At 72.9% G+C, this 46,799-nt stretch carries 43 protein-coding genes (1 of these 43 running past the window's edge); 29 read left to right on the top strand and 14 right to left on the bottom strand.

Features of this window, described 5'->3' with window-relative positions:
* The 6 genes from ACTHMF_RS19510 to ACTHMF_RS19485 form a co-directional block, all read left to right on the top strand.
* A partial coding sequence (locus ACTHMF_RS19510) for a carbohydrate ABC transporter permease (RefSeq protein ID WP_440319914.1) occupies positions 1-1,030 on the top strand: 1,030 nt, incomplete at its 5' end.
* A complete protein-coding gene (locus tag ACTHMF_RS19505; RefSeq protein WP_314147100.1) occupies positions 1,027-1,899 on the top strand; it encodes a carbohydrate ABC transporter permease in 873 nt (290 codons plus the stop codon). The genes ACTHMF_RS19510 and ACTHMF_RS19505, both read left to right, overlap by 4 nt.
* A gap of 33 nt (positions 1,900-1,932) precedes the next feature.
* A complete protein-coding gene (locus tag ACTHMF_RS19500; RefSeq protein WP_440319912.1) occupies positions 1,933-4,239 on the top strand; it encodes a beta-glucosidase in 2,307 nt (768 codons plus the stop codon).
* 143 nt (positions 4,240-4,382) lie between these two features.
* Positions 4,383-5,129, top strand: a complete 747-nt coding sequence (locus ACTHMF_RS19495; protein ID WP_440319910.1) for a 3-hydroxybutyrate dehydrogenase — start codon at positions 4,383-4,385, stop codon at positions 5,127-5,129.
* Complete coding sequence (locus tag ACTHMF_RS19490; RefSeq protein WP_440319908.1) at positions 5,126-5,989, top strand: alpha/beta fold hydrolase; 864 nt, start codon at positions 5,126-5,128, stop codon at positions 5,987-5,989. Before ACTHMF_RS19495 ends, ACTHMF_RS19490 begins: the two co-directional genes overlap by 4 nt.
* Positions 5,990-7,057 carry an alpha/beta hydrolase gene (locus ACTHMF_RS19485; protein WP_440319907.1) on the top strand — a complete coding sequence of 356 codons (1,068 nt, stop codon included), beginning with the start codon at positions 5,990-5,992 and terminating at the stop codon, positions 7,055-7,057. It abuts the gene before it with no gap.
* Between the two features lie 76 nt (positions 7,058-7,133).
* On the opposite strand, the gene ACTHMF_RS19480 is transcribed toward ACTHMF_RS19485, so the two are convergent.
* On the bottom strand, positions 7,134-7,739 hold the full coding sequence (locus ACTHMF_RS19480) for a TetR/AcrR family transcriptional regulator (RefSeq protein WP_440319905.1): 606 nt from the start codon (positions 7,737-7,739) through the stop codon (positions 7,134-7,136).
* Positions 7,740-7,798: 59 nt separating this feature from the next.
* On the opposite strand from ACTHMF_RS19480, the gene ACTHMF_RS19475 reads away from it, so the two are divergent.
* The 3 genes from ACTHMF_RS19475 to ACTHMF_RS19465 all read left to right on the top strand — a co-directional run bounded on the left by ACTHMF_RS19475 (position 7,799) and on the right by ACTHMF_RS19465 (position 11,213).
* The gene (locus ACTHMF_RS19475) at positions 7,799-8,833 is read left to right on the top strand and encodes an agmatine deiminase family protein (protein ID WP_440319903.1); all 1,035 of its coding nucleotides are present in this window, start codon (positions 7,799-7,801) and stop codon (positions 8,831-8,833) included.
* On the top strand, positions 8,830-10,530 hold the full coding sequence (locus tag ACTHMF_RS19470; RefSeq protein WP_440319901.1) for an amidase: 1,701 nt from the start codon (positions 8,830-8,832) through the stop codon (positions 10,528-10,530). The genes ACTHMF_RS19475 and ACTHMF_RS19470 overlap by 4 nt, the downstream gene beginning before the upstream one ends.
* An 89-nt stretch (positions 10,531-10,619) precedes the next feature.
* Positions 10,620-11,213, top strand: a complete 594-nt coding sequence (locus ACTHMF_RS19465; RefSeq protein ID WP_440319900.1) for a M15 family metallopeptidase — start codon at positions 10,620-10,622, stop codon at positions 11,211-11,213.
* 26 nt (positions 11,214-11,239) lie between these two features.
* On the opposite strand, the gene ACTHMF_RS19460 is transcribed toward ACTHMF_RS19465, so the two are convergent.
* Complete coding sequence (locus ACTHMF_RS19460) at positions 11,240-11,857, bottom strand: NAD(P)-dependent oxidoreductase (RefSeq protein ID WP_440319898.1); 618 nt, start codon at positions 11,855-11,857, stop codon at positions 11,240-11,242.
* Between the two features lie 38 nt (positions 11,858-11,895).
* On the opposite strand from ACTHMF_RS19460, the gene ACTHMF_RS19455 reads away from it, so the two are divergent.
* The 4 genes from ACTHMF_RS19455 (at position 11,896) to ACTHMF_RS19440 (ending at position 15,187) form a co-directional block, all read left to right on the top strand.
* Complete coding sequence (locus ACTHMF_RS19455; RefSeq protein WP_440319896.1) at positions 11,896-12,393, top strand: MarR family winged helix-turn-helix transcriptional regulator; 498 nt, start codon at positions 11,896-11,898, stop codon at positions 12,391-12,393.
* A gap of 162 nt (positions 12,394-12,555) precedes the next feature.
* Complete coding sequence (gene argG / locus ACTHMF_RS19450) at positions 12,556-13,992, top strand: argininosuccinate synthase (RefSeq protein WP_440319894.1); 1,437 nt, start codon at positions 12,556-12,558, stop codon at positions 13,990-13,992.
* A gap of 12 nt (positions 13,993-14,004) precedes the next feature.
* The gene (locus ACTHMF_RS19445; RefSeq protein WP_440319892.1) at positions 14,005-14,748 is read left to right on the top strand and encodes an alpha/beta hydrolase; all 744 of its coding nucleotides are present in this window, start codon (positions 14,005-14,007) and stop codon (positions 14,746-14,748) included.
* A 4-nt stretch (positions 14,749-14,752) separates the two neighbouring features.
* Positions 14,753-15,187: a MarR family winged helix-turn-helix transcriptional regulator gene (locus ACTHMF_RS19440; RefSeq protein ID WP_440319891.1), complete on the top strand. Its 435-nt coding sequence runs from the start codon at positions 14,753-14,755 to the stop codon at positions 15,185-15,187.
* Between the two features lie 103 nt (positions 15,188-15,290).
* Here the strand turns inward: ACTHMF_RS19440 and ACTHMF_RS19435 are convergent, their stop codons facing one another.
* Positions 15,291-16,250 (bottom strand): diacylglycerol/lipid kinase family protein, encoded by a 960-nt coding sequence (locus ACTHMF_RS19435; RefSeq protein ID WP_440319889.1) that lies wholly within the window; start codon positions 16,248-16,250, stop codon positions 15,291-15,293.
* 54 nt (positions 16,251-16,304) lie between these two features.
* On the opposite strand from ACTHMF_RS19435, the gene ACTHMF_RS19430 reads away from it, so the two are divergent.
* Entirely contained in the window at positions 16,305-16,988 is a 684-nt protein-coding gene (locus ACTHMF_RS19430; protein WP_440319887.1) for a GNAT family N-acetyltransferase, read from the top strand.
* Here the strand turns inward: ACTHMF_RS19430 and ACTHMF_RS19425 are convergent.
* Positions 16,985-18,334, bottom strand: a complete 1,350-nt coding sequence (locus ACTHMF_RS19425) for a serine/threonine-protein kinase (RefSeq protein WP_440319885.1) — start codon at positions 18,332-18,334, stop codon at positions 16,985-16,987. The two genes, ACTHMF_RS19430 and ACTHMF_RS19425, sit on opposite strands and share 4 nt — an antisense overlap.
* 97 nt (positions 18,335-18,431) lie before the next feature.
* Between ACTHMF_RS19425 and ACTHMF_RS19420 the strand changes: the two genes are divergently transcribed.
* The 3 genes from ACTHMF_RS19420 to ACTHMF_RS19410 are packed head-to-tail and all read left to right on the top strand — an operon-like array spanning position 18,432 to position 19,415.
* Positions 18,432-18,932: a MarR family winged helix-turn-helix transcriptional regulator gene (locus tag ACTHMF_RS19420; protein ID WP_314149687.1), complete on the top strand. Its 501-nt coding sequence runs from the start codon at positions 18,432-18,434 to the stop codon at positions 18,930-18,932.
* Positions 18,933-18,983: 51 nt separating this feature from the next.
* The gene (locus ACTHMF_RS19415; RefSeq protein ID WP_183080093.1) at positions 18,984-19,148 is read left to right on the top strand and encodes a hypothetical protein; all 165 of its coding nucleotides are present in this window, start codon (positions 18,984-18,986) and stop codon (positions 19,146-19,148) included.
* Between the two features lie 12 nt (positions 19,149-19,160).
* Positions 19,161-19,415 carry a DUF6458 family protein gene (locus ACTHMF_RS19410; RefSeq protein ID WP_314149688.1) on the top strand — a complete coding sequence of 85 codons (255 nt, stop codon included), beginning with the start codon at positions 19,161-19,163 and terminating at the stop codon, positions 19,413-19,415.
* A gap of 57 nt (positions 19,416-19,472) precedes the next feature.
* Here the strand turns inward: ACTHMF_RS19410 and ACTHMF_RS19405 are convergent, their stop codons facing one another.
* Positions 19,473-20,840: a pyridoxal phosphate-dependent decarboxylase family protein gene (locus tag ACTHMF_RS19405; RefSeq protein ID WP_440319883.1), complete on the bottom strand. Its 1,368-nt coding sequence runs from the start codon at positions 20,838-20,840 to the stop codon at positions 19,473-19,475.
* Between the two features lie 230 nt (positions 20,841-21,070).
* Here ACTHMF_RS19405 and ACTHMF_RS19400 point away from each other — a divergent pair, with 230 nt between their 5' ends.
* A complete protein-coding gene (locus ACTHMF_RS19400) occupies positions 21,071-21,553 on the top strand; it encodes a 2'-5' RNA ligase family protein (protein WP_440319881.1) in 483 nt (160 codons plus the stop codon).
* A 33-nt stretch (positions 21,554-21,586) separates the two neighbouring features.
* Here the strand turns inward: ACTHMF_RS19400 and iolG are convergent, their stop codons facing one another.
* Complete coding sequence (gene iolG / locus ACTHMF_RS19395) at positions 21,587-22,597, bottom strand: inositol 2-dehydrogenase (protein ID WP_440319879.1); 1,011 nt, start codon at positions 22,595-22,597, stop codon at positions 21,587-21,589.
* 26 nt (positions 22,598-22,623) lie between these two features.
* Positions 22,624-23,535 (bottom strand): sugar phosphate isomerase/epimerase family protein, encoded by a 912-nt coding sequence (locus ACTHMF_RS19390; protein WP_440319878.1) that lies wholly within the window; start codon positions 23,533-23,535, stop codon positions 22,624-22,626.
* A gap of 111 nt (positions 23,536-23,646) precedes the next feature.
* Here ACTHMF_RS19390 and ACTHMF_RS19385 point away from each other — a divergent pair, with 111 nt between their 5' ends.
* The gene (locus tag ACTHMF_RS19385; protein WP_440319876.1) at positions 23,647-24,165 is read left to right on the top strand and encodes a hypothetical protein; all 519 of its coding nucleotides are present in this window, start codon (positions 23,647-23,649) and stop codon (positions 24,163-24,165) included.
* A 32-nt stretch (positions 24,166-24,197) separates the two neighbouring features.
* On the top strand, positions 24,198-25,094 hold the full coding sequence (locus ACTHMF_RS19380; RefSeq protein ID WP_440319874.1) for an aminoglycoside phosphotransferase family protein: 897 nt from the start codon (positions 24,198-24,200) through the stop codon (positions 25,092-25,094).
* Positions 25,095-25,177: 83 nt separating this feature from the next.
* On the opposite strand, the gene ACTHMF_RS19375 is transcribed toward ACTHMF_RS19380, so the two are convergent.
* On the bottom strand, positions 25,178-27,079 hold the full coding sequence (locus ACTHMF_RS19375; protein WP_440319872.1) for a DEAD/DEAH box helicase: 1,902 nt from the start codon (positions 27,077-27,079) through the stop codon (positions 25,178-25,180).
* Positions 27,080-27,336: 257 nt separating this feature from the next.
* Between ACTHMF_RS19375 and ACTHMF_RS19370 the strand changes: the two genes are divergently transcribed.
* The 4 genes from ACTHMF_RS19370 (at position 27,337) to ACTHMF_RS19355 (ending at position 31,005) form a co-directional block, all read left to right on the top strand.
* A complete protein-coding gene (locus ACTHMF_RS19370) occupies positions 27,337-28,797 on the top strand; it encodes a phytoene desaturase family protein (protein ID WP_440319870.1) in 1,461 nt (486 codons plus the stop codon).
* Entirely contained in the window at positions 28,794-29,252 is a 459-nt protein-coding gene (locus ACTHMF_RS19365) for an SRPBCC family protein (RefSeq protein ID WP_440319868.1), read from the top strand. The genes ACTHMF_RS19370 and ACTHMF_RS19365 overlap by 4 nt, the downstream gene beginning before the upstream one ends.
* Positions 29,253-29,373: 121 nt before the next feature.
* Positions 29,374-29,841 carry a GNAT family N-acetyltransferase gene (locus tag ACTHMF_RS19360; protein WP_440319866.1) on the top strand — a complete coding sequence of 156 codons (468 nt, stop codon included), beginning with the start codon at positions 29,374-29,376 and terminating at the stop codon, positions 29,839-29,841.
* Positions 29,842-29,916: 75 nt separating this feature from the next.
* Positions 29,917-31,005, top strand: a complete 1,089-nt coding sequence (locus ACTHMF_RS19355; protein WP_440319864.1) for a S1C family serine protease — start codon at positions 29,917-29,919, stop codon at positions 31,003-31,005.
* Positions 31,006-31,034: 29 nt separating this feature from the next.
* Here the strand turns inward: ACTHMF_RS19355 and ACTHMF_RS19350 are convergent, their stop codons facing one another.
* On the bottom strand, positions 31,035-31,796 hold the full coding sequence (locus tag ACTHMF_RS19350) for an IclR family transcriptional regulator (protein ID WP_314149681.1): 762 nt from the start codon (positions 31,794-31,796) through the stop codon (positions 31,035-31,037).
* Between the two features lie 102 nt (positions 31,797-31,898).
* On the opposite strand from ACTHMF_RS19350, the gene hutH reads away from it, so the two are divergent.
* From hutH to hutI, 3 genes are all read left to right on the top strand, one after another.
* Complete coding sequence (gene hutH, locus ACTHMF_RS19345; RefSeq protein ID WP_440319863.1) at positions 31,899-33,446, top strand: histidine ammonia-lyase; 1,548 nt, start codon at positions 31,899-31,901, stop codon at positions 33,444-33,446.
* A gap of 101 nt (positions 33,447-33,547) precedes the next feature.
* Positions 33,548-35,209 carry a urocanate hydratase gene (gene hutU, locus ACTHMF_RS19340; protein ID WP_440319862.1) on the top strand — a complete coding sequence of 554 codons (1,662 nt, stop codon included), beginning with the start codon at positions 33,548-33,550 and terminating at the stop codon, positions 35,207-35,209.
* Complete coding sequence (hutI, locus tag ACTHMF_RS19335) at positions 35,209-36,375, top strand: imidazolonepropionase (RefSeq protein WP_440319860.1); 1,167 nt, start codon at positions 35,209-35,211, stop codon at positions 36,373-36,375. The genes hutU and hutI overlap by 1 nt, the downstream gene beginning before the upstream one ends.
* Before the next feature lie 78 nt (positions 36,376-36,453).
* Here the strand turns inward: hutI and ACTHMF_RS19330 are convergent, their stop codons facing one another.
* The 3 genes from ACTHMF_RS19330 to yczR all read right to left on the bottom strand — a co-directional run bounded on the left by ACTHMF_RS19330 (position 36,454) and on the right by yczR (position 42,411).
* Positions 36,454-37,353 (bottom strand): arginase family protein, encoded by a 900-nt coding sequence (locus tag ACTHMF_RS19330; RefSeq protein ID WP_440319858.1) that lies wholly within the window; start codon positions 37,351-37,353, stop codon positions 36,454-36,456.
* Between the two features lie 92 nt (positions 37,354-37,445).
* A complete protein-coding gene (locus ACTHMF_RS19325; RefSeq protein ID WP_440319856.1) occupies positions 37,446-40,787 on the bottom strand; it encodes an efflux RND transporter permease subunit in 3,342 nt (1,113 codons plus the stop codon).
* Between the two features lie 145 nt (positions 40,788-40,932).
* A complete protein-coding gene (yczR, locus tag ACTHMF_RS19320) occupies positions 40,933-42,411 on the bottom strand; it encodes a MocR-like transcription factor YczR (RefSeq protein WP_314149874.1) in 1,479 nt (492 codons plus the stop codon).
* Positions 42,412-42,474: 63 nt separating this feature from the next.
* Here yczR and yczE point away from each other — a divergent pair, with 63 nt between their 5' ends.
* Positions 42,475-43,365, top strand: a complete 891-nt coding sequence (yczE, locus tag ACTHMF_RS19315; RefSeq protein ID WP_440319854.1) for a membrane protein YczE — start codon at positions 42,475-42,477, stop codon at positions 43,363-43,365.
* Between the two features lie 79 nt (positions 43,366-43,444).
* Here the strand turns inward: yczE and ACTHMF_RS19310 are convergent, their stop codons facing one another.
* Positions 43,445-44,215, bottom strand: a complete 771-nt coding sequence (locus tag ACTHMF_RS19310) for a MerR family transcriptional regulator (RefSeq protein ID WP_440319853.1) — start codon at positions 44,213-44,215, stop codon at positions 43,445-43,447.
* Between the two features lie 86 nt (positions 44,216-44,301).
* On the opposite strand from ACTHMF_RS19310, the gene ACTHMF_RS19305 reads away from it, so the two are divergent.
* A complete protein-coding gene (locus tag ACTHMF_RS19305) occupies positions 44,302-45,018 on the top strand; it encodes an MBL fold metallo-hydrolase (protein ID WP_440319852.1) in 717 nt (238 codons plus the stop codon).
* Here ACTHMF_RS19305 and ACTHMF_RS19300 read toward each other — a convergent pair.
* A protein-coding gene (locus ACTHMF_RS19300; RefSeq protein WP_440319850.1) for an APC family permease crosses the window boundary here: on the bottom strand, positions 45,015-46,799 show its 3' portion. Its footprint extends 363 nt past the window's final position; 1,785 of the gene's 2,148 nt are visible here — the last part of the coding sequence; its start codon lies off the right edge, out of view — the gene reads right to left on this strand; its stop codon occupies positions 45,015-45,017. The two genes, ACTHMF_RS19305 and ACTHMF_RS19300, sit on opposite strands and share 4 nt — an antisense overlap.

Genomic DNA, 46,799 nt, shown 5'->3' with positions numbered 1-46,799 from the left:
GGGGGTCGGGCCGCCCCGCGGGGGGGGGGGGGGACCGGGGGGCCCCCCCGCGCCGCCGCGCCGCCGCCGCGGCGGCGGCTGGGGGCTGCGAGCCGAGATCCTCCTGCTGGCCGGCCCCGCCGTCATCGTCTTCCTGGCTTTCGTCATCTTCCCGGTCGTCATGGCCGCCTACTACGGGTTCTTCCGCTGGGCGGGCTACGGCACACCGACCGACTTCGTCGGCCTGCAGAACTACGTGGTCATCCTCACCGACCCCGCCTTCCTCGCGGCGCTCGGGCACAACGCATTCGTCGTGGTGATGTCGATCGTCATCCAGGGGCCGATCGCGATCCTGCTCGCGCTGCTGCTGAACCGCAGGATGAAGGGGCAGTCGGTCATCCGCGTGCTGATCTTCGTCCCCTACGTCATCTCCGAGGTCGTCGTCGGAACCGGCTGGAGCCTGATGCTGGCCACCAACGGCGCGCTCAACGGCTTCCTGCACAACGTCGGGCTCGGCGCGCTCGCGCACGACTGGCTGTCCGACCCGAGCATCGCGATCTGGACCCTGATGGGCATCCTGACCTGGAAGTACGTCGGCTTCGCCGTCATCCTCTTCCTCGCCGGCCTGCAGGGCATCCCCGAGGAGCTCTACGAGGCGGCGGCTCTGGACGGCGCGAGCTACTGGCAGATCCAGCGCCGCATCACCCTCCCGCTGCTCGGTCCGACACTGCGGATCTGGGCCTTCCTCTCCATCATCGGCGCGCTGCAGCTGTTCGACCTCGTCTACATCATCTGGGGCCAGTACGTGGCATCGACCGCGGGCACGTCGACCATGGCGACGTACATGGTCGCCAACGGGCGCAACGCCGGCAACTACGGCTACGGCAACGCGGTCGCCGTCGTCATCTTCCTGATCTCGCTGATCGTGGCGCTCGTCTACCAGCGCTTCGTGCTGCGGCGGGACACCGCGGGAGCCGTGACGACCGCGAAGAACGCCGAGCGCCCCTCGCGCCGCCGCACTGCGGCCATGAAAGAAAGGACGGCACGATGACCGCCCTCACCGCGTCCGCCGCCCGGGCCGCCCGCAGGGCGGAGCGCAAGAGCCTCCCCTGGGGGTCGCCGACCGTCTACTTCATCGCCCTCGTGGTGATCGCTCTGATGATCGTCCCGATCGCGTACATCATCATCGGCGGCTTCCGGACGAACTCGCAGATCACGGTCGACCCCGCCGGCTTCCCCAACCCCTGGAACCCGGCGAACTACGTGGATGTGCTGGGTGGCAGCGTCTTCTGGGGCCAGGTGCTCAACTCGACGATCACGGCGCTGGTCACCACGGTCGGCGCGGTGGCGCTGGGGCTGATGGCCAGCTACGTGCTCGCGCGCTACCGGTTCCGCGGCAGCGGCTTCCTGTACGCGCTGTTCGCCGCCGGGCTGATGTTCCCCATCACCGTCGCGATCACTCCGCTCTACATCGTGGTGCGCAACCTGGGCCTGATGAACTCCCTCGCCGGCGTCATCATCCCGCAGGTCGCCTTCGCGCTGCCGACCACGATCATCATCCTGGTCCCGTTCCTGCGGGCGATCCCGGACGAGATCCAGGAGGCGGCCTTCATCGACGGCTGCAGCCGGCTCGGCTTCTTCTTCCGGATGGTGCTGCGGCTCTCGCTTCCCGGCGTCATCACGGTGGGCATCCTGGCGTTCATCGGCAGCTGGAACAGCTACCTGCTTCCGCTGTTCATCCTGAACGACCAGGCGACGTTCACCCTCCCCCTCGGCGTCCAGGCGTTCTCGTCGCAGTACGCAACGGACACCTCGAAGGTGCTCGCGTTCACGTCGCTCTCGATGATCCCGGCCCTGGTGTTCTTCAGCTTCTTCGAGCGCCGCATCGTCGGCGGCCTCACCGGTGCGGTCAAGGGCTGAGCCCGGCCGTCCCCGAACCCTCAGGAAATGAGCATGACTACGACTCCCTCCCTCCCCGTCGCCTCCGAACGGGTCAGACGGCTGCTGGCCGAGATGACGCTCGAGGAGAAGCTGGCTCAGCTCGTCGGCTACTGGGTCGACAAGGGCGACGACAACGTCGCGCCGCTCGACGGCGAGATGGTCGTCGCGACCAGCTACGCCGACGCGACCGCGAACGGCATCGGGCACCTCACGCGGGTCTACGGCACGCGACCGGTGGACCCGGTGGAGCGCGCGTCCTGGCTCTGGTCGGAGCAGCGCAGGCTGCGCGAGCAGACCAGGCTCGGCATCCCCGCGCTGGTGCACGAGGAGTGCCTCACCGGGCTCGCCGCGTGGAAGGCCGCGACCTTCCCGACGCCGCTCGCCTGGGGCGCCGCGTTCGACCCGGAGCTGGTGGAGGAGCTGGGGGCCGCCATCGGCGCGTCCATGCGCGAGCTCGGCATCCACCAGGGCCTCGCACCGGTGCTCGACGTGATCCGCGACCCGCGCTGGGGGCGCGTCGACGAGTGCATCGCCGAGGACCCGTACGTCGTCGGCACGATCGGCACCGCCTACGTTCGCGGCCTCCAGTCCTCCGGCGTGCACGCCACGCTCAAGCACTTCGTCGGCTACTCGGCATCGCAGGCCGGCCGCAACCACGCACCGGTGCACGCCGGCGAGCGCGAGGTGCGGGACGTGCTGCTGCAGCCGTTCGAGATGGCGGTGCGCGATGGCGGGGTCCGCTCGGTGATGAACTCGTACGCCGAGATCGACGGCGTCCCGGTCGCGGCGAACCCGGAATACCTCACCGGCATCCTGCGCGACGAGTGGGGCTTCGACGGGACCGTCGTCGCCGACTACTTCTCCGTCGCCTTCCTGCACACGATGCACCGCATCGCGGCCGACCGCGGCGAGGCCGCCGAGCTGGCGCTGACCGCCGGGATCGACGTCGAGCTGCCGACCGGCGACGCCTTCCTGGCGCCGCTCGCCGAGCGGATCAGGGCCGGCCTCGCGGACGAGGAGCTCGTCGACCGCGCGGTGCTGCGGCTGCTGGCCCAGAAGGAGGAGCTCGGCCTGCTGGACGAGACCTTCGAGAACCCGCCTGCCGCGATCGACCTGGACACCGCGGAGCACCGCGCGCTCGCGCTGCGCCTCGCGGAGGAGTCGCTCGTGCTGCTCACCAACGACGGGGCCCTCCCGCTCGCCGCGAACGCCGCACGGATCGCCGTGATCGGCCCGAACGCCGACAAGGCGGAGGCGCTGATGGGCTGCTACTCGTTCGCCAACCACGTGCTCGCGCACCACCCGGAGGTGCCGCTCGGGTTCGCCATCCCGCCGGTGCTGGACGCGCTCCGCGCGGAGTTCCCCGACGCCGAGCTGGTCGCCGAGCACGGCTGCGACGTCGAGGGCGACGACCGGTCCGGGATCGCCGCCGCCGCCTTCGCCGCCGCCGGGTCGGACGTCGCGGTGGTCGTGGTCGGCGACCGCGCGGGCCTGTTCGGCCGCGGGACGGTCGGCGAGGGCAACGACGTCGAGAGCCTGGAGCTGCCCGGCGTTCAGCGCGACCTCGTGGAGGCCGTGGTCCGCACCGGCACGCCGACCGTCGTCGTCGTGCTGTCCGGCCGCCCGTACGCGATCGGCTGGGCGGTCGAGGGCCCGGACGCTCCCGCCGCCGTGCTGCAGGCGTTCTTCCCCGGCGAGGAGGGCGGCCGCGCGATCGCCGGCGTCCTCTCCGGCCGCGTCTCGCCGTCCGGGCACCTCCCGGTGTCGCTCCCGCGGTCGGCCGGCGCCGAGCCGTTCTCGTACCTGCACCCCCTGCTCGGAGGACCGTCGGACGTGACGAGCGCCGACAGCACCCCGGTGCTGCCGTTCGGCCACGGCCTGTCCTACACGACGTTCGAGCACAGCGCGCTGGAGGCCGACCCCGCGGTGGCCGCCGGCGACGTCTTCGAGGCCGCCGTCACGGTGCGGAACACCGGCGAGCGCGACGGCGTCGACCTCGTCCAGCTCTACGCGCGCGACGTGTACGGGTCGGTGACGCGTCCCGTCGCGCAGTTGCTCGGCTACGCCAGGGTGCCGCTCGCGGCCGGCGAGGAGGCGGTCGTCCGGTTCCGCGTCCCGACCGCGCGGCTCGCCTTCACCGGCCGCGACGGCGTCCGCGTCGTCGAACCGGGCGACGTGGAACTGTGGGTCGGCCCGTCCTGCGCCGAGCGCGAGACGGAGACCGGCATCGCACTGACCGGCGCCGTGCACGCGGTCACCCCGGCCGACGGCCGCCTGGTGGACGTGGAGGTCACGGCCACCGCGCGCACCGCCGCCTGATCCCGCCCACGGGCACGAGAACGCCCCCGTTCCTCGCGGACGGGGGCGTTCTGCGCGTGCTGCCGCCGGAGTCCTTCCGTGGCCGGGCGGCCCGCGGGTAGAGTGCGGCCGAGGGCGCGCGCGGGCCCGGAAGGATGGCGACGATGGCGGACCTCTCGGGGCGCAGGGCCCTCATCACCGGCGGGGCCAGCGGCATCGGGCTGGCCTGCGCGGAGGCGTTCGCCGCGGCGGGCGCGCACGTGACCGTCGCCGACCTGAACGGCGACGCCGCCAGGGCCGCAGCCGAGCGGGTGGGCGGCGAGGCGTGGGAGGTCGACCTCTCGCGCACGGAGGCGCTCGCCGACCTGCGGCTGGACACGGACATCCTCGTCAACAACGCCGGACTCCAGCACGTGCGGCCCCTCCCCGAGTTCGAGCCGGAGTCGTTCTCGCTCCTCCTCCGGATCATGCTGGAGGCGCCGTTCCTGCTGATCCGCGCTGCGCTGCCCGGGATGTACGAGCGCGGCTTCGGCCGGATCATCAACGTGTCGAGCGTGCACGGAATCCGCGCGTCCGAGTTCAAGTCGGCGTACGTCGCCGCCAAGCACGGCCTCGAGGGCCTCTCGAAGGTGACTGCGCTGGAGGGAGCGGCGCACGGCGTCACCTCGAACTGCATCGAGCCGAGCTACGTCCGCACCCCGCTGGTGGAGAAGCAGATCGCCGACCAGGCGCGGCTGCACGGCATCCCCGAGGAGGAGGTCGTCGAGAAGATCATGCTGACCGAGCCCGCGATCAAGAGCCTGGTGGAGCCTGAGGAGGTCGCCGGCCTCGCGCTCTGGCTCGCCGGGGAGGGCGCCAGGATGGTCACCGGAGCGAGCTACACGATCGACGGCGGCTGGAGCGCGAAGTGAGCGCGGAGCCGTTCGCGGTCCCCGTTCCCGGCGGTGAGCTGGCCGGCGGCCAGTGGCATCCGGAGGCCGGCGGAATGCCTCTGGTCGGCATCCACGGCATCACCTCCAACCACGTCGCCTGGACGCTGGTCGCTGACGCGCTTCCCGGCGTCCGCCTGATCGCGCCGGACCTGCGCGGCCGCGGCCGCAGCGGCGGGCTGCCCGGCCCGTACGGGCTGGTCGAGCACGCGGACGACGTCGCGCGGATGCTGGACGCGCTCGGCGTGGAGCGCGCCGTCGTCGCCGGGCACTCGATGGGTGCGTTCGTCGCCGTACGGCTCGCCGAGCGGCACCCCGACCGGGTGGAGCGGCTCGTCCTCGTCGACGGCGGCCTGCCCGTTCACGAGGACGTCGACCTGGGCCCGGCGCGCGACCGGCTGCGGATGACGTTCGCGAGCCCTGAGGATTACCTCGCGTTCTGGCGCCGGCATCCCGCGCTCGGGCCGTGGTGGAACGACGCCGTCGAGGAGTACGCCCGCTACGACCTGGCGGGCACCGCACCCGCGCTGCACTCCAGCGTCTCGGAGGAGGCGATGGCCGTGAACGCGCTGGAGCTGGACGGCAGGGCCGGCTACGAGGCGGCGCTCGCCGGCCTCACCCTGCCGATCGCGTTCGTCCGCGCCCCGCGCGGCCTGCTGGACGCCGATCCGCTCTACCAGCCGTCGACCGTCGCCGCGTGGCGCGCCCGGCTGCCGTGGTTCGAGGCGTTCGAGGCGGACGACGTCAACCACTACACGATCCTGATGACGCACGACGGCGTGCGCCAGCTCACCCCGCACCTGCCCGCCCCGCGCAGGGGCGGCCACCCGAAGGAGGACTGAATGCCAGGAACCCTGCTCACCGGCATCGAGGCGCGCAGCGTCCGCACCGCCCGCTTCACCGCCAACGTGCTGGAGCGCCCGCTCCCGGAGACCGGGACGACCGGCGAGGCCGTCGCCACCGTGGTGTTCGTGCACGGCAACGTGTCGTCGTCGCTGTTCTGGCAGCCGCTGATGCTCGCCCTGCCGGACGCCGTGCGCGCCATCGCCGTCGACCTGCGCGGCTTCGGCGACAGCGAAACGCTCCCGGTGGACGCGACCCGCGGCGTCCGCGACTTCTCCGACGACGTGGCCGCCGTGCTCGACGAGCTCGGCACCGGTGCCGTGCACCTGGTCGGCTGGAGCATGGGCGGCGGTGTCGTGATGCAGCTGCTGCTGGACCGACCGGACCTGGTGCGCAGCCTGACCCTGGTCTCCACCGTCTCCCCGTACGGCTTCGGCGGCACCGCGGCGGACGGCAGCCTGCTCAACGCGGACGCGTCCGGTTCGGGAGGCGGCGGCGCCAACCCGGACTTCGTGGCCCGTCTGGCCGCCGGCGACACGGGAGAGGAGGCGCCCACCTCACCGCGCGCCGTCTACCGGGCCGCGTACGTCGCCCCGGGCTTCACCACCGAGTACGAGGACCTGTGGGTGGAGTCGATGCTCTCCACCGCGACGGGGGACGACAACTACCCGGGCGACGCGACCGCGACCGCCGAGTGGCCGGGCTTCGCCCCAGGCCCGCGGGGCGTGCTGAACACGATGGCGCCGACGTACTTCGACACGTCCGGCATCGTCGACCTCCCGGCCAAGCCGCCCATCCTGTGGATCCACGGCGCGCTGGACGCGATCGTCAACGACGCGTCGTTCTTCGACCTCAACCAGCTGGGAGCAGCGGGCATCGTCCCCGGCTGGCCGGGCGAGGACGTCGCCCCTCCGCAGCCGATGCTCGCCCAGATCCGCACCGTCCTCGACCGCTATGCGGCCGCCGGCGGCGAGAGCCGCGAGGTCGTCTTCGAGGACTGCGGCCACTCCCCGCACATCGAGAAGCCCACCGAGTTCCTGGCGGAGCTGCTCGCGCTGATCAGCTGAGGGCGGCTATCGCTTCCGGAGTTGTTCACGCAACACGCCGTGTCGGAGCGTGAAGAACTCCGGAACGGATGGCGGGTCAGCCGAGCTTCCCGCGGTCGAGCCCCAGCATCCCCTCCAGTGCGTGGGCGAGCTGCGAGCCGCGGTCGGCGGCGCCGCCCCAGCGGACGAGGGCCTGGGCGTTGAGGCCGTCGATCATGCCGAGCAGCTGCCAGGCGACCGCCTGCGGCTCGGCCGTGCGGAACGCTCCGGCCGCGACGCCGTCCGCGATCACGCCCTCGATCACGTCGCGCCAGGCGTCCATCTGGAGGCGCACCGCTGCGCCGAGCGTCTCGTTGCGGCGGCCGAGCGCGAACGCCTCCACCCAGATCGATGTCACGTCGTCGCGCGAGCCGTCCAGGAGCGTGCGGACCAGGTCCCTCAGGCGTGCGACCGGGTCGGCGGCCGCGGCGAGCAGGCCGCGGACCTCGTCGATCTCGTCGGCGACGATGCCGGAGAACGTCTCGGCGACGAGCCCGTCCATCGATTCGTAGTAGTGCGCCACCAGGCCGGGAGCCACGCCGGCCTGCGCGGCGACGCCGCGCAGCGTCACCGCCGACAGGCCGTCGGCGACGGCCACCGAGCGGGCGGCGTCGGCCAGTTCGGCGCGGCGCTCGGCCGGCGGCTTGCGGGCTGCTCTTGACATCGTGGGTCCAGTATAGGTATCTATTGATCATCCGATCAATAGAGCCCGGAGGTTCCGACATGAGCTGGCGCATGCCCGCCGAGACCGCAGATCACGAGCGCACCTGGATGGCGTTCCCCCGCGCCGGGATCACCCTCGGCGACGACGCCGCGTCGGCCGAGGAGGCCTACCGCGCCTGGACGGACGTCGCGCACGCCGTCGCCGAGTACGAGCCGGTCACGATGGTGGTCGACCCGTCGGAGCGCGAGCGCGCCGCCCGGATGCTCGGATCGCACGTCGAGCAGGTGGAGGCGCCGCTCGACGAGTTCTGGATGCGCGACTTCGGCCCCACCTTCGTGCTGGACGACGAGCGCCCCGGCGTGCTCGGCGCGGTCGACTGGACGTTCAACGGCTGGGGCGACCCGGCCTGGTCCGAGTGGCGGAAGTCCGCCGAGATCGCCCGCTTCGTTGCGGAGCGCACTGGCGCGGAGCTGGTCAGCTCGGTGCTCGTGAACGAGGGCGGCGGCATCCACGTGGACGGCGACGGCACCGTCCTGCTCACCGAGACCGTGCAGCTCGACCCTCGCCGCAACCCGTACGCGGACAAGGCGCGCGTGGAGGCGGAGCTCGCCCGCACCATCGGGGCCACGCACCCGATCTGGCTGCCGCGCGGCCTGACCCGCGACTACGACGAGTTCGGCACCAACGGCCACGTCGACATCGTGGCGACCATCCCCTCGCCCGGCCGCCTGCTGCTGCACACCCAGCGCAACCCGGAGCACCCCGACTTCGCGGTCTCCCGCGAGCTGCGCGCGTTCCTCTCCGGCACAACGGACGCGGCCGGCCGCGCGTGGGACATCGTGGAGCTGCCCGCGCCGGAGACCCTGCGCGATGAGGAGGGCTTCGTCGACTGGAGCTACGTCAACCACCTGGTCGTGAACGGCGGGATTGTTGCCTGCGGCTTCGGCGAGGAGCGCGCGGACGCCGAGGCGACCGAGATCCTGGAGGCCGCCTACCCCGGCCGGCGCGTCACGATGGTCGACTCGCGCCCGATCTTCGCCCGCGGCGGCGGCATCCACTGCATCACGCAGCAGCAGCCGGCGGTGACCGCGTGAGCGTCGACGTGGTCGAGACCGGCATCGCCGAGCTGCGGCGAGCGCTGGACGCCGGCGAGGTGACCGCCGTCGAGCTGGTCGACGCGTACCTCGCGCGCATCGACGCCTACGACGCGGCGGGGCCGCGGCTGAACGCGGTCGTCGTGCGGAATCCCGAGGCACGCGCGGAAGCGGCGGCCTCCGACGCGCGGCGCGCCCGCGGCGAGACCCTCGGCCCGCTCGACGGCATCCCGTACACCGCCAAGGACAGTTACCTGGCGAAGGGCCTGACCGCGGCGGCCGGATCGCCCGCGTTCGAGCACCTGATCGCCCAGCGCGACGCTTTCACGATCGAGCGGCTGCGCGCCGGCGGCGCCATCCTGCTCGGCCTCACCAACATGCCGCCGATGGCGAACGGCGGGATGCAGCGCGGCGTCTACGGCCGCGCCGAGAGCCCGTACAACGGCGACTACCTCACCGCCGCGTTCGGATCCGGCTCGTCCAATGGCTCCGGCACGGCCACCGCCGCCAGCTTCGCGGCGTTCGGCCTCGGCGAGGAGACCTGGTCGTCCGGGCGCGCCCCCGCCTCCAACAACGCGCTCTGCGCCTACACGCCGTCCCGCGGCGTGATCTCGGTGCGCGGCAACTGGCCGCTGGTGCCGACGATGGATGTGGTCGTCCCGCACACGCGCAGCATGGCCGACCTGCTGGAGGTCCTGGACGTGATCGTCGCCGACGACCCGGAGACGCGCGGCGACTTCTGGCGCGTGCAGCCGTGGGTCTCCATCCCCGCCGCCTCGACGCTGCGTCCCGGCTCGTATCCGGCGCTCGCCGGCTCCCGCTCGCTGCGGGGCGTCCGCGTCGGCATCCCGCGCATGTACATCAACGCCGACCCCGAGGCCGGCACCGCGGAGCACCCGGGCATCGGCGGCCCGACCGGCCGGCGCATCGAGACCCGGCCGTCGGTGATCGCCCTGTGGGAGGCGGCGCGGCGCGACCTGGAGGCGGCCGGCGCCGAGGTCGTCGAGACCGACTTCCCGGTCGTCTCGAACTACGAGGGCGACCGCCCCGGCGCGCCCACCGTCGCGACCCGCGGCCTGGTCACCCCCGAGTACCTGCACAGCGAGATCGTCGACCTGTCCGCGTGGGGCTGGGAGGACTTCCTCGCCGCGAACGGCGACCCCGCGCTCGACACACTCGCCGGCGTGGACGGCGCGCGCATCTTCCCGCACCCGGAGGGCGCGCTGCCGGACCGCTACACCGGGTTCGACGACGACATCGCCGAGTACCCGGGCTGGGTGCGCGAGCATCCCGGCGCGACGCTGGAGAGCATCCCGCACCTCGCCGACGGCGTCCGCGGCCTGGAGGAGACCCGGCGCCTGGACCTGGAGGAGTGGATGGACGGCCTCGGCCTCGACGCGGTGGTCTTCCCCGCCGTGGCCGACGTCGGCCCCGCCGACATGGATGTGAACCCCGCCTCCGCCGACCTCGGCTGGCGCAACGGCGTCTGGGTCGCGAACGGGAACCTCGTGCCCCGGCACCTCGGCATCCCGACAGTGACCGTGCCGATGGGGACGATGGCCGACATCGGGATGCCGGTCGGGCTCACGTTCGCCGGCCGCGCCTACGACGACACCGCGCTGCTCGCGCTGGCCGCCGCCTTCGAGGCGACCGGCCGCCGTCGCACCGAGCCGCCGCGCACCCCGCGGCTCGGGTAGCGTCCCTCGCGCGACATCCGCCGCGGGAGGGACGCGGATGCGCCTTGCGGCGGACGACCGCGGCCGCGGCCGGCTGCGAGCGTTGAGGGATGCACCCTCTCCGCCTCGTCCGCGCGGCCGTCGCCGCATCCGTCGCCCTCGCCCTGCTGGCCGGCTGCTCGGCAGCCGTCGCGGGCTCGCCCGCGGCCGGGGACGCTCCCGCGCGGGCGCAGCACCAGGCGCCCGTCACCGACAGCGCCGAGCTGACCGACGCCGACGGCTACATCCCGGACGGCTCGTCCCTCGCGCTGGACAGCGACCGGCCGGCGGTCACCCGGCTCGACCCGCAGCTGCGCAGTGCGCTCGACGACGCGGTGGCCGCGGCCGAGCGGGAGCGCGGCATCCCGATCACGATCGCGGACGGCTGGCGTTCGGAGCGGTACCAGGAGTACCTGTTCGCGCAGGCCGTGCAGAAGTACGGGAGCGAGGAGGAGGCGCTGCGCTGGGCCAAGCGGGGCTCCGACTCCGAACACGTCGCGGGACGGGCGGTGGACATTGCGACCGCCGACGCCATGGACTTCCTGAGCCGGTTCGGGTCGGAGTGGGGGCTCTGCCAGCGCTACGCGAACGAATCGTGGCACTTCGAGCTGCTCGCCGAGCCCGGCGGTCAGTGCCCCGCCCCCGCACCCGACGGCCGCGGCTGAGTCCTCGCTCCCTCGAGGGGCGTGCGTCAGCCGGCGATGCCGACGGGCTGACGCACGGTCTCCGGGCGGCCGAGACTGTTCAGCATCCCGTCGGCGAGGTCGGCACGGGAGACGGTGAAGCCGCGCGGGACGCTGCCGCCGATCCTGGTGCGGTAGCGCCCGGTGGCCGCGCGGTTCGTCAGCATCGGCGGGCGGAACGCCGTCCATTCCGCGGGCGAGGCGGCCAGCTCCTCCTCCATCGCGCGGAGATCGTCATAGACCGGGCGCAGGATGCGGCCGATCAGCGGCAGCGCGATGCGGCGGCTGATCACGCTGTCGTCCGGCGGCGGCGGCGCGACCGGGGCGGCGCTGATGACGACGATCCGCCGCGGTTCCGCGGCGAGGAGCAGCCGGGTCGCCGGCGCGGCGACGGGCGCCTCCTTGCGCGAGCGCGGCCCGATCGCGGAGAGGACCGCGTCGGATTCGTCGATGGCTGCGCGAACGGCATCTGTGTCGGCGAAGTCGGGGACGACGCGCACGCTCGCGCGCGGATCGAGTCCGTCCGGCCTGCGCAGGACGGCGGTGACCGCGTCGCCGCGGTCGAGGGCCCGGGAGACGAGCAGGCGCCCGGTGCGGCCGCCTGCTCCGAAGATGGTCACTCGCATATCGTCATAGTATGTGATCGTCACAGCTAGGTGCAATCATGCCTTGGTACGATATCGGGATGCCGCCGTCCGACTTCCCCGCGCTCGAGACGCGCGCCAGCTTCCTGCTCTCGCAGCTCGGCATGCAGAGCGCTCAGCGCTTCACGGCCGCGCTCGCGCCGCTCGGGATCACCCCCAACCGCTTCGGCATCCTCGCCCAGCTGGCGAGCGAGGAGGGCCGCACGCAGCAGGAGCTCGCGAACGCGCTCGGTCTGCACCGCAACTCGATGGTCGCCATGATCGACGACCTCGAGCAACGCGGCCTGGTCGAGCGCAGACGGCACCCGAACGACCGCCGGGCGTATGCCATCCACCTCACCCCGGCCGCGCGCGAGGTGCTCGCGGCCGGCGAGCGTCTCGCCGACGAGCAGGAGGAGGCGACCCTCGCCGCCCTGGACGACGCGGAGCGCGCCGCCCTGATCGCGACCCTCACGAAGCTGGTCGCCGCCGCGGGCTACCGCGCGGGCGTCCACCCCGGCATCGACGGCGGGCACTGAGCCCGCACGCGCGCCCGGCTCAGTACCGCTCCGGCTCCGGCAGCCGCGGGAAGCGCCGGCCGGCGACGGTGTCGTCTGACGTGGCCGAACGATACCGCCGGCGGCGCCGGCGGCACGAGGCCCGGCCTGCCGGTCCGGCGGACAACCTCTAAGCTTGAAGCCGTGTCCAAAGTCTTGAGCAGTCTTCCGGTCGGTGAGCGAGTCGGCATCGCGTTCTCGGGGGGTCTCGACACCTCCTGCGCGGTGGCCTGGATGCGCGAGAAGGGCGCCGTGCCCTGCACCTACACGGCCGACATCGGCCAGTACGACGAGCCGAACATCGAGGAGGTCCCCGGCCGCGCGAAGGAGTACGGCGCCGAGGTCGCGCGCCTCGTCGACGCCAAGCGCGCGCTGGTCGAGGAGGGCCTGATCGCGCTGCAGTGCGGCGCGTTCCACATCCGCTCCGGCGGCAAGACGTACTTCAACACCACCCCGCTGGGCCGCGCGGTCACCGGCGTCATGCTGGTGCGCGCGATGATGGAGGACGACGTCGAGATCTGGGGCGACGGCTCCACCTACAAGGGCAACGACATCGAGCGGTTCTACCGCTACGGACTCATCGCCAACCCGCGCCTGCGCATCTACAAGCCGTGGCTGGACGCGGCGTTCGTGGAGGAGCTCGGCGGCCGCAAGGAGATGAGCGAGTGGCTCGTCACGCGCGGCTTCCCCTACCGCGACGCCACCGAGAAGGCGTACTCGACCGACGCCAACATCTGGGGCGCGACGCACGAGGCCAAGCGCCTGGAGGAGCTGGACGCCGGCCTGGACATCGTCGACCCGATCATGGGAGTCGCCGCGTGGCGCGAGGACGTCGAGGTGATCCCGGAGACCGTCTCGGTCCGCTTCGAGGCGGGGCGCCCTGTCGCTCTGAACGGCGTCGAGTTCACCGACCCCGTCGCACTCGTGCTCGAGGCCAACGCGATCGGCGGCCGGCACGGGCTCGGCGCGTCCGACCAGATCGAGAACCGCATCATCGAGGCCAAGAGCCGCGGCATCTACGAGGCCCCTGGCATGGCGCTGCTGCACATCGCGTACGAGCGCCTGCTCAACGCGATCCACAACGAGGACACGGTCGCGAACTACCACAATGAGGGCCGCCGCCTCGGCCGCCTGATGTACGAGGGCCGCTGGCTCGACCCGCAGTCGCTGATGCTGCGCGAGTCGCTGCAGCGCTGGGTCGGCTCCGCGATCACCGGCGAGGTCACCCTGCGCCTGCGCCGCGGCGACGACTACACGATCCTCGACACCACCGGTCCCGCGCTCAGCTACCACCCGGACAAGCTCTCGATGGAGCGCGTCGGCAACGCCGCGTTCGGTCCCGCCGACCGCATCGGCCAGCTGACCATGCGCAACCTGGACATCGCCGACTCCCGCTCGCGGCTCGAGCAGTACGCGGCGTCCGGCCTCATCGGCGGCCCGACCGGCGAGCTCGTCGGCGCGCTGGAAGAGGGCAGCGCCCGCTCGATCCTGGAGCTGGACGTGACGCAGGTGGACGAGGAGCTGTCCCGCGAGATCGACGCGTCGAGCGAGGGCGCGGCCTTCGACTCCGGCACGGACTGAGCGGGGCGCACGATGTCACGGCGGCCGCACGCGGTACGCCGCCACGTGCTGACGATCCTCGTCGCCGTCGTCGCCGTCCTGGTGCTGATCGTCGTCGGCTTCCTCGCCTGGGCGCTCACGCCCATGATGGGCGAGCGGGACGCGGCGCTGAAGGCGTGGCGGGACGACGCGGTCACCATCCGGGATGCCGGCGACGCCGTCGTGATGGCTCCGGCCGGGCACGCCTCCGGCACCGGGCTCGTCTTCGTCCCCGGCGCGCGCGTCGACCCGTACGCCTACCTCTACAAGCTCTCCGGGGCGGTCGCAGAGACCGGGACGACCGTCGTCATCACCAAGCCGACGCTGAACCTGGCATTCTTCGATCAGCGCCCGCTCTCGACGTTCACGTCGCACGCACCGGACGTCGACCGCTGGTTCGTCGGCGGCCACTCGCTCGGCGGTGTCCGCGCGTGCCAGCTCGCCGACTCCCCCGGCGTCACCGGGCTGATCCTGTTCGGCAGCTACTGCGCGAACGACATCTCCGGCTCCCCGCTGGAGGTGCTGTCGATCGGCGGCGAGCGGGACGGCCTCAGCACGCCGCAGAAGATCCAGGACGCCCGCCACCTGCTGCCCGCCGACGCCACCCTGGTGGAGATCCCCGGCATGACGCACGCGCAGTTCGGCGACTACGGCGCCCAGCCGGGCGACAACGCCCCGACCATCTCCGATGAGAGGGCTCGCGACGAGCTCACCGCCGCCCTCGCCTCCGTACTATGAGGCCATGGACACGCGCGACATCGAGGCGGCCGAGCATCGGCCGGAGAACTGGCCGCTCGGCCGGCTGCTCGGTGCCGCGTCCCGCGCGGTCGAGCGCGCCTGGGCGGACGCGCTGGAGCAGCGCGGCCTGACCCACGCCGGGCTGATCGTGCTTCACCTGCTCGAGTCCGGCTTCGACTCGCAGGCCGACCTGGCCAGGATCGCGCAGGTGGAGGCGCAGACGATGTCCCGCACCGTCGACCGGCTGGTACGCGAGGGCCTCGTGACGCGCGAACCGGACCCGAACGACCGGCGCCGGCACGTGCTGACGATCACCCCGGCCGGCCGGACCGCGTTCGCCGCGGTCAGCGGCCTCGAGGACGAGGTCTTCCCCGAGGTCGACGACCCCGAGGCGCTCCGCCATGCCCTCCTGCAGATCGTGCGCGCCTCCCGCCCGTAGCGAACCCCCTGCCCCTCGGCTCCCCGCCATCGCTTCCGGAGTTCTTCACGCTCGGCACCGGCGTTTCGCGTGAAGAACTCCGGAACGGATGGCGGGTGGACGCTCAGTCGCGGGGGACGCGGACGCGGAGGGCGCCCGGGTCGACGTAGGTGCGCATGGCGGAGGCGCGGCCGAAGAGGTCGCCGTCCAGCTCGACCTCCTCCGGCCGGCTGAGCCGCAGCACCAGCTCGCGGCCCTTCAGGTAGTTCATGGCCCGCACCTCGTGGTCGGCGCCCATCAGCCGCCGGCCGACGCTGGTGCGGCGCAGCACGCCGTTCTCCCAGAACACCTTGACGACGATCCGCAGCCAGCCGAGGAACCCCTCGGGGCGCAGCACGACGATGTCGAGTTCGCCGTCGTCGACAGCGGCGTCCGGCAGCAGCAGGATGTTGGCCGGCAGCGACCCGCAGTTGCCGATCAGGATGGTGTGCGCGTGCACCGAGTGCACCCGGCCGCCATCGAGCTGGTAGCGCAGCCGCAGCTCGTTCTTGTCGCGCAGCACCGTGCCGATCGCCTTCACGTAGGCGAGCCAGCCGGCCTTCGCCTTCAGCTCGTCGTCGGTGGCCGCGATCATCCTCGCGTCGATGCCGAGACCGGCCATCACCAGGTAGGCGCGGCGCTGGGTCCCGCCGTCGCCGTCGCGGATCTCGGCGACGCCGACGTCGATCGGACGGTCCTCGCCGTCGAACGCCGTGTCGAGGGCGTGCCCAACGTCGTCCAGGGTGAGATTCAGGTTGCGGGCGAGCAGGTTGCCCGTCCCCGACGGCAGCAGGGCCAGCGGGGTCTCGGTGCCGCGCAGCTCCTCCGCGACCGTGCGGACCGTCCCGTCGCCTCCCGCCGCGATCACCACGTCGACGCCGTTCTCGAGCGCCTCCCTGGTCTGCCCGGTGCCCGGGTCGTCGACCGTGGTCTCCAGCCACAGGGTGTCCTCCCACCCGTGCTGCCTCTCGGCCGCGGCCAGCGCGGCGCGCAGCGCGTCCTCGTCCACCTTCACCGGGTTGACCACGATCGCAGCCCTGCTCATCCGACTCCCTCCGCCGATGCTGCCTGCGACAGTACGCTATGCCAGGCTGAGGGGATGCACCTGCTCGACGATCCCGCCTGGAACGCGCTCACCGGACCGCACGCCGGCTTCGCGGACGGCGACGGGCCCGTCCGCCGGTACCGCACGGACATGTCCCCGTTCGCGGCGGTCGGCGACCGGACCGACCCGGAGGCCTGGGCGCGCCTGGCGACGCTGACCGGCCCCGGCGGGACCATCGGCGTCTTCTCGGACGCCGCACCGGAGGGCTGGGAGCGGATCGCCGGCTACGACTGCATCCAGTACGTCTACGAGCGGCCGGACGCGCCCGCCCTGCCCGCGCTCGGGGACGGCGCGACACTGGTGCGGCTTGGCGACGCCGACGTCCCGGAGATGCTCGATCTGGTGGAGCGCACCCGACCCGGGCCGTTCCTGCCGCGCACGATCGACTTCGGCGGCTATCACGGCATCCGGGTGGACGGCAGGCTGGCGGCGATGGCGGGGCAGCGGATGCGGCCGGAGGGCTGGTGCGAGGTCAGCGCGGTGTGCGCGGACCCGCAGTGGCGCGGGCGCGGTTTCGCGGGACAGGCGATGGCCGCCGTGATGGCGGGCATCCTGGCGCGCGGCGAGCGCCCGTTCCTGCACGTGGAAGCGGGCAACGACAGCGCGGTCGCGCTCTACGAGCGTCTCGGCTTCACGAGCAGGGCGCGGCTCGAGATCCTGGTCTGCCGGGCGGCCTAACCCCCGCCCTTGCCCTTCCCCTTGCCGTTGTTCTTGCCGGGGCCCTTGTTGGGGTTGTCCTGCTGCGGCTTCGGCTTCGGCTGAGGCTGCTGCCGTTCCTGCTGCTGCTCCTGCTCCTGCTGCTGCGGCGCGGGCGAGACGACCGGCGCGACGGTGGTCGGCGGGGCGACAACGGACGGCGTCGGCCGGGGCGTCGTGCTGCCGGAGGCCGGCACCTCCCCCGGCGTGAGGATGCTGCCGAGCGAGAACGCGAGACCCACGATTGCCGCGGCGCCGCTGGTCAGCAGAACGGCGTCCAGGGTGCGCCGCCTCCGCCGCGTCCGGACCGCGCCGCGGTCGCGCACCGGGGCGGTGGGGCCGGTCGTGGCGGTGGCGCCGGAGCCGGCAGCGGCGGCGGCTGTGGAGCCTACGGCGCCGATCCCGGCGGCGCCCGCAGCGCCGATCCCTGCCGCGTTCATCGCGAGCGTCGGGCCGGTGCCGCCATCGGCAGCCGGGTCGGGCAGCGCCTCCGGCTGCCAGCCCACCAGCTGCGGCGCGAGTTCGCGCGCCATGATCGCCACCTCGACCGCCGTCGGGCGGATGCCGGGGTCGCGCGCCGTCATGGCCCCGAGCAGCCCGCGCCAGTCCTCGGGCAGAGAGGCCGGGATGCGCGGATCGCGCGCGGCGCGCGCGGAGACCGCCTCCACCGGACTCCCGGGGTACTCGCGGACGCCGGTCAGCGACTCCAGCACCACCAGTCCCAGCGCGTAGATGTCGGCCGCTGCGCCCGGCTCGCCGCCGACTCCCTGCTCCGGGCTGAGGTAGCCGGCCGTCCCGATGACCGTGCCCGCCGTGGTCAGTCGCTCGGCGCCGAGCCGGTGGGCGATGCCGAAGTCCGCGAGCTTCACGATCGGGCGGCCGCCGGGGATGCCGGAGTCGGCGAGCAGGATGTTGGCCGGCTTGAGGTCGCGGTGCACCATTCCGGCGCCGTGCACGACGGCGAGCGCCTCCGCGATGCTCTCGGCGACGACGGCGGCGTCCTCGGCGGGCAGCGGACCGCGCTCCAGCCGAGTACGCAGGTCCTCCCCCGCGACCAGCTCCATGACGAGCAGGCTCGGGGTCGTGTCGCCCTCCGCGGCGAGGTGCGCGTCGTGCAGCGTGACCAGGTTGGGGTGGCTCAGGCGGCCGAGGAGCGTCGCCTCCGCGCGCCGTCTGGCGTCGTCGGTGGCGGTGCCGGGCGCGAACAGCTTGACGGCGACGGCACGTTCCAGGCGCCGGTCGTACGCACGGTAGACCGTCGCCATGCCACCGCGTCCGAGCCGCTCGCGCAGCTCGTAACGGTCGAGGTACAGGGGTGCGTCATCCACCTCGCGAGCATACGCGCGCCAGCGGATGCCGTGAATCCGCCGACAAACCCGTCCACCCCCGTTGCCTGGCGGCCCGCTCCGGGCATGACTGAGAGGAGTGAACGAGGTACCGGAGACGCCGGGAGTGCTGGAAGCGCTCCAGGTGTACCGCGCGGCGGAGGCCGCGATGCGCCGCAGGACCGGCGCCACGCTGGGGATCGGCGACAACGACCTGCTGGCGCTGCGGCTGCTGCTCGACAACACGGCGGCCGGTCGCCCCACCGCCCTCAAGGACGTCGGCAGCTATCTCGGGATCTCGAGCGCTTCGACGACCGCGCTCGTCGACCGGCTGGTGCAGGGCGGGTTCGTGGAGCGGAGGCCGAGCCCGTCGGACGGGCGCTCGACGGTCATCGTGCCGACGCCTTCCGCCCTGGGCGACACCGGCCCGCTTCTGGCCGCGGCGAACGAGGAGCTGGCCGCCGCCACCGCGGAGCTCAGCCCCGACGAGGCGGAGACGGTCACGCGCTTCCTCACCAAGATGCGGCAGACCGTCGACAGGATCGCCGACGGGCGACACGCGAATAGGCCGAAACCGCCTCTGAGTCAAGGGGATTCCTAGGCAACCGAAACAGTTGTTGTCTGGATCGCGTCAAGGAAAGGACACCCCTTCATGAACATCCTGCTCATCATCGTCGCGATCATCGCGATCATCCTGCTGCTGACCGGCGGCTTCGTGCAGTCCTTGAACTTCCTCCTCTGGGTGGGCATCATCCTGCTCGTTCTCGCCGTGATCGTCTGGCTGGTACGGCTGCTGACCGGCAGCCGCCGGGTTTAGAGGAGGCCCGACATGAGCCTCGGCGCTGGGATCTTCCTCTTCGTGATCGGAGCGATCCTCGCGTTCGCCCTCAACGTCCAGGTGACCTGGATCGACCTTCACCTCGTCGGCTACATCCTGATGGTGGCCGGCGTGGTGGGGATCATCCTCGGGATCATCCTGCTGACGCGCCGGCGCCGCTCGGTGGCGACGACGCAGACGTCGGTGGACCCGGCGACCGGTGACCGCGTCACTCGTCGCACCAGCGGGGAGGACGACCTCATCTGATCCTCGGACACGAGAACGGCCCGCGTCATCCGACGCGGGCCGTTCTCGTGTGTGGTCTCAGCGCTCCATTGTGTCCAGGATGCCCACCAGATCCTCGAACGTCGTCAGCGGGTTGAGCACGGCGAACCGGGTGTTGGCGCGGCCCGCGTGCGAGCTCGGCGTGACGAAAGCGCGCTGCTCGTCGAGCAGCTTCGCCGACCAGAGGGCGTAGTCCTCCTTCGTCCAGCCCTCGCGCTCGAACACGACGACGGACAGCTGCGGACGACGGACGAGGTGGAAGCCGTCGCGGCGCTCGATCTCCTCCGCGATCCGGTGCGCGAGCTCCAGCGACGACGTGACCGCGTCCCGGTACGCCGCGGCTCCGTGGCTGGCGAGCGAGAACCAGAACGGCAGCCCGCGCGCGCGGCGGGTCAGGTGCGCCGCGTAGTCGGACGGGCTCCACTCGGTGGTCTCGGTCAGCGTGTCCAGGTACTCGGCGTGCTGGGTGTGCGCGCGGCGTCCTGCCTCCGGGTCGCGGTAGAGCAGCGCGCACGCGTCGAACGGCGCGAACAGCCACTTGTGCGGGTCCACGATCAGCGAGTCGGCGCGCTCGACGCCGGCGAACAGCGGGCGGGCGAGGGGCGACAGCATCCCGGCGAGGCCGTAGGCGCCGTCGATGTGCAGCCAGAACGCGTGCTCGTCCTTCAGCGCGGCGATTGAGGCGATGTCGTCCACGATGCCGAAGTTGGTGGAACCCGCGGTCGCGACGACCGCGAACACCGCGTCCCCGTACTCCTCCAGCGCCGGACGGACAGCGTCGCCGGTGAGCTGCCCGGACTCGCCGGGCGAGACGGCGACGACGTCCACGTCCATCACGCGCGCGGCGGACGCGACAGAGGAGTGCGCCTCGGCGCTGCACACGATCACCCAGCGGCCGGCGGGGTTGCCGCGCTCGCTGCGGGCGTGGTCGCGAGCGGCGACGAGCGCGGAGAGGTTGCCGAGCGTCCCGCCCTGCACGAAGACGCCGCCCGCGGTCTCCGGCAGCCCGAACTCGGCGGCCAGGAAGGCGAGCACCTGGTTCTCGGCGTAGACCGCGCCGGAGCCCTCCAGCCAGGACCCCCCGTAGACGGCGCTGGCGGAGACGACGAGGTCGAACGCGGTCGCGGCCTTGGTGGGCGCGGTCGGGATGAAGGAGAGGTAGCGCGGGTGGTCGGTGGTGATGCAGGCGGGCGCGAGCACGTGCTCGAAGAGCGCGAGGGCGCGTTCGGCGCCCATGCCGGTCTCCGAGACGGTGCGGCCGGCGAGCCGGCGCAGCTCGGCCTCCGGCAGCGGCTTGTCCAGTGGGGTGTCCTCGCTGAGGATGCGCCGGCGCGAGTAGTCGAGCACCAGGTCGACGAGCTCACGCGTCTCGGGGGTGACGGCGTGCATGCGGGTCTCGTTTGTCATTCGGGCCTCCGCAGACCATCGTTACACAACCGATCGGCACGATTCTGACGCCGAGCGCAGCTTTCCTGCGCGCTCACCGCCCCCGGCGCATCGAACGGCCGCCGCGGCCGGCGCACGCGCCAGATTTCCGGAGATCCCGCGGCTGTCCGCGCCGATTGTCCGGAACTCCGGACATCCGAGCGGCGTGTCGGCGGAGGGTTCCCGCGTTCGGCGCGCGGCATACTGACCGGATGGCTGAAGGGACCGAACGACGGAAGTTCGTCGTGGTCGGGCTGTTCTCGCCGATGAGCGCCGGAAGCCGGTTCCGGCGCAGCGCCTGGCCCGCCCATCTGACGCTCGTCGGGAACTTCGAAACCCTCGCGTCACCCCAGGAGGTGGCGGACGGCGTGCGCCGTGTGGTCCAGGGTCTGCCGCCCCTGCTCAGCCGCTTCGGTGCCGTCGACCAGTTCGGTCCCGACCGGGACGTGCCGGTACAGCTGGTGGAGCGGGAGCCGTTCGGCGCCGTGCACGAAGCACTCGCTCGCGTCATCGAGGTCCTGCCCGGCCTTGTGGCCGAGGATCCGGACTATTGGCACGAGGGTTATCGCCCCCATGTCACCCGCCGGTTCGCGAGCGGCGTCCGAGAGGGCGACACCTGGCCGGTTCGTTGCGTGGCCGTGGCTGAGCTCGGCGCCGGCGACGCCAGGGTGGTCGACGTCGTCGCGTCGCTCTGACGCCGCGACCGAGCGCTTGCGCGCGCCGCCGCCTCAGCCGAGGTCGACCGCGACCGCCGCGTGCTGCTCGGCCGAGCGCTGCGCGGCGTCCGCGAGGAGGAGGGCGGCGCGGCCGTCCTCGAAGGTGGGGCTCGTCGACGGCTCGCCGCGGACCAGTTGGACGAACGCGCGCAGCTCCGCCGCGTACGCCTCGGCGTAGCGCTCCAGGAAGAAGTCCTGGTAGGGCGGCTTCGCCTCCACCGCGGTCGCCGTCGACAGGCTGACCAGGCTGGTCGGGGCGTTGGCGACCTGCAGCATCCCGTCGGCGCCGAACGCCTCCAGGCGCTGGTCGTAGCCGACCGCGCTGTGCCGCGAGTTCGTGATCGTCACGACCGCGCCGGACGCCGAGCGCAGCACGACGACCGCCGTGTCGAAGTCGCCGTGCTCGCGTGCGCCCGCGTCGAAGAGGGTCGCACCCGTCGCCTGCACCTCCACGATGTCGGGCAGGAAGAAGCGGGCCATGTCGAAGTCGTGGATGGTCATGTCGCGGAAGATGCCGCCGGACACCGCGACGTAGGCGGCGGGCGGGGCGGCCGGGTCCCTGCTGACGATGGAGAGCTGCTCGAGCGCCCCGATCTCGCCCGCGGCGACGCGTGCGCGCACCGACGCGAACGCCGGGTCGAAGCGGCGGTTGAAGCCGAGCGCGACCGGGATGCCAGCTGACGCGACCTTCGGGCGCAGCGCATCCACGCGGGCGATGTCGAGGTCGATCGGCTTCTCGCAGAGCACGGGGATGCGGGCATCGACCGCCGCGGAGATCAGGTCGACGTGCGTCGGCGTCGGCGAGGCGATGAGGACCGCGTCCACCTCGCCGGAGGCGAACACCTCGTCCGCCGACGCCGTCACCCGGCCGCCGTAGCTCGCGGCGACCGCCTCGGCGCCGGCGACGATCGGGTCGCACACCCAGGCGAGCGTCGTGTCGGGGTCCGCCGCGATGCTGCGGGCGTGCACCTGTCCGATGCGGCCGGTGCCGATGAGACCGAAGCGGATCGGGGTCGTTGTCACGGGGGCGGGTGTCCTTTCCTCAGACGTCAGCACCAGGGGCGCAGGGCGTCGCGGTTGAGCTTCTGGTCGGCCGCGCGCTGGGCGCGGAAGGCGGCGAGCGACGTCCCCGGCGCCGGCAGCACGTCCTGCTCCACCACGACCCAGCCGTCGTAGCCGGCGTCGTCGACGGCGGTCAGCACCGCCGCCAGGTCGATGTCGCCGCGGCCGAACGCGACGAAGGCGCCGGAGGACCACACCTCGGTCATGCCGCCGCCCGCGGCGAGCACGCGGCGGAGCTCGGCGGTGTCGACGTCCTTGAGGTGGAGGTGGTTGATGCGCGCGCCCCAGCGGCGCACCGCCTCCAGCGGGTCGCCGCCGCCGATGAGCAGGTGCCCGGTGTCGAGGGTGAGGCCGATGTCGACGCGCTCCAGGAAGCGGTCGACCTCCTCCGGCGACTCCACGAAGGTGCCGGCGTGGTGGTGGAAGGTCGGCTCGAAGCCGGCGGCCCGGACGCGCTCGGCGGCGGCCTGCGCGTTCGCGGCCAGACGGTCCCAGCGGGCGGTGCCGAGCGGCTCGGCGGCGGCGCCGGGGTGCGCCTTGCGGGCGGGGGACCCGGTGTCGGCGAGGGTCGGCTTCGGCAGGCGGTCCGGCGCGGCCTCCGCGGCGTCGGCGAACACGGCGAGCGCGTCGTCCAGGCCGGGGAGCGCGGCGGCGAACGCGTCGTCGTCGGAGAGGGGGAGCTCCACCCAGCCGCCGGCGAGCTCGAGGCCGCGCGACGACAGCCGGTCGCGGAGCTCCGCGCCCCGGCCGAAGAAGCCGACGGGCCCGAGGTCGACGCCCGCGTACCCGGTCTCGGCGAGGAGGTCGAGCATGTCGTTCGGGCCGATCGTCTCCGCGTCGGCAGGCGTCATCTCGAAGACGCCGAAGCTCACCGGAGCGCCGGCGACCGTGGCCTTCATGCGGTGATCCCGGTCCGGGTCGACGCGGTCATCGGCTTCCTTTCGCCAGCGAAACTATGTCACGACAATAACACAACAGGGATGTCGCCTCCGGGCCCCTACGATGGCGGGATGACGGCAGCGCTCTTCCTGAACGGCACGGTCGGCTCCGGCAAGTCGGCCACCGCGGACGCCGCGGGCGACCTGCTCGCCGAGCGCGGCATCCCGCACGCCGTCATCGACCTGGACGCGCTCCGCCGGGTCTGGCCCGCTCCCGCCGGCGACCCGTTCCAGACGGCGCTGGAGCTCGCGAACCTGCGGGACTACGCGGCCAACGCGACGGCGGCCGGTGCCGGCGTGCTCGTGCTCGCGGGCGTGATCGAGGAGCCGTCGGCGCTCCCCCGCTACGAGGACGCGGTCGGCGGCCCGGTGACGCTCGTGCGGCTGCGCGCGGAGGCGGGCGAGGTCGAGCGCCGGCTGCGCGCCCGCCACGCGGACGATCCCGAGGGACTCCGCTGGCATCTGGACCGGCGCGGCGAGCTGGAGGCGGTGCTGGATGCGGCCGGCCTGCCCGGCCCGACCGTCCCGACCGGGCACCGGACGCCGCGCGAGGTCGCGGAGGAGGCGCTGCGCGCGTGGGACGCGGTCTGACCCGCGCGTCCGCGCTCTGCTAGCGTCGTCCGGTGCCCTCCCCGTTCACCCCGCCGGCCGACATCGTCTCCGACGAACGGCTGGTCGCCCGTCTGATCGCCGAGCAGCATCCCGATCTGGCGGGGCCGCTGCGGCTGGTCTCCGACGGCTGGGACAACCAGATCTACCGGCTCGGCGACGATCTCGCCGTGCGCATCCCGCGCCGCGAGGTGGCGGCGCACCTGATCGAGCACGAGCAGCGGACGCTGCCCGCGATCGCCGCGCGGGTCGCCGTCCCCGTGCCGGCGCCGGTCCGGATCGGCGTTCCGAGCGCGACGTTCGGCTGGCCGTGGAGCATCGTCCCGTGGCTGCACGGCGTCGACGGCGCCTCGGTGACGGCCGCGGAGCGCGCGGGCATCGCCGAGCCGCTCGCGGCGTTCCTCGGCGCCGTGCACGTCCCCGCGCCGGACGACGCCCCCGAGAACCCGGTGCGCGGCGTCCCGCTCGCCACCAGGGACATCCCGATCCGGGAGCGGCTGCGCACGCTCGGAGACCGGATGGACGTCGCGCCGCTCGTCGCCGCCTGGGAGGACGCGCTGGCCGCGCCGGTGTGGACGGGACCGGCGCTCTGGATCCACGGCGACCCGCATCCGGGGAACATGCTGCTCACCCCGCAGGGCGGACTCGCCGCTGTCATCGACTTCGGCGACGTGACCGCCGGCGACCCGGCGACCGACCTCGCCACCGCGTGGCTCAGCTTCGACGCGGACGCCCGCGAGCGCTTCCGCTCCGCCCTCCCGGTGCCGCCCGACGACGCCACCTGGCGGCGCGCCCGCGGCTGGGCGGTCGCGATGGGCTCGGCCCTCGCGGCGAGCTCCGCCGACAACCCGAGGATGGCCGCGCTCGGCGAGCACGCGATCGCGCAGCTCGCGGCCGACCCGGTCGGCTAGGCCCGGAAACGCCGGATGCCGGCCCCGCGTCACGGGAACCGGCATCCGTGCTGTGCGTGTCCGCCCGTCCGGGCGGGTGCGGCTCAGCCCTGCGAGAGCGTGAGCAGCAGGTCGTCGCCCGGCGCGGCAGGGACGAAGTCCGCCTCGATCTCGGCGCGCTCCAGCAGCTCGCCCATGCGGCGCTGACGCTGACGCGGGATGAGGGTCACGACCGTGCCCTGCTTGCCGGCGCGGCCGGTGCGGCCCGAGCGGTGCAGGTAGGTCTTGTACTCGTCGGGGGCGTCGGCCTGGATGACCAGGTCGATGTCGTCCACGTGGATGCCGCGGGCGGCGACATCCGTGGCGACGAGCACATTGACGCGGCCACTGGTGAGCTGGGCCAGGTTGCGCGTGCGGCGCGACTGGTTCAGGTCGCCGTGCAGGCTGACGGCCGGGATGCCGGCGTCGTCGAGCTGGTCGGCAAGCATCTCCGCGAAGGCGCGGGTGCGGGCGAAGATCAGCGTCTTGCCCTCGCGGTCGGCCAGCGCCTCGATGATGGCGGGCTTGTCGCGGTGCTCGATGACCAGGACGCGGTGGTCGATGGTCGAGGACGCCTGGTCCTCGCCCGCCACCTCGTGCACCGCCGGCTCGACGAGGAACTCGTCGACGAGCTGGGCGACGCCCTTGTCGAGGGTCGCCGAGAAGAGCAGCTTCTGGCCGCCCTCCGCGGTCTCGCGCAGGATGCGCTGCACCGGCTCGAGGAAGCCGAGGTCGCACATGTGGTCGGCCTCGTCCAGCACCGTGATGACGACCTGGCTGAGGTCGAGGCGGCCCTGCTCGACCAGGTCCTCGATCCGGCCCGGGGTGCCGATCACGATGTCGACGCCGCGCTGCAGCGCGCCGACCTGACGGCCCTGCGGGACGCCGCCGTAGATCTGCGTGGTGAAGAGGCCGACGCTGCGCGCGATCGGCTGCACCGTGCGGTCGATCTGGAGCGCGAGCTCGCGGGTCGGCGCGAGGATGAGCGCGCGCGGGGCGCGGCCGATCTGGCGCTTGCCGCCGGACTTGCCGGACTCGGCCCAGAGCTGCATGAGGCGCTCGACCATCGGGGCGCCGAAGGCGATCGTCTTGCCGGAGCCGGTGCGGCCGCGGCCGAGCACGTCCTTGCCGGCGAGCACGTCGGGCGCGGTCGCGGCCTGGATCGGGAACGGCTTCTCGGCGCCGAGCTCGGCAAGCGCGCGGACGATGTTGCCGCCGAGGCCCAGGTCGGCGAAGGTCACGCCCTCGACGTCCTCGGCCTGGATGGCCTCGGCCTCGAGGCGCTCCAGCACGACGTCGTCCTGCGGGGTGAAGGTCTTCTCCTCGCGCGACGGGTAGAAGGAGGAGTCGCGGCGGGGACGCTCGGCCCGGTCGTCGAACGAGCGGCGCGGACGGTCGGCCCGGTCGTCGCGGTCGAACGAACGGCGGGGACGGTCGTCGTAGTCACGACGGGGACGCTCGGCCCGGTCGTCGCGGTCGAACGAGCGACGCGGACGGTCGTCGTACTCGCGACGGGGACGCTCGGCCCGGTCGTCGAAGGAACGGCGCGGACGGTCCGCCCGGTCGTCGCGGTCGAACGAGCGACGCGGACGGTCGTCGTAGTCACGACGGGGACGCTCGGCCCGGTCGTCGCGGTCGAACGAGCGACGCGGACGGTCGTCGTCGCGGCGCGGACGCTCGGTGCGGCCGCGGTTGTCCCACTCGCGCTCGGTGCGGCGCGCGTCCTTGCCGCGGGGCTCCCAGTTCGGGCGCTCGGGGCGGCCGCGGCCGGAGCCGGCCTCGTCGCGGCTGCCGTAGACGGCGCGGCCGCGCTCGGCGGCGCCGGCGCGCTTCGCGCGGTCCTCGGCGCTCCACCTGGCCTTCTTGCCTGCGGTCGCCTGGTCCTCGGCGCGGTAGCCGCGGTGCTTCGGGGAGCGGCTGCCTGTGGACTGCTGCGGGCGTCGGTCGTTCTTCTTGTACGGGGGCATGCGTGATTCTTCCTGGGTTCCTGTCAGGTGCGCGGCGGCACGCAGAAGCGCACCGGGGAATCCCCGTCGAACATCGTCCGGGGCCGTTCACATCGTGATTGTCCGCACCACCGATCGGGGGCGGAACCGGCCCGCTTGACCACAAACCCATTCGCGCAGCACGCGCGGTGTCAAGAGCCGACCTGTCTACGTTACAGCATGGATGCTGGGAACGGGCTGCCGATCCTGATGCGGACGCGCAGGGGTATAAGGGAGCTATGACCTCCGTCGACGCGATCGTCATCGGCTCCGGCCCCAACGGGCTCGCGGCCGCCGTCACGCTGGCCCGCGCCGGCCTCGGCGTCCACGTCTACGAGCGCAGCGCCATTCCCGGCGGCGGCCTGCGCACCGAGGAGGTGACCCTCCCCGGCTTCCGGCACGATATGTGCTCCGCGGTGCACCCGCTCGCGTTCGCGTCCGGCTTCTTCCGGAAGTTCGGGCTCCAGGAGCGGATCCCGTTCGTCACGCCGTCCGCCTCGTACGGGCAGCCGCTCGACGGTGGCCGCGCGGCGATCGCCTACCGGGACATCGACCGCACGGCCGATGCGCTCGGCGTGGACGGGCCAGCCTGGCGCGCGCTGCTCGGGCCGCTGGCGCGGAACGCGGACGCCGTTGCGCAGTTCACCGGGTCGCCCGTGCTGCGCATCCCGCGGCATCCCCTCGTCGCGGCGCGCTTCGGCCTGACCGCGATCGCGCAGGGCGGCCCGTGGTGGGACCTGCCGTTCCGCACCGAGGAGCCGGGCGCGCTGCTCACCGGCGTCTTCGCGCACGCGACCGTTCCGCTGCCGAGCGTCGCGGGCGCGGCGGCCGGCCTCACCCTCGCCGCGTACGCGCACGCGCGCGGCTGGCCGCTCCCGATCGGCGGGTCGCAGTCGATCGCCGACGCCCTGATCGCGGACCTCACGGCGCACGGCGGCGAGCTCATCACCGGGACCGACGTCACGTCGCTCGGCGAGCTGCCCGACGCGCGCGCGATCCTCTTCGACACGCACGTGGACGCGGCGGCGCGGCTCGGCCAGGACCGGCTGCCGGGCGGCTACCTGCGGCGCATCTCGCGGTTCCGGAACGGCAACGGCGTCTTCAAGATCGACTTCGCGCTCTCCGGACCGGTGCCGTGGACCAACCCGGCGCTCGCGGAGACGGCGACCGTGCACATCGGCGCCGACCGGGCGGCGATCGCCCGTTCGGAGCGGACGGTCGCGCGCGGAAGGGAGAGCGACGACCCGTACGTGCTCGTCTCGCAGCCCACCCTGTTCGACGGCAGCCGCGCGCCGGCGGGCAAGCACGTGCTGTGGGCGTACACGCACGTCCCGAAGGGGTCGACCTCGGACCGGAGCGAGGCGGTGATCGCGCAGATCGAGCGCTTCGCGCCCGGTTTCCGCGACCTCATCCTCGGCACGGCGACCAAGACGGCGAAGGAGATGGAGCGCTTCGACCCGAACTACATCGGCGGCGACATCTCGGCGGGGATGCCGTCCTTCGGCCAGCTGATCGCGCGTCCCGTGCTCTCCGCCGATCCGTGGCGGATGCCGGGACGCGGGCTCTACCTCGCCTCGTCGTCGGCCATTCCAGGGCCCGGCGTGCACGGGCTGGCCGGATACTACGCGGCCCGCAGTGCGCTGCGGCACGAGTTCGGCGTCACCAGGATGCCGTCGCTGGCACCGGAGAGGGGTGCATGATGTCGGTCACCGTCCGACGCTTCAGCTGTCCACCGGAGGACGTCTTCGCCGCCCTGGCCGACCCGTGGGTGTACCCGACCTGGGTGGTCGGGGCCTCGCGGTTGCGCGCCGCGGACCGGCGCTACCCCGAGGTGGGGGCGCGTCTGCACCACTCCATCGGGGTCTGGCCGTTCGTGCTGAACGACGAGACGAAGGTGGAGGAGTGGGACCCGCCGCGAAAGATGGTGCTCACCGCGCGCACGCGGCCGTTCGGCGAGGAGCGCGTGCAGATCGAGGCGAGCACGCGCGGTCCCGGCTGCGTCGTGCGGATGGAGGAGCACCCGGTGCGCGGCCCGGTGACCTTGATCCCGTCCGGCGTCGCCGACCTCATCCTGCACATCCGCAACGTCGAGACCCTCCGCCGCCTCGAATGGGTCGCCCGGGGCCTCGCCCACTCCCGCACCCCCACCTCTTAGCGGCCGAGTACGCAGAGCATCTGCGTACTCGGCCGTTTCGGGGCGATTTTCTGCGTACTCGGCGGCCGGGGTGTGGAGGGTGCGTAACATTCCGGACTCATGGGACGGGTATGGTCGCGGGATGCGCACCGCGATCCGTCCCGAGCCGCCCCGCCAGCCCGACGTGGAGGAGCTGCTGCGCCTGAGCGACGAGTTCACGCGCGCGCTGTACCCGGCCGAGAGCTGCCACCTGCTCGACGTCGCCGAACTCGAACGGCCTGGCGTCACCGTCTTCGTCGGCCGCGATGACGACGGCACCGCGCTCGGGATGGCGGCCCTGGTGGCGAAGGGCGACGGCTCCGCGGAGCTGAAGCGGATGTTCGTGCGCTCCGAGGCGCGCGGGAGGGGCGTCGCCTCCGCGCTGCTCGGCGCGGTCGAGGACGCGGCGGCCGGGGCCGACGTGTCCACCCTGCAGCTGGAGACCGGCCCGCTGCAGCCGGCGGCGATCGCGCTGTACGAGAGCCGGGGTTACGCGCCCATCCCGGCGTTCGGCGAGTATGTCGGCGACCCCAACTCGGTCTGCTATGAGAAGAGCCTCGCGGCACGCTGACCGGCCCCCGCGCTGTCGGCACTAGCGGGTGTCGCGGCGGCCCGCTAGCCTGGCGCCACCCCCGGGGAGGCAGCGATGACGGACGAGCCGAGCACGACCCGCGATTCCGGCCGCGGCGGCACCGCGCACGGCTGGATGATCGGACTGATCGCCGCAGGCGCCGCGCTCGTGCTGATCGGCGGCGGGATGATCGCCGGCGTCTTCACGACGCTGCTGCTCGCGGGCAACCGCGGCAGCTGCGACGCGGCGGGCGTCGCAGACCGGGTGCTCCCCACGATCGTGACCGTGCAGGTGGCCGGCGAGAACGGCTCGAGCAATGGCAGCGGGCAGATCATCGACGACAACGGCTACATCCTGACCAACAACCACGTCGTCTCCCCCGCCGCGAAGGGCGGCTCGCTCGCGGTGCGGTTCAGCGACGGCCACGAGCTCCCCGCGACCCTGGTCGGCCGCGACCCGACCACCGACCTCGCGGTCGTGAAGGTGGACGACGACGACCCGCTACCCGTGATCGAGACGGGCGACTCCGGCGCGCTCGACGTCGGCCAGCCCGTCGTCGCCCTCGGCGCCCCGCTCGGGCTCTCCAGCACTGTCACCGCGGGGATCGTCAGCGCGCTCGGCCGCACCGTCCCCGTCCCGAGCGACGACGACAGCAACGCGGTGCTCGCGGGCGCCATCCAGACCGACGCGTCGATCAACCCCGGCAACTCGGGAGGCGCCCTCGTCGACTGCAGCGGCCGGCTGGTCGGCGTGAACACGGCGATCGCCACGGTGCCGGGCTCAGCTGGCCAGCGCAGCCTCGGCAGCGTCGGGATCGGCTTCGCCGTCCCCGTCGCGCAGGCGCTGCCGATCGCGCACGAGCTGATCGAGCACGGCGAGGTGAACCACCCGACCGCCGGGGTCTCGGTCACGCCCATCCCGCCGTCGGTCGCCGCGACCTACGGGATCACCGACGGGCTGTTCGTGCAGGCCGTCGTGGTGGGCGGCCCCGCGGCGAAGGCCGGGATCCGCCCCGGCGACGTGATCACGAGCGTGAACGGCCACCCGGCGGTCAGCGTGGACGTGCTCACCGCCATCCAGGTCACGAGCTCGGCCGGCGACGAGGTCGACGTCGTCTACGTCCGCGGCGGCCACGAGCACACCACCACCGTCACCCTCCGCTGACCCGGTCCCGCCGGCCGCGGAGCGGAAGGTCACGAGCCGCGGATGCGGCGGGAGAGCTCGGCTGCGGCGTCGCGGACCCGGGCGGCCAGGGCGTCCCAGCGCTCCGGCGGGACGTTCTCCCGCGGGAAGGTGATCGCGATCCCGGCCGCGGGCCAGCCGGCGTGGTCGCGCACCGAGACGGCCACCGACGCGAAGCCGGGGGTCACGTCGCCGTCCTCCGTCGCGTACCCGCGCTCGCGCGCCTCCCCCACCAGCCGGCGCAGCTCGGCGTACGAGTGCGGTCCCGCGCCGGTGCGGTCCTCGAAGGCGTCGCTGTCCGGGTACAGCGCGCGCAGCTGCCCGGGCGGGAGGGACGCGAGCAGCGCGCGTCCGCTGGCCGTCAGGTGCGCGGGCAGCCGGACGCCGACGTCGGTGACGAGGCGCGGGCGGCGGCGGGCGCGCTCCTCCACGATGTAGACGACGTCCCTGCCGTGCAGCACCGCGATGTGCCCGGACTCCCCCAGCGCGTCGACGAGCGCGGCGACGATGGGACGGCCGAGCCTGCTGAGCGGCTCCTGGCGGGAGAACGCGCTGGAGAGCTCGTAGGCCGCGACGCCGAGGCCGTACCGCCGCGCCTCCGGGAAGTGCAGCACGAACCCGTGCTCGGCGAGCACCGTGAGCAGGTGGTAGACCGTCGAGCGCGGCAGGCCGAGGGCGGTGGCGATGCCGGCGGCGGGGACGGGGCCGCGCTGCGCCGCCAGGTGGCCCAGGATGCGCAGCGTGTTCTCCGCGGCAGGGACCTTGCTCGCCATGACCTCGCCCCCCTCCGTCGCCCGTCGCGCTGTCTGGAATCCCGGACACAGATGAGCGTACAACCGGGGCGCCGGCCCGTCCTCCCGGCGCATGATCGGAGCATGCTCGTCACCACCACTGAGATCACCGTCGGCGCAGCCCCGCTCACCATCGCCGACGTCGTCGCCGTCGCCCGCGACGGCGCGCCCGTCCGCCTCGACGCCGAGGCCCTGGACGCGGTCGACGCCTCTCGCGCGATCGTCGAGGCCCTCGCCGACGACGTCGAACCGCACTACGGCATCTCCACCGGATTCGGCGCCCTCGCCACCACGTTCATCCCCGCCGAGCGCCGCGCCCAGCTGCAGGCGAGCCTGGTCCGCTCGCACGCGGCCGGCTCCGGGCCCGAGGTCGAGCGCGAGGTCGTCCGCGCGCTCATGCTGCTGCGCCTCGCCACGCTGATGACCGGCCGCACGGGCGCGCAGCGGAAGACCGTCGAGACGTACGCCGCCCTCCTGAACGCGGGGATCACCCCTATCGTCCGCGAGTACGGCTCGCTCGGCTGCTCCGGCGACCTCGCCCCGCTCGCGCACTGCGCGCTTGCGGCGATGGGCGAGGGCCAGGTCCGGGTGGACGGCGAGCTGCGGGAGGCGGCGGACGCCCTCGCCGACGCCGGGATCGAGCCGGTTGTCCTCGCCGAGAAGGAGGGCCTCGCGCTCATCAACGGCACCGACGGGATGCTCGGGATGCTGTCGCTCGCGCTGCACGACCTGGCTACCCTGCTCACCACGGCCGACATCGCCGCCGCGATGAGCGTCGAGGCGCTGCTCGGCACCGACGCCGTGTTCGCCGACGACCTGCAGCGGCTGCGCCCGCAGGCCGGGCAGGCGGTCTCCGCCGGCAACCTGCGCAGCCTGCTCGCCGGCTCCCCGCTCGTCGCAAGCCACAAGGGGCCGGAGTGCACGCGCGTGCAGGACGCGTACTCGCTGCGCTGCGCGCCCCAGGTGCACGGCGGCGCCAGGGACACCGTCGCGCACGCGACGCTGGTCGCCGAGCGCGAGCTCGCCTCCGCGGTCGACAACCCGGTGCTCACCCTGGACGGGCGCGTCGAGTCGAACGGCAACTTCCACGGCGCTCCGGTCGCGTACGTGCTGGACTTCCTCGCGATCGTCGTGGCCGACGTCGCGAGCATGTCGGAGCGCCGCACCGACCGCTTCCTCGACCCGGCCCGCAACCAGGGGCTCCCGCCGTTCCTCGCGCACGAGGTCGGCGTGGACTCGGGGCTCATGATCGCCCAGTACACCGCCGCGGGCATCGTCTCCGAGCTGAAGCGCCTGGCGGCGCCCGCGTCGGTGGACAGCATCCCCTCGTCGGCCATGCAGGAGGACCACGTGTCGATGGGCTGGGCGGCCGCGCGCAAGCTGCGCCGCGCCATCGACGGCCTCGGCCGCGTGCTCGCGATCGAGCTGATGACCGCATCCCGCGGCGCCGAGCTGCGCGCCCCGCTGCAGCAGGGCCCGGCGACCGCCGCGGTCACCGCCACCCTGCGCACCACCGTTCCCGGCCCCGGCCCGGACCGGCACCTGTCCCCCGAGATCGAGGCCGCTGTCGCCCTCGTCGCCTCCGGCGCCGTCCGCGCCGCCGCCGAGCAGGCCACCGGCCCCCTCGCCTAACCCACCCGCACACAGCCGAGTACGCAGAAAGTCGGCCCCAAACGGCCGAGTACGCAGAGAATTCGCGTACTCGGCGGCTTACCACGAGAGGATCAGAGACCATGCAGGGAGCACGTGAGGTGCGGGCGCCGCGCGGCGCCGAGCTGAGCGCGAAGAGCTGGCAGACCGAGGCGCCGCTGCGCATGCTGATGAACAACCTCGACCCCGAGGTCGCCGAGCGCCCCGACGACCTCGTCGTCTACGGCGGAACCGGCCGCGCCGCCCGCAGCTGGGAGGCGTTCGACGCCATCGTCGCCACGCTCTGCGACCTCGAGGCGGACGAGACCCTGCTGGTGCAGTCCGGCAAGCCGGTCGGCGTGTTCCGCACGCACGAGTGGGCGCCGCGCGTGCTGATCGCCAACTCCAACCTCGTGGGCGACTGGGCGACGTGGCCCGAGTTCCGCCGGCTGGAGGCGCTCGGCCTGACCATGTACGGCCAGATGACCGCCGGCTCCTGGATCTACATCGGCTCGCAGGGCATCCTGCAGGGCACCTACGAGACGTTCGCCGCGATCGCCGACAAGCGGTTCGGCGGCTCCCTCGCCGGCACCCTCACCCTCACCGGCGGCTGCGGAGGGATGGGCGGCGCCCAGCCGCTCGCCGTCACGCTCAACGGCGGAGCGGTCCTCATCGTGGACGTCGATCGAACGCGGCTGCAGCGCCGCGTCGACCACGGCTACCTGGACGAGCTCGCCGACGACATCGACGACGCGATCGCCCGGGTGACCGCCGCGAAGGACGAGCGCCGCGCCCTCTCCGTCGGCCTGGTCGGCAACGCCGCCGCCGTCTTCCCCGAGCTGCTGCGCCGCGGCGTCCCGATCGACATCGTCACCGACCAGACCAGCGCACACGACCCGCTCAGCTACCTGCCGGAAGGCGTGACGGTCGAGGAGTGGCACGACCGCGCGGCCGCCGACCCGGAGGGCTTCACGATCGCCGCCCGGCTCTCGATGGCGAAGCAGGTGGAGGCGATGGTCGGCTTCCTGGACGCCGGTGCCGAGGTCTTCGACTACGGCAACTCCATCCGCACGGAGGCGCAGCTCGGCGGCTACGACCGCGCGTTCGCGTTCCCCGGCTTCGTGCCGGCCTACATCCGCCCGCAGTTCGAGGAGGGCCGCGGACCGTTCCGCTGGGCGGCGCTCTCCGGCGACCCGGCGGACATCGCGGCGACCGACCGCGCCATCCTGGAACTCTTCCCCGACGACCACAAGCTGCACCGCTGGATCACCCAGGCCGGCGAGAAGGTCCACTTCGAGGGGCTGCCGGCGCGCATCTGCTGGCTCGGCTACAAGGAGCGGCACCTGGCCGGGCTGCGGTTCAACGAGCTGGTCGCCTCCGGCGACGTCAGCGCGCCGATCGTGATCGGCCGCGACCACCTCGACTCCGGCTCCGTGGCCTCGCCGTACCGGGAGACGGAGGCGATGAAGGACGGCTCGGACGCCATCGCCGACTGGCCGCTGCTGAACGCCCTGCTGAACACCGCGTCCGGCGCCACCTGGGTGTCGCTGCACCACGGCGGCGGCGTCGGGATCGGCCGCAGCATCCACGCGGGGCAGGTCGTGGTCGCGGACGGCACCCCGCTCGCGGCCGAGAAGATCGAGCGGGTGCTCACCAACGACCCCGGCACCGGCGTCATGCGGCACGTGGATGCGGGCTACGAGCACGCGGCGGAAGTCGCCCGCGAGCGCGGCCTGCGCATCCCGATGCAGGACGGCGCCGTCTGATGTCCCGCGCGACGCTGCTGACCGGGATCGGCGAGCTCGTCACGCTCGATCCGCAGCACGACGGACCGCTCGGCGTCGTCGCCGACGCCGCCCTGCTGACGGTCGACGGGCGCGTCGAGTGGACCGGTCCGGCGTCGGCTGCGCCGCGCGAGGACGCGGACGAGGTGCTGGATGCGCGCGGCGCGGCCGTCATCCCCGGCCTCGTGGACAGCCACACGCACCTCGTGTTCGGCGGGGACCGCTCGGCGGAGTTCGAGGCGCGGATGGCCGGGCGGCCGTATTCCGCCGGCGGCATACGCAGCACGGTCGCGGCGACGCGCGCTGCGTCGGACGACGGGCTGCGCGCCAGGCTGGCCGGGTTCGTCGCCGAGCTGCACGCGCAGGGCACCACGACGTTCGAGATCAAGAGCGGGTACGGGCTCACCGTCGACGACGAGGCGCGCATCCTGCGGCTGGCGCGCGAGGTGACGGAGGAGACGACGTTCCTCGGCGCGCACGTCGTCCCGGCCGAGTTCGCCGACGACCCGGACGCGTACGTGGATGTGGTCACCGGCCCGATGCTGGACGCGTGCGCACCGCACGCGCGCTGGGTGGACGTGTTCTGCGAGCGCGGGGCGTTCACCGTCGAGCAGTCGCGGCGCGTGCTCACCGCGGGCGCGGAGCGCGGCCTCGGCGTGCGCGTGCATGCCAGCCAGCTCGCGCCGGGCGACGGCGTCGCCCTCGCGGTGGAGCTGGACGCGGCGAGCGTCGACCACTGCACCTACCTGACCGACGCGGATGTGGAGCGGCTGGCGGCGTCGGACACCGTCGCGACGCTCCTGCCCGGCGTCGAGTTCTCGACCAGGCAGCCCTACCCGGACGCGCGCCGGCTGATCGACGCGGGCGTCTCGGTCGCGCTGGCCAGCGACTGCAACCCCGGCTCGTCGTTCACGTCCTCGCTGCCGTTCTGCATCGCCGTCGCCGTGCGCGACATGGGCATGACCGTGGCAGAGGCGCTGCGCGCCGCGACGCTCGGGGGCGCCCAAGCGCTCCGCCGCAGCGACGTCGGTCACCTGCGCCGCGGCGCCCGCGCCGACTACGCCGTCCTGGACGCCCCCTCGCACGTCCACCTCGCCTACCGCCCCGGCGTCCCCCTCATCGCCCGCACCCACCGCGCCACCCCCTGACGGCCGAGTACGCAGAAAGTCCGCCCGAAAGGGCCGAGTACGCAGATCATCTGCGTACTCGACTGCTGCGGGGGCGGGTCAGCGGGTGGCGAGGCCGGCGGCGGCCTCGAGGATGAGGAGGGCGGCCAGGCGGACGGTGCGAGCGTCCTCGGCGTCGGCGGTGGCGTCCACCTCGGCGATGTCGAGGGAGCGGACCAGCGGGGATGCGCCGGCCAGCCGCGCGAAGCGGCGCAGCTCCCACGCCGCGAGCCCGCCGGGCACCGAGGCCGGGCAGCCGGGGGCGACCGACCGGTCGCACACGTCGACGTCCAGGTCCACGTGCACCGGCCCGCCCGCCGCGCCCGCGACGGCGAGCGCCTCGGCCATCACGTCGTCGATCGGCCTCCGGTGCAGCTCGTCCCTGTGTACGACGGTGATGCCGTACTCGGCGGCGCGGCGGCTGTAGGCGGCCGAGTTCGCGAAGTCCGCGATGCCGACCTGGACGATGCGGCGGCCGTCGAGCCCCGCCTCCACGAGCCGCCGCACCGGCGAGCCGTTGGAGATGCCGTCGCGCAGGTCGTGGTGGGCGTCGAGCGTGATCAGCCCGGCGGTCGGCAGCTCGTCCCCGAAAGAACCGAGCGCCGCAGGCACGGTGAGGGAGTTGTCGCCGCCGACCGCGACCGTGACGCGGGAGGCGGCCGCGACAGCGCGCATCGCCTCCGTCGCCCGCGCCTCGCCCTCCGCGCCGTCCGGCTCCGCGACGTCCCCGGCGTCCGCGAAGCGCAGCGCCTCCACCTCGATCCCCGGCACGTGCGCCGAGTACCGGCGCAGGGCCTCCCGCACGGCCGCGGGCGTCGCGTGGGCGCCGGTCGGCGAGAGCGACGTGCGCCAGGTGGGGATGCCGAGCAGTGTCAGGTCGAGGCGCCCGGCCGCGGACGCCTCAGCGAGCGGCGGCCAGCCGCCCGCGCGCGGCCACAGGGGATCGACGGAGAGGCTCATACCGCGACGCTAGCAACGCGCCCCGCCCGCAGGCTCTCCATACCCGCCCCCACCGTCTGGCCCCCCAGACACTGGCCCGGTCCCTCGCGGTTCTACAGCTGCGTCCCGCCCGCGGGCGCCGTGAACACCGGCGGCTCCGGCTTCACCGGCGTATCGCCGTCGTCGCCGCGACCGTCCCCGTCGCCGCCGCCCTTCGCCGCCTTCCGCGCCTGGCGGCGCTCGCGCGCGCCCTCGACCAGGTTGTAGAGCGTCGGCAGCACGACCAGCGTGAGCACGGTCGACGAGATCAGCCCGCCGATGACCACGATCGCGAGCGGCTGCGAGATGAAGCCGCCGTGTCCGGTGAGGCCGATCGCCATCGGGGTGAGCGCGGCGATCGTCGCGAGCGCCGTCATCAGGATGGGCCGCAGACGACGGGAGGCCCCGTGCGCGACCGCGTCCGCGACCGAGAGCCCGCGCCGCCGGTACTGGTTGACCAGGTCGATGAGGACGATCGCGTTCGTCACGACGATGCCGATCAGCATCAGCACGCCGATCAGCGAGGCGACGCCGAGCGGGATGCCCGAGATCACCTGCAGCGCGATCGCGCCGGTCGCCGCGAACGGCACCGAGACCAGCAGCAGCAGCGGCTGACGCAGCGAGCGGAAGGTCGCGACCATCACGATGTAGACGATCAGGATGGCCGCCAGTAGCGCGAGCCCGAGCTGCGCGAACGCGTCCGACTGGCTGGACGAGACGCCGCCGATGGTCGCCGTCGCGCCCGACGGCAGGTCGGCGTCCTTGAGCGCCTTCGTGACCTCCTGGTTCGCGGTGGTGAGGTTGTCCGTCGCCGGGGTCGCCGTCACCGTCGAGGTGCGCAGCCCGCGCTCGGTGGTGACGGTCGCCGGTCCCTTCGCCTCCTGGACGGTCGCGAGCGTGTTCAGCGGCACGACGCCGCGCGCGGTCGGGATCGGCAGCTCGGAGAGCCCGGCGACCGTGGTCGGCGGGTTGTCCGACTGCAGGTAGATCTTCAGCGACGTGTTGTCGATCGCGACCGTCCCGACCTGGGTCGGCTGCATGGCCTGCGAGACCAGGGTGCCGACGGCGACCTCGCTGAGGCCCGCCTCCGCCGCCTTGGTCCTGTCCACGTCCACCGAGACGTACGGCAGCGACGCGCTGAGGTTGTCGGTCACCTGGCTGAGCGAGGACTGCTTCTTCAGCTCGGCGGTCACCGCGTCCGTCGCCGTCTGCAGGTCGGACTCGCTGCTCGCCGAGATGTCCACCTCGATGTCGTTCGACGCGCCGAACCCGCTCTGCGAGGAGACCTGGATGTCGCCCTGGCCGTCGATCGCGGCGAGCTCGTCCTGGATGGTGCTCTGCAGCTTCTCCTGGTCGGCGTCCGGGTCGGTGGTGATCGAGAACGTGGTGTTGCCGCCGCCGCCGGTGAACGCGTCGCGCAGCGACGACCCGCTGGAGCCGATCGAGACCTGGACGGTCTCGACCCCGTCGGTGTCGAGCAGCTTCTTCTCGACCACCTTCGCGGCGTCGTCCTTCGCCTGCAGGCTGGTGCCCGGCTCCAGGGTCTGGGTGACCGTGAGCGAGTTCTGGCCGCTGGCCCCGAGGAAGTTCGTCTTCATCAGCGGCACCAGGGCGATCGTCCCGATGAGGACGACAAGCGAGAGGATGACCGTGATCGCGGAGTGCTTGAGCGTCCACCGGATGATCGGCAGATATCCGCTCTGCAGCCGCGACGGGTGCTCCAGCTCGTCCTCGCCGGAGGCGGTCGCCTCGTCGATGGAGAGGTGGGCGGACGCGGCGTCGTGCTCGGCGCCCTCGTGCTTGCGCGGCTTCGGCGCGCGCAGGAACCAGTAGGCGAGCACCGGGACGATCGTGAGCGCGACCAGCAGCGACGACAGCAGTGCGATGGTCACGGTGAGCGCGAACGGCCGGAACAGCTCGCCCGTCACGTCGCCGACGAAGGCCAGCGGCAGGAAGACGGCGACCGTGGTGATCGTGGACGCGGTGATCGCGCCGGCGACCTCGCGCACGGCGCGCACGATGGTCACGGCGCGGTCGACGCCGGGCACCAGCTGTCTCTTGATGTTCTCGATGACCACGATGGAGTCGTCCACGACGCGGCCGATGGCGATGGTGAGCGCGCCGAGCGTGATGATGTTGAGCGTGTAGCCGGTCGCCCACATCACGACGAACGTGATGAGCACGCTGGTCGGGATGGAGATCGCGGTCACCAGGGTCGAGCGGACCGACAGCAGGAACACCAGGATGACGATGACGGCCATCAGCAGGCCGAGCAGGCCCTCCTGGGTGAGCGACTCGATCGACTGGGTGATGAACGGCGCCTGGTCGAAGACGACGGTGATCGTCGCGCCGTCGCCGAGCTTCTTCTCCAGGTCGGACACGATCGAGGTCACGCCGTGCGAGACCTCGACGGTGTTCGCGGACGGCAGCTTGGTGACGGCGATGGTGAGCGCCGGCTTGCCGTCGACGCGGGAGATGGAGGTGGTCGGGTCGTCGGTCTGCGCGACGGTGGCGACCTCGCCGATGGTGTGCGGCGTGACGACGGTGATCGCGGCGCCCGCCGCGCCTCCGGTCGTCGCGCCCGGCTGCGCGCCGGCACCGCCGGTCGCGGCACCCGCACCCGCGCCGCCGGTCGTGCCCGCACCGGCTCCCGCGCCGCCGCCCGCGGCCGTCGCGCTCGCGATGAGCGGCAGGCTCTTGATGTCGTCCACCGACTTCAGCTGCGAACCCGACTGGATGGTCAGCGTCTTGCCGTCCTCGGTGATCGAGCCGCCGGGGAGCAGCACGCCGTTCTGCTGCAGGGCGTCCTTGATGGACGACGTGCTGAGTCCCGCGGCCGCGAGCTTCTCCGCGTCCGGGGTGATCGTGATGCGCTGGCCGACGTTGCCGACGAGCTGCGCGTCGTTGACACCGTCCACCTGCTTGAGGTCGGGGAGCGCCAGCTTCGTGATGTCGTCCGCGAGCTTCCGCTGGTCCGCGTCGCTGCTGACCGCGAGCTGGATGACGGGGAGGTCGTCGATCGAGCCGGAGAGCACCTGCGGCTCGACGCCGTCCGGCAGCGTCGACTTGATGCGGTTGACCGCCTGGTCGATCTTCTGCTCTGCGGTGGCGAGGTCCGTGCCGTAGTGGAACTGCGCCGTGATGATCGACTGGTTCGTGCTGCTGACCGCGGTGGTCTTCTCGAGGTCGGGAACACCCTGGATCGCCGCCTCCACCGGGGTGCTCACGTCGTTGTTGACCACCTCGGGCGACGCGCCGGGGTAGCTGGAGAGCACCACGAGCTGCGGGAACGAGATCGACGGGATGAGCTCCTGCTTGAGGTTCGTCAGCGCGAGGCCTCCGAACACGGCGGCGACGATCGTGACCAGGGCGATCAGGGCGCGGTTCTTCATGCTGAGAACGGCGAGAAAATGCACGGAGTTTCCCCTCGGCGGGTGTGGACGCAGGTGACACGGCGACGGCGGCGCAGCGAAAGTATCTCACCGCAGCATGAGCGTGATCCTCATGCCCAGGTACCACTTAGCGGGTGGAGACGCGGGATGACCGGTGCGTCGGCCGCGCTCAGACCACGTTCGGCAGCGTCCCGGCCTCGAAGTACGGAGCGGGCTCGGTGGACGCGACGGCCCAGGCCAGCGACAGCGCCGCGAACGCGCGCTCCGTCTCGTCCACCGAGTAGGTGATCGGGATGCGCAGGAACCGCTCGAAGGCGCCGTCCAGCCCGAAGCGGGGGCCTGCCGCGATCAGCAGGCCGTGGTTGCGGGCGCCGAGCGCGAGCGCGGAGCTGACCGGCGCTCCGATCCCGATCCAGGCGGCGAGCCCGCCGTGCAGGCTGGGGACGCTCCACCCCGGGAAGGTGCTCGCGACGAGCCTGCGCACGGTCTCGCGGCCGTCCCGCAGCTGCGACCGGCGCTCTTCGAGGATCTCCGCGGTCTGCGGCAGCATCCGCGCGACCACCAGCTGCTCGATCATCGGGGTGCCGAGATCCGTCGCCGGCTTGGCCGCGATCAGCCGCTGGATGACGGGCCGGTCCGCGCGGATCCAGCCGATCCGCAGCCCTCCCCAGAGGCTCTTGCTCGCCGAGCCGATGAGGACGACCGGCGCGTCCCCCGCCGACCGCTCGGCGTAGGCGGCCAGCGGCAGGGGAGAGCCCGGCCGGTCGATGTCGAGTTCGGCCGTGGTCTCGTCGCCGACGACGATCGTCCCGTGCGCGGCCGCCGACGCGAGCAGGCGCTCGCGGGTGCCGGGCGACATGGATGCGCCGGTCGGGTTGTGGAAGTCCGGCATGACGTAGGCGAGCGCGGGGCTCGCGCGGCGGATGGTCTGCTCGATCGCCTCGGCGTCCCAGCCGTCCTCCTCCGCGCCGATCGCGTGCGGGCCGTCCTCCGGCGGCGTCACCGTCACCGGGACGAGGCGCGCGCCCGCGAGCCGCAGGGCCTCCGTCGCGTGCGGGTAGGTGGGCATCTCGATGAGGGCGCGGTCGCCCCTGGTCAGGAACGCGCGGGCGATGAGCGCGATCGCCTGCTGCGCGCCGACGGTCACGAGCACCTGCTCCGGGTCGGTCGGCAGCCCCCGCTCGCGGTAGCGCTCGGCGATCGCCTCGCGCAGGTGCGGCAGGCCGACCGGGTCGTAGCCGGAGTCCGGCAGGAAGTGCGGCAGCTCCTCGGCCGCGGCACGCGCGGCGGCCGGCAGGGATGCGGCCGCGGGCAGCGCCGCCTTCGTGAAGTCCAGCATCCCCTCCGAGGCGGCGGCCGGCAGCGCGAGCGCCGGTCCGGGCAGCCGGGCGACGCTCCCGGAGCCGCGCACGCTCTCCAGGAAGCCGGCGTCGCGCAGCTGCCGGTAGGCGGCGGATACGGTGGTCCGGCTCAGGTCGAGGCGCCCGGCGAGCTCGCGCTCGGCGGGCAGCCGGGTGCCGATCGGGATGCGCCCGTCCAGCACCAGGAGCCGCACGCGATCCGCGAGGGACTGGTAGGAGGGAGCGGCTCCGCGCCAGCTGCCGAGCAGCGTCTCGAGCGAGCGGGCGGTGAGGTGCGCGTCGGACATGCAAGCCACTCTATGTCGATTGGCATCTTGATGGAAGGCCAATCGGCCGATTGGATTGTCAGCATGTCCAGCCGCCTCCTTCTCCCCCGCCGCCTCGTGCAGCTGCTCATCGGCCTGTTCCTCTACGGGATGGCGATCGCGCTCATGATCCGCGCCGGCATCGGCGTCTCGCCGTGGGACGTGCTGGCGCAGGGCATCTCGCTGCACACCGGCATCGCGTTCGGCTGGGTCACCAACCTCGTCGGCCTCGCCGTGCTGGCGTTCTGGATCCCGCTGCGGCAGCGCCCCGGCCTCGGGACGGTGCTCAACGTGCTGCTGATCGGGCCGAGCGCGCAGTTCGGGCTGTGGGTCATCCCGCAGCAGACCGTGCTGTGGGCGCAGGTGCTGGTGTTCACCGCCGGGCTGCTGCTGCTCGCGGTCGCGAGCGGCCTCTACATCGGCGCCCGGCTCGGTCCCGGGCCGCGCGACGGCCTGATGACCGGCCTGAACGCCCGCACCGGCTGGCCGATCTGGGCGGTCCGCACCGGCATCGAGGTCACCGTGCTCGTGATCGGCTGGTTCCTCGGCGGCAACGTCGGGATCGGCACGCTCGCCGAGGCGCTGCTGATCGGGCCGCTGTGCGGCATCACCCTCCCCCTCTTCGCCATCCGGCTCCCGCGGACCGTCGCTGCGTCCGCCGAGCTGGAGGGCGAGCTCGAAGGCACGGCGGTGCAAGGCGCCGGCCTTCGGGACGAGCAGGATGCCGTCCGTTTCGACGTGCGTGACGGCATCCTGCTCGAGTCCGACGCGCGGACCCGTTCGCGCGCCGCCGACCGCGCCGACTCGCCGTTCGTGCGCGGCCCGCAGCCGGATCGCGGCCCCGCGGAGCCGCGCGCGCCGCGCCCCTCCCGCCTCATCGCCGCGCACTGGCTCGACGACCGCATCACCGGCCGCGCCGGCACCCTCCGCTCCTGACCCCACCCCAGCCGCCGAGTACGCAGAAACTGCGCCCGAAACAGCCGAGTACGCAGAGAATCTGCGTACTCGGCTGCTGCTAGAGGGAGGCGGCGTAGACGCGCAGGGCGTCGCGGACGAACGTGGCGCCCTCGGTGCCGCCGTAGTTGGCGGCGAAGCGCGGGTCGGCGACATACATGTCGCCGAGACCGGTCAGGTAAGCCGCGGGCGGACCGCCCTCGCCGTAGCCGGGGGTCGCCGGGATGTCGGCGAGCCACTCGGCGTGCCTGCGGGCCAGCGCCTGCGCCTCCTGGGAGTCCGGGGCGACGCCGCGCGCAGCCGCGTCCGTCCAGTCCGCCGCGAGGGCGCGCTGGCGCTGCTGCCAGGCCGTGCGCTCCTCCGCGCTCATCCCCCGCCACCAGCGGTCGGAGACGGCGTACGCCTCCTTCCCCCAGCGCTCCTCGACCTCGTCCTTGTACCGGGTGTGATCGAACCCGTCGAACATGTCCTCGGCCATGATCTGCTCTCCTTCCTCCATCGCGTGGATCGTCGACTCGACCGACGCGATCTGCCGCGCCAGCCTGTCCCGCTCCACGCGCAGCCACCGGAGGTGGTCGCGCAGGGCGGGCGCCGCATCCCGCTGGTCGTCGAGCACCCGGGCGATGGCCGGAAGGCCGAGCCCGAGGTCCCGCAGCAGCAGGATGCGCTGCAGCCGCACGAGGGCGTCGCGGTCGTAGTACCGGTAGCCGTTGGCCCCGATCCGTGCGGGCGGGAGCAGGCCGATGTCGTCGTAGTGACGCAGCGTCCTGCTCGTGGTCCCGGCGAGCCGGGCGATCTCCTGGATGCTCCAGTCGGCGGCCGTCTCGCTCACGTCCCGCTCCTCTCCCGTGGGTTGCGTTCACCACGGTAGATGTTGACGTTACGTCAAGGTCAACTCCGGCCGCTACGCTTTCCCGCGTGCGTGAGATCCGATCGACGACCGAGGTCGCCCCCGGCATCCTGTTCGTGGAGGGCCCCGCCTCCAACTGGACCGTCTTCCACGGCGGAGGGTCCGTGGAGCTGGTGGACTGCGGGTATCCCGCCGACCGGCCGCTCGTGGAGGCGTCCATCCGGCAGGCGGGTGCCGAGCCCGCGGCGCTGCGCCGCATCCTCATCACGCACGGGCACTCCGACCACCTCGGGGCGAGCCGCGAGCTCGCGGCCGACTCCGGGGCGCGAGTGCAGACCGCGGCGGACGAGCTGCCCAACGTGCGCCGCGAGGTGACCGAGCAGGTCACCGTCGCCGACCTGCTGCCCTCCGTCCTGAAGCGCGGCACCGTGCGCTGGGCGGTCGAGGCGATCCGCGCGGGCGGCCTCGGCGACGTCGGCGTGCCCGCGGCGACGGCGTTCGACGGCGACACGCTCGCGCTGAGCACCGGCCACCGACTGCAGGTCGTCGCGACACCGGGCCACACCTCCGGTCACGTCTGCTTCTTCGAGCCGGATGCCCGCGCGCTGATCACCGGCGACGCCGTGGTCACCGGCCACGCGTTGCTGCGCGACGCGGGAGAGCTGCAGCAGCTGCCCGCGTTCTTCCACCACGACGTGGACGGCGCCGAGCGCAGCGCGCGGTTGCTCGACCTCTGCGACGCCACCGCCGTCCTGCCCGGACACGGCCCGCTGCTGCGGCTCTAGCGCTTCGCCTTCGCCGGCACCTTCTTCTGCGCCGTCTCGCCCTGCGCGGGCACGGTCGGGCTCTGCGCGACCGGCGTCTGCCCGGTCGTCTCGCCGTTCGGGTCCTCCGGCTGGCCGATCGTGATCGGGGTCGGGTGGATGTGGATGCGCGAGTGCGCCTTCGACGCCGGTGCGAGCGGCCGACGCGCGACGGGGCGCACCGGCTCGCCGCGGCGGTCCTGGCCGGGCAGCGGACGCGAACGGCGGCCGTAGATCAGCGAGGACGAGTCCAGCAGCCACGGCACGAGCGCGACGGTCACTCCGTGGCAGAGCATGAGCTGCTTCGCGAGCCGGCGGGCGCGGTGGTTGTGCAGCAGCGTCTCCCACCAGTGGCCGACGATGTACTGCGGCAGGTAGACGGTGACGACCTCGGAGCCGTGCTCCTCGCGGCGGTGCTTGAGATACTTCACGAGCGGCACGCCGAAGTCGCGGTACGGCGACTCGATGATCGTGAGCGGAACGTGGATGTTCTGCTCCACCCACTGCCGCTGCAGCTTCTGCGTCGCCTCCTCCTCGATGGAGACGTGCACGGCCTCGATCGAGTCGTGGCGGGCGGCGATCGCGTAGTCGAGCGCCTTCAGCGCCGGCTTCTGCATCTTGCCGACCAGCACGATGGCGTGGTCGCCGATGCTGCCGAACGTGGTGGTCGGGTCGACCTCGATCTCCTTCTCCACGTCCCGGTAGTACCGGTTCACGCCGAGCATCAGGAACCACAGGATCGGCATGAAGATGAAGACGAGGTAGGCGCCGTGCGTGAACTTCGTGATCGTCACGACGATGAGCACGATGAAGGTCAGCGTCGCGCCGAACGCATTGATGCACAGCGAGCGGACGGTGCTCGACCGTTCCCGGCCGGTGAGGCCGCCGCCGCGCAGCAGCGTGATCCAGTGCTTGACCATGCCGGACTGGCCGAGCGTGAACGAGACGAAGACGCCGATGATGTACAGCTGGATCAGGTTGGTCAGGTTCGCCTGGTAGACGAGCAGCAGGGCGGTGGCGGCCAGCGCCAGCAGGATCATGCCGTTCGAGTAGACGAGGCGGTCGCCGCGGGTGTTCAGCGCCTTGGGCGCGTACGAGTCGCGGGCGAGGACGGAGCCGAGCAGCGGGAACCCGTTGAACGCCGTGTTCGCCGCGAGCAGCAGGACGACCGCGGTCGCCGCCTGCACGATGAAGAAGAAGACGGTGTTGTTGCCGAAGGTCGCCGCGGCGATCTGCGCGATGAGGGAGCGCTGCGGCTGCGTCGCGCACTGCGCCCAGCCCTGCAGGTCGCACGGATTCTCGGCGTAGTGCACGCCGCTGATCAGCGCGGTCGCGGTCAGGCCGATGAACAGCACGATCGCGATGCCGCCCATCATGCCCAGCGTGATCCTGGCGTTGCGGATCTTCGGGGTGCGGAAGGCGGGCACGCCGTTCGCCACCGCCTCCACGCCGGTCAGGGCGGAACAGCCGCTGGAGAACGCACGCAGCAGCAGGAGCACCATCGCCGCCTGGGTGAGACTCGACGCGTGCACCGTGTAGCTCGCGGACTCGGCGACCGGCGCATCCCCGAACACGGTCCGCACGAGGGCCGTGACGACCATCACGAAGATGCTGCCGATGAAGATGTAGGTGGGCAGCGCGAACGCCTTGCTCGACTCCCGGACGCCGCGCAGGTTCACCGCCGCCAGGATCACGACGCAGAGCACCGCGAGCTCCACCCGCCAGGGCGAGAGGAACGGCAGCGCCGAGATGATGTTGTCCAC

Source organism: Leifsonia sp., assembly GCF_051955155.1.
In the GTDB taxonomy this organism is placed as follows: domain Bacteria; phylum Actinomycetota; class Actinomycetes; order Actinomycetales; family Microbacteriaceae; genus Leifsonia.
Note: the sequence above shows the minus strand (reverse complement) of the source record. Positions and strands in the feature narration are given on the sequence as shown.

Coding starts and splice junctions, on each gene's coding strand:
- ACTHMF_RS19505 (WP_314147100.1), top strand. CDS start 1,027: ATGACCGCCCTCACCGCGTCCGCCGCCCGGGCCGCCCGCAGGGCGGAG.
- ACTHMF_RS19500 (WP_440319912.1), top strand. CDS start 1,933: ATGACTACGACTCCCTCCCTCCCCGTCGCCTCCGAACGGGTCAGACGG.
- ACTHMF_RS19495 (WP_440319910.1), top strand. CDS start 4,383: ATGGCGGACCTCTCGGGGCGCAGGGCCCTCATCACCGGCGGGGCCAGC.
- ACTHMF_RS19485 (WP_440319907.1), top strand. CDS start 5,990: ATGCCAGGAACCCTGCTCACCGGCATCGAGGCGCGCAGCGTCCGCACC.
- ACTHMF_RS19480 (WP_440319905.1), bottom strand. CDS start 7,739: ATGTCAAGAGCAGCCCGCAAGCCGCCGGCCGAGCGCCGCGCCGAACTG.
- ACTHMF_RS19475 (WP_440319903.1), top strand. CDS start 7,799: ATGAGCTGGCGCATGCCCGCCGAGACCGCAGATCACGAGCGCACCTGG.
- ACTHMF_RS19465 (WP_440319900.1), top strand. CDS start 10,620: ATGCACCCTCTCCGCCTCGTCCGCGCGGCCGTCGCCGCATCCGTCGCC.
- ACTHMF_RS19460 (WP_440319898.1), bottom strand. CDS start 11,857: ATGCGAGTGACCATCTTCGGAGCAGGCGGCCGCACCGGGCGCCTGCTC.
- ACTHMF_RS19455 (WP_440319896.1), top strand. CDS start 11,896: ATGCCTTGGTACGATATCGGGATGCCGCCGTCCGACTTCCCCGCGCTC.
- ACTHMF_RS19445 (WP_440319892.1), top strand. CDS start 14,005: ATGTCACGGCGGCCGCACGCGGTACGCCGCCACGTGCTGACGATCCTC.
- ACTHMF_RS19440 (WP_440319891.1), top strand. CDS start 14,753: ATGGACACGCGCGACATCGAGGCGGCCGAGCATCGGCCGGAGAACTGG.
- ACTHMF_RS19435 (WP_440319889.1), bottom strand. CDS start 16,250: ATGAGCAGGGCTGCGATCGTGGTCAACCCGGTGAAGGTGGACGAGGAC.
- ACTHMF_RS19430 (WP_440319887.1), top strand. CDS start 16,305: ATGCACCTGCTCGACGATCCCGCCTGGAACGCGCTCACCGGACCGCAC.
- ACTHMF_RS19415 (WP_183080093.1), top strand. CDS start 18,984: ATGAACATCCTGCTCATCATCGTCGCGATCATCGCGATCATCCTGCTG.
- ACTHMF_RS19410 (WP_314149688.1), top strand. CDS start 19,161: ATGAGCCTCGGCGCTGGGATCTTCCTCTTCGTGATCGGAGCGATCCTC.
- ACTHMF_RS19405 (WP_440319883.1), bottom strand. CDS start 20,840: ATGACAAACGAGACCCGCATGCACGCCGTCACCCCCGAGACGCGTGAG.
- ACTHMF_RS19400 (WP_440319881.1), top strand. CDS start 21,071: ATGGCTGAAGGGACCGAACGACGGAAGTTCGTCGTGGTCGGGCTGTTC.
- ACTHMF_RS19390 (WP_440319878.1), bottom strand. CDS start 23,535: ATGAAGGCCACGGTCGCCGGCGCTCCGGTGAGCTTCGGCGTCTTCGAG.
- ACTHMF_RS19385 (WP_440319876.1), top strand. CDS start 23,647: ATGACGGCAGCGCTCTTCCTGAACGGCACGGTCGGCTCCGGCAAGTCG.
- ACTHMF_RS19375 (WP_440319872.1), bottom strand. CDS start 27,079: ATGCCCCCGTACAAGAAGAACGACCGACGCCCGCAGCAGTCCACAGGC.
- ACTHMF_RS19370 (WP_440319870.1), top strand. CDS start 27,337: ATGACCTCCGTCGACGCGATCGTCATCGGCTCCGGCCCCAACGGGCTC.
- ACTHMF_RS19365 (WP_440319868.1), top strand. CDS start 28,794: ATGATGTCGGTCACCGTCCGACGCTTCAGCTGTCCACCGGAGGACGTC.
- ACTHMF_RS19360 (WP_440319866.1), top strand. CDS start 29,374: ATGCGCACCGCGATCCGTCCCGAGCCGCCCCGCCAGCCCGACGTGGAG.
- ACTHMF_RS19355 (WP_440319864.1), top strand. CDS start 29,917: ATGACGGACGAGCCGAGCACGACCCGCGATTCCGGCCGCGGCGGCACC.
- ACTHMF_RS19350 (WP_314149681.1), bottom strand. CDS start 31,796: ATGGCGAGCAAGGTCCCTGCCGCGGAGAACACGCTGCGCATCCTGGGC.
- hutH (WP_440319863.1), top strand. CDS start 31,899: ATGCTCGTCACCACCACTGAGATCACCGTCGGCGCAGCCCCGCTCACC.
- hutU (WP_440319862.1), top strand. CDS start 33,548: ATGCAGGGAGCACGTGAGGTGCGGGCGCCGCGCGGCGCCGAGCTGAGC.
- hutI (WP_440319860.1), top strand. CDS start 35,209: ATGTCCCGCGCGACGCTGCTGACCGGGATCGGCGAGCTCGTCACGCTC.
- ACTHMF_RS19330 (WP_440319858.1), bottom strand. CDS start 37,353: ATGAGCCTCTCCGTCGATCCCCTGTGGCCGCGCGCGGGCGGCTGGCCG.
- yczR (WP_314149874.1), bottom strand. CDS start 42,411: ATGTCCGACGCGCACCTCACCGCCCGCTCGCTCGAGACGCTGCTCGGC.
- yczE (WP_440319854.1), top strand. CDS start 42,475: ATGTCCAGCCGCCTCCTTCTCCCCCGCCGCCTCGTGCAGCTGCTCATC.